The sequence below is a fragment of the Flavobacterium sp. NLM genome, from assembly GCF_002210235.1.
In the GTDB taxonomy this organism is placed as follows: Bacteria; Bacteroidota; Bacteroidia; order Flavobacteriales; family Flavobacteriaceae; genus Flavobacterium; species Flavobacterium panici.
Map to the genome: position 1 here is coordinate 57,672 of NZ_LIAC01000018.1, position 57,671 is coordinate 115,342.

Sequence of the window (57,671 nt, forward strand, 5' to 3'; positions counted from 1 at the left end):
ATACTTTATCTGACCAGCCGGCTATTAAATATACATCGTTTTTTTCGATGTTTATTGGTGACTGACCGTAACCAGCCAAATCAAACAAATATAATTTTGCGTTTGGTGCGATAGTTTTGTATCGGTTCCAGGAGTTTGCAAATGAGTCTTTTGTGTACGTATTATTCCACATTTGAACATCTGTAAACAACATTACTTTATCTACAATTTCTTTTCGGTTTATTAAATCTTCTACAACCAAATGACCGTTTGTAGCGTAACCCACTTCACCTTCGCGTTTGTAATATTCATTAACGTTGGCCAATATGCTTCGTTTTGGCATATTGATTATTTTCCAACGGTCACCAAACATACCGCTTACTACATTTTGACAACGGCTTTGCATCAACATACCTAACATCAAACCGATATCGTAAAGCATTACTTTACTTTTTGGTGAGATTACTTTTTGCATAGAACCCGAAACGTCGCAGGCAATTACAACCGATGTATTAACATCAAAACCTTTTATGTTTTGAGCACTAATCATAACGGCATCTTCTAAAGCATCTAAAACCATTGAAGTGTATTTGAAATTCAAGTCTTTCACTTCACGATACGATGCTAAAAATCGGAATGGCAATTGTTTTGAGTTGGCGACTGCTTTTTCGTTAGAAAGGTAATCGCATACTTTCAACATATGAGAACCTGAAACATTTGCTTCTAAGATATTTCGTAAGTTACGTAACAAAACCATGTAACCTATTTTACCGCTATCGATTAATTCTTCCCATTTTTGTTTGAATGCTTTTTGTTTTTCAATGTGGTTGTAAAATTTTACTTGACCTAATTGCGACAATTCTGTTTCCCATGTATATGGTGTTTGCAAAGTATTGTTTACCAATTTATCAAAGATTGCTTGCTGTGCTTCGTCTTTTGCTTTTGGATGAACCAAAAACAAAGCATCTTTTAATTTTACAACACCATCACGATTATATTTTGCGAATTGGTATTCGTCAAATTTGTTAAACGAAACTGCTAAACCTTTTTGTATTTGTTTTGATAAACGGTTTAATTTCTTAACACCGTTTCGTTCGTTTGCCATTTGATAGTAAGCCAATAATTCTGTTATCTCGTCTGCACGTTGAATTACGTGAGTAATCATTTTACTGATTAATGAATCACCAGAATATATTTTGGCTAACTCTACAACCAAAACTAATGGCACAGAACGCATATGCATTTCGTTACGGGCATAAACAGCAAGTTTTGCTACAAATACCGGATTGCTTTTTTTGATTAAACTTTTTATTCTTTCTAAACGAGTTGTATCTTTTTCATAAAATGAAGCGTTTAAACTTGTTGTTACAACTGCTGCGTACAATTCGTATTCTGATGTTAAAGAAAAAGCTGGTGCATTTTCGTGATTAACTATATTGTTTTTTTCTTTTGCTAAAAAATTGAATTTCATAATTTCTGGTTTTTAAAATTAGACAATGGTTATTGTTTTATTTCTTGAACAAAGATTTCAGAACTAGTGCGCAATTATTTTGCGTAGTGAAAAAAGAATTTTAAATTTGAGTAAAAAAGATCATGAATTTAGAGAAAATCTATTCTGAATTACTTTTAAATATTGGCTTTTCAGCAAATGATATTCAAAAAAACTGGCAGGATTTAGAAAAGGCATATTCAACAAAATCAAGACATTATCATAACTTAACTCATATTTCGGCTATGATTGAGAGTTTTGAAACGTATCGTGATAAACTTCAAAATCCAAATGAGATATTATTTTCTATTTTTTATCATGATTTTGTTTATTCGGCTTCTAAAAAAGATAACGAACTTAAAAGCGCCGAATATGCTTTGGCAATTTTACCTGAAAATGTCAACTTAAATAAGCAATTAGTATTTGATGCTATTTGTGCTACGCAGCAACATCAGCATAATAATATTAAGGATATTAACTGGCTGATTGATTTTGATTTGAAAATTCTTGCCAGAGATTGGGAAGATTATAAAATCTATTTTGAACAAATTAGAAAGGAATACCGAATTTATCCTGATTTTTTATATAAACCCGGGCGTGCCAAAGCCCTGAAACATTTTCTCGAAAATGAGTTTATTTTTCAAACCGAGGAATTCCGAAATTTATATGAGGAGAAAGCGAGAATTAATATTGAAAAAGAGATTTCTTTATTAACGTAAAATTATCCGCAAAGAAATTCCGTAGAGACGCACCGTAGAGGCGCACAGCAGTGCGTCTACGCAAAGTAATTCGACACCAATATGCCATAATAATTAAACCCGACAGGTTTTAAAAACCTGTCGGGTTTTTTGTATGTGCTTTACGTTGTGGATAATCGTTGCGGAGACGCACTGCTGTGCGTCTCTACGGTACGTCTCTACAGTATGTTTGTGTGGAATATTTGGACGGAAAATTGGAATCATTTTTTATTATTAAAAACAATTTTTATTGTTTACCGCAGATGCGTGAGGGATTGAGGCGGTATCCTTTTGTGAAGAGAAACGGAACAAAAGATATAGCCGAAAGCCCGACCCGGAGGGACACGCCCAAGTTAATATTCTTATTTTATTTCCCCGAATAGTTAGGACAGCCGAAACATTTTCTGCTTAAATCAAACTGATAGGTTAACGAAAGTTCGTAGATTCCGCCGGTTTTTCCAATTTTTGTTGTGTTTAAATCGTATGAAAGTCCGAATCTTAAATGTTCATATTGCAAGCCTGTGAAAAGGTTTACAGACGTTAACAAATCGCCATTGATTCCATTTTTTGCGGGATTTGTTACGGCAGTTGCGCCAAAGAATATTTTTTCGAATAATATCGACGCTCCTAAATCAAGTCGGTTGTATCGGCCTTGCTGCATGTAATTTGAAGTTACAAAAAACTTGGTTTCGTATGGAAGCAGCAATACATCGATATAATCTATTACAAGGAATTCGTAACCAGCGCTTAGGGAGAAAAATGTGTTTAACGGCACATTTCCATCTGAACTAAAGGCAATATTCGGTTTGTTAAGGTGTTTCATCGAAAGGCCAACCCAAGCATTATCGTTATTGAAAACCATTCCGGCAGAAACATCGAAAAATGTCATTTTTCTGTTTAATAATGTCGGATCCATTGTGTTTGAATTGATTACACCTGTTCGAATATTGATTTGATCTTCGAGCAATAAATTTTGAAATCCAAATGATTTTAATCCCAAACCGGCTTCGACTGCAGGTCTAAAATACCAGTCGTCGTTTAGTCTTACTTTATAGGCATAATTTGCATTGATCTGCGAATAATTATAACTGGTCAGGTTTTCTCTTTGGTTTAAAAAACTGATTCCTAAACCGCTGTTTAATTTATCGCTCCATGTATTTACAAATGCATAATCGGTATCTATTTTAAGATCTAAATCTGGCCATTGTTCACGGTGAATAATACCTGCATAGGTCGTTTCCATAAATCCTGTAAATCCCGGATTTAGGGTTTCTGGAATTAGAAAATATTGTGTAAAAATAGGATCTTGCGCTTTTGCCTGAGAATAGAAGCAACATGTAATAATTATAATAAATAGTTTTAATCTCATTGGTTATTCTGTTGCTTATTTAATTAGTGTAAATGCTCCTTTTTCTACTACAGTATGGTGATAAAAGGTATTTAAGGTTATTTTATAATAGTAGTTTCCGTTTTCGGCATCTATGTCTTTTACTTTTCCATTCCAGCCTCTGATGTTTGTTCCGGTTTCTGAATAAATAACAGCGCCCCAAGTATCATAAACGTCTAAGGTAATGTCTGATAAACCAAGGAATACCGGCGCAAACGTATCGTTCATTCCGTCATTATTTGGTGTAAAGGCATTTGGCATAATTAAGCTGTATCCTTTTTCTACTTTTAATGTTGTGCTGTACGTGTATTGACAACCAAAAGGATAGGTTACGGTTTGTTTTATGGTATAAGTTCCTTCTTTAGTATAGATATGTTTTGGATTTTCTTCGTCTGAGAAATTTCCATCTCCAAAATCCCAGGAAATTAATGTGAAAGTTCCAGTCGCTAAATTGGTAAACGTGATAGGATCGTAAATTGAATATAAATCGTACATGTCTTTTCCGTAAGAACCTGTCGAGAAGTTCGCAATACCTAAAACTGGCGTATCGACATTGTATGAAACATCGGCAGAACAGCCAAAACTGTCTTTTACAGTAAAGATTACCAAACCGTTATTGTCGGTATTCATAATTTCACCATTGGCTCCAGAAACTACTCCATCTGACCAGCTCAATGTATAAGGCGGAATTCCTCCTTTTACATGACCTACAAATGTTTGCTTTACATGTTTGGTATCGCAGTTAAAATCTGTTAGCACTTCGATTGAAGGTGTAAGCTGTTCGAAACGGGTAATTTTAAATGATGCTGATTTATTACATCCGTTGGCATCGGTTACTTTTACGGTATAATTATTTGGTATTAAATTTTCTAAATCTTCAGTAGTTGCACCATTTGACCATTCGTATGTAAATGGCGGCGTTCCGCCCGTTACTACCAAATTGATTGAACCTGTATTGGCATTCAGACAGTCTAACGGATTTTTAACATCGGCATTTAATTCTAAAAGCAAAGGATTATCAATGATCCACGAACCTTTAATCACGCAATTTTTTCCATCTGTAATGGTTACCGAATAGGTTCCTGGCCCTAAATTATTTCTTTCGATTCCGGCTGTTGCGTCATCATCCCAAACTAATTTTACAGGCGCTTTTCCACCTACAAGATTTAAACGGATATGAGCGTCTTTTTCGCCATAACAAGATATTTTTTTAATATCTGGATCGATTTTAAAAATTGGCGCGTTGTCGATTACTATCTTAAAATCTTTAGGACAGCCAACTGCATCTGTAATAGAAATAATATAAGTTCCTGCTGATAAATTATTCTGTACAAGTCCGGTTCCTAAATTGCTCCATTTAACAATGTACGGATCTCCAGTTGCAAATGGAACTCCGCCAGTTATCTTATTAATCGTTATCGAAGCATCGCCATAATCATAACACGCAATTTCGGTTTTGGTATATTCTAATTTTATTTCATCGTTTTGAAGTAAAATAACATCTAAGTCATCTGTACAGCCCGAATTATCTGAAACGGTTAGATGGTAATTTCCGGCTGGAACATTTCTTAGATTTTGAGAATAACTCGTATATCCGTTTGGGCCTGTCCAAAAATAGCTGTAGCTGTAAACACCCGGAGAAGTTTCTGTTACTCTACCTCCTACGGTTTTTACATCAATTTCTCCTGTAGAATAGCCATAACATAAAATATCAACTTTGCTTACAAAACTAAGTTCTAACAATGGCGGTTCTTCGATCTTGTAATTTCCATGTAGAATTCCACAGTTATTTTTTTCTGTAATGGTTACATCATAAACTCCCGGCTCCAGATTGCTCAGGTTTCCGGAATTTGCAGTAAAAGGGTTTCCGTCTTTTGTCCATACATAGATATAAGGTAAATTTCCGCCAGAAACATTTACATTAATTCTTCCGTCGTTTAAACCAAAACAGGTAATGTCTTGCTTGTATTCTCCTAAAATTTGAAATTTCCCCGGTTCACCAACATAATACGATCGTGAAAACGGACAATTACCATTATCTCCTACTGTTAAATTATAATACCCTGGTTTTAAGCTCGAAATGTTTTGGTTCGAACTCGTGTATCCGTCAGGACCTGTCCACGTATACGTATAAGGTGCGCCTGTTGTAAATGGAATTCCTCCTGCAACTGTTATGTTTATTGCACCGTCGTTAGCTTCAAAACAAGTTCCCGGCTTTATAATTTCCGTTACATTTATCAATGGATCGACTGTTACTGTAATCGTAAAGTCTGGTCCCGGACAAAGTTTAGAAATTGGTGAAACGGTATAAACAACCGTTGCTCGATTATTGGTAAGATTGGTTAAAGTCTGACCGATACTTGTTCTTGGTGTTGTTTCTGCAAATGCACCGCTTATTGCTCCTGCAGGAGTAACTACCGGATTCGACCAAACAAAAGTTGTTCCGGCTGGTACATTATCTGTAGTTCCGTTGCTGACTGGCGTGATCTGAAATGAATTTCCACTGCAAATTACTGCCGTTTTAGGCGTTATTACAGGCGAAAGAACCATATCTACAGAAAAATTTCTTGATACACTTGTTGTTCCACAGCTGTTTGTAACACTAAAAGTAGCCGTATAATTTCCGGTTTTACTATAATTAATAGAACCCGGATTTAATGATGTAGATGTTGAAGGCGTTCCTCCCGGAAAACTCCATAAATAGGTAATCTCTGAACTTGGAGAACAAGTTTCTACTACTGTACCAACTGGTCTGATTGTGGCAGATTTACAGAAATCAGAAATAGGATCTAATTTGATTACCGGCTTCTTTTTTACCTGAATAGACCTTGATGTATATTGATAAACACCGCAAGAATTTAGTGTTCTTAATCGTAATTCGTATGTTCCCGGATTACTGAAATTAATAACTGGATTTCTAACATACTGACCATTTACAAAATAAGATTGTCCCTGCCCTTTTCCGCAAAATCCTTCATAATAACTCAAAACTTCCCAATAGTAACTTTCTGCACCGCAGCCTAAACTTGTGTCTGTTGTATTCGTTATCTGAACATTTTCTGAAGCACAAGCTGTTGCATAAGTAAAACTTGGTACTAATACAGGCTCTACACAAATAGTCTGCGTGGTTGATCTTCCAATTCCGCAGGGAGTTTGAGCAGATAATTTTATGGTATAAGTTCCCGGCTGAGTATAGACGTGAGAAGGACTTACTTCTCTGGAAACAGGTGTTCCGTCTCCAAAATCCCAAGTGTATACATTATAAGTGCTGCAATCGTTTGTATAACCTGCCTGAGTTGTATTATGAAATTGAGTATACGTATTAGCACACGCTATACTTTGTACGTTGAAACTTATTACGGGAACATCTAAAATAATAATTGGCCCGGCTGTTAAATAAGTGCTTCCGCAAGAAGTTGTTATAGTTAATGTAACAGTATTTCCTGACGGACAATTAAATCGTGTGAACGTATGGGGAATAGGGAAATTTTGTGACGCCTGCGGATTTAAACTGTTATAATATGGAGAACTTTCTAATTGTGCCTGTGTATAACTTTGGAAAGTTCCATCGCCATAATTTACCTGATAATTGGTATCTGACGGGTTAAGTCCCCACGATCCTATTGCAAAATCCATTGGCGGTACAGGTGTACATAAGTTTGTTGTATTACCCGGTGCAATAAGCGCCCCAATTGGGTTATTCGAATTTTTTACTACATAGGTAATTGAATTATTGCAGGTACTTGTTCCCATTGCAGTAATTACCATATTAAACGAACCTAATTTTTTGTATTCGTGTTTTTTAGGAAATACAACATTAGTTTCTGTACTTCCGTCTCCCCAATCTACATTGTAAGATGTGACACAAGAAGCAGAAGCCGAGCTGTTTCCAACATTTATAGTATATTTTGGATTCGAGTTATTATCACCGCATCTTTCAAAAGGTTTTGCAGATGTAGGAGCACTTAAATCTACGAATTTTAGATCTGGTTTTTGCTTAACCGAAACAGTTTTGGTAACCGAATTTACTTCACCATTTGCATCTGTAACCGTAAGTTTTACAGTAAAGTTTTGAGATCCGCAGCCAAGCGCTGTAAAAGCATGGTTCGGGTTATTTATTGCTGCTGAAGTACCGTCTCCAAAATCCCATTTATAACTAAAAGGTGCCGCGCCGGTAACTACTGCATTGAATGTCACAGGGGTACCTGAGCAGGCATTATTATTAGTAAAATTAAAATCAACAGTTGGAGGAACAGTAAGATTATAACAATCCTTAAGAGATAAATTACTTCTGCCATTTGTATTAAAAGCAAATAATGAAGTGGTTATAAAAAAGACACAATATATGTGCAGCGAGTAAAGTTTCCCCATGTGGTATTGTTAAAATTTGTGCGGTAAAAGTAGACGATTTTATTTAACAAAAAAATAGTAGAAATACTCATTTTGAATAAGTTTTAAAACTACTACGCAAAGCTGTTGCGTATTACAATAAAATCAGTATTTTTATCTGTAAATAAATATAAACTATGTTTTATTTATGCCACTGATTTAAGAGATTTCAGCAGATTTTTTTAATCCTTTTAATCTGTGGCATAAAATAAAAATTAACTCTTTTGCGACCAAAACCGATATAATTATGTCACAAAACAAAAACGCCTTAATTCGGTACAAAACCATTGACAAATGTTTGCAGAATAAATACCGGCAATGGACTTTAGAAGATTTAATCGAATGCTGTTCTGAAGCTTTATTTGAATATGAAGGCCGGGAAAATCCTATAAGCAAGCGAACGATTCAAATGGACATTCAATTGATGCGAAGTGAAAAACTAGGTTACAATGCGCCAATTGTTGTTTACGATAAAAAGTATTATAAATATGAAGACGAAGATTTCACAATAACTGATATTCCGCTGACGGAAACGGATATGAATGTTTTAACCGAAACAGTTTCGATGTTAAAACAATTCAAAGATTTCTCTCTATTTAATGATGTATCGGATATTTTACAGCGTTTGGAAGATAAAATCTACGCCGAAAAATCACATACAAAACCCGTAATTTATTTAGATAAAAATGAGAATCTAAAAGGTCTTCATTATTTAGATGAAATTTATCAGGCGATTATCAAGAAAATGGTTCTGATTATTACTTATAAATCTTTTAAATCTGCTGAGGAAACTAAATTTCATTTTCATCCTTTTATATTAAAGGAATTCAACAACCGCTGGTTTTTAATTGGGAAGAAAAAAGCATCACAGCCAATTACAAATTTAGCTTTGGACAGAATAATTTCTATTGATTATGATTTTAATCTTCCTTATTTAGAAGAAGATTTTGATGCAGATAATTATTATAAAGATGTAATTGGAGTTACAGTCAATTCAGGATTAAAAGCAAAGAGAATTGAATTGTGGGTCGATGCTTCAAATGCCCCGTACATCATCACAAAACCTTTGCATACTTCTCAGCGTGTTATAAAAGAAAATGAAGATGGAAGCATTATCGTGCATTTGTTTGTAATACCAAATTATGAAATGGAAAGGCTTTTTCTGGGTTTTGGAAGCTGTGTTGAAATTTTAAGACCCGAAGGACTCAGAAATCGTATAAAAAAGATTTTTCAGGATTCAATTTCAAGATACGAACCTGAAAATTCTATTGAATTAAATTCATAATTTTTTGAAGAATGAAGAATTAAACCCGATTTTAAAATTAAAAAAAGATTTTGACACCATCAAAAATGTTAAAATCCAAAAAAAGAATAGTATATTTCACTCTAAATAAACCACCAAACCACTCTAAATCAGTGGGATTTTTTAACTAACCAAAAATTTATTAAAAAATTATATGCATGCATAGTATTTTTTAATTATATTTGAAATCGATATAGTTACCTATGAAAGACAAAACAATAGATTATATTTTGAGAGCTACATGGCAGGCTGTTTCAAGAATGTATAATGAAGAGGCTGCAAAGTACGATGCTACCATGGCAACAGGATTTGCTCTTTTAAGTATGGATAAGGAAGAAGGAACTCCATCAACCGCTTTAGGCCCAAGAATGGGTATGGAAGCAACCAGCTTAACGAGAACACTTAAATCTATGGAAGAAAAAGGTTTAATTGTTCGCAAAAAGAACCCAAGTGACGGAAGAGGTGTTTTAATCTACCTAACCGATTTTGGAAAAGAAAAAAGAGATTTATCTAAAAATACAGTTCTGAAATTTAATGAAACGGTTAGAAAACATGTATCAGACGAAAAACTGAAACATTTTATAGAAGTTTCTGAAATCATAAACGAATTAATTCAGGATAAAAATATTTTCAATCACACGACCGCCAGCGATCTGGCGAAGCAAACAGAAAACCCAGAAAATGAATAATCTTTTTTAAAGGAAAATTCAAATTCTACCCAAAAAAACAAATTTTACAAATATGAAACGCACAATTAAAAAAGTTGCTGTAATTGGATCCGGAATTATGGGTTCAGGTATAGCTTGTCATTTTGCTAACATTGGTGTTGAAGTTTTACTTCTGGACATCGTACCTCGCGAACTGACTGAAGCTGAAGCTAAAAAAGGATTAACACTTGAAAGTAAAGCCGTTCGCAACCGTGTGGTAAACGAACATTTGGCGAATTCATTAAAATCAAAACCCTCTCCTATTTACAGTCAGAAATTCGCAAGCCGAATCACAACTGGAAATACAACTGATGATATGGCAAAAATTGCCAATGTTGACTGGATTATTGAGGTTGTTGTAGAGCGTTTAGACATTAAGAAATTAGTTTTTGAACAAATCGAGAAATTCCGCAAACCGGGAACTTTGGTTACTTCTAATACTTCTGGTATTCCAATTCATTTTATGAGTGAAGGAAGAAGCGAAGATTTTCAACAACACTTCTGCGGAACTCACTTTTTTAACCCTGCGCGTTACTTAAAATTATTTGAAATTATTCCTGGCCCAAAAACTTCTACTCAAGTATTGGATTTCTTAAACGAATACGGATCTAAATTCTTAGGAAAAACTTCGGTTGTTGCTAAAGATACTCCAGCGTTTATCGGAAACAGAATTGGTATTTACGGAATCCAGAGTTTATTCCACTTGGTAAAAGAAATGGGATTAACGATCGAAGAAGTTGATAAATTGACAGGACCAGTAATTGGTCGTCCAAAATCAGCTACTTTCCGTACGGTTGACGTTGTTGGTTTAGATACTTTGGTACACGTTGCCAACGGTATTTATGAAAACTGCCCGAACGACGAACAACACGAATTGTTCAAACTTCCTGATTTCATCAACAAAATGATGGAAAATAATTGGTTAGGAAGCAAAACCGGACAAGGTTTTTATAAAAAAGTAGATAAAGATATTCTTTCTTTAGACTTAGATACATTAGAATACCGCGCTGCAAAAAAAGCAAATTTTGCTACTCTTGAACTAACAAAAACTATCGATAAACCAATCAATCGTTTTAAAGTTTTAGTAAAAGGAACAGACAAAGCGGGAGAATTCTACCGTAAGAGTTTCGCCGGAATGTTTGCTTATGTGTCAAACAGAGTTCCTGAAATCTCAGACGAATTATACAAAATTGACGATGCCATGAAAGCTGGTTTTGGATGGGAAAATGGTCCATTCGAAATCTGGGATGCAATTGGTGTTGCCAAAGGAATTGAAATCATGAAAGGTGAAGGTCTTGAGCCTGCTGCATGGGTTACTGAAATGCTGGCTTCTGGAAGCGACAGTTTCTATACTGTAAAAGAAGGAGCAACTTATTTCTATAACATTCCAACAAAATCTCAAGTAAAAGTTCCTGGACAAGATTCATTCATTATTCTAAACAACATACGCGAAAGCAAAAAAGTTTGGAGCAACAGCGGTGCAATCATTCAGGATTTAGGAGACGGAATTTTGAACTTAGAATTCCAATCTAAAATGAATACAATTGGTGGCGATGTACTTCAGGCTATCAATAAAGCAATTGACTTATCTGAAAAAGAATACCAAGGTTTAGTTATTGGAAACCAAGCAGCGAATTTCTCTGTTGGGGCTAATATCGGAATGATTTTCATGATGGCGGTTGAGCAGGAATACGACGAATTGAACATGGCAATTAAATTATTCCAAGACACTATGATGCGTGTTCGTTATTCTTCTATTCCAGTTGTCGTAGCGCCTCACGGAATGACTTTTGGTGGTGGATGCGAAATGAGCTTACATGCTGACAAAGTAGTAGCTGCTGCAGAAACTTATATGGGATTAGTTGAATTTGGTGTTGGTGTGCTTCCTGGTGGTGGTGGATCTAAAGAAATGGCTTTAAGAGCTTCAGATTTATTCCGCAAAAATGACGTGGAATTAAACGTTCTTCAAGAGTATTTCTTAACAATCGCCATGGCTAAAGTTTCGACTTCTGGTTATGAAGCTTTTGATACTGGACTTCTTCAACATGGAAAAGATGTTATCGTAGTAAACAAAGATCGTCAGATTGCTGAAGCAAAAAAACATGCTTTGTTAATGGCAGAAGCTGGTTATACACAACCTATCAGAAGAACGGATGTTAAAGTATTAGGAAAACAAGCTCTTGGAATGTTCTTAGTTGGAACAGATCAAATGGAAGCTGGAAAATACATTTCTGAGCACGATAAAAAAATCGCTAACAAACTAGCTTACGTAATGGCTGGTGGTGATTTATCTGAAGCTACTTTAGTATCTGAACAATATTTATTAGATATCGAACGTGAAGCTTTCTTGAGTTTATGTACAGAACGTAAGACTTTAGAAAGAATCCAGTACATGTTGACTAAAGGAAAACCACTTAGAAATTAGAAAATAGAACAAAGAGAATAGAATATAGATTTGAGACTTTGTAAAGTCTATTTTCTATACTCTATCTTCTATACTCTTAAAAAACAAAAACAAATGAAAACAGCATATATAGTAAAAGCATATAGAACAGCAGTTGGAAAAGCTCCAAAAGGTGTTTTTAGATTTAAAAGACCTGATGAATTAGCTGCAGAAACCATTCAGTTTATGATGGACGAACTGCCTGATTTTGACAAAAAACGTATCGATGACGTTATGGTAGGAAATGCCATGCCGGAAGCAGAACAAGGTTTAAACGTTGGACGTTTGATCTCTTTAATGGGACTAAAAGTGGAAGATGTTCCTGGTGTAACAGTTAACCGTTATTGCGCTTCTGGATTAGAAACTATCGGAATGGCGACTGCTAAAATCCAATCAGGAATGGCAGATTGTATCATTGCCGGTGGCGCAGAAAGTATGAGTTTTATTCCAATGGGAGGTTACAAACCAACTCCGGATTATAAAGTTGCTGCTGCAGGTCACGAAGATTACTATTGGGGAATGGGTTTAACTGCTGAAGCGGTGGCTAACCAATACAAAATCTCAAGAGAAGATCAGGATGAGTTTGCTTACAACTCTCACATGAAAGCCTTGAAAGCACAGGCAGAAGGAAAATTTGACAAACAAATCGTTCCAATTACTGTTGAGCAGACTTTCATCAACGAAAATGGTAAAAAAGAAACAAAATCATACGTTGTAAATAAAGACGAAGGTCCAAGAGCAGGAACTTCTAAAGAAGCTTTAGCAGGCTTAAAACCAGTTTTTGCCGCTGACGGAAGTGTAACTGCTGGTAACTCTTCTCAAATGAGTGACGGTGCAGCTTTTGTTTTAATCATGAGCGAAGATATGGTAAAAGAATTAAACCTTGAGCCAATTGCACGTTTGGTAAACTTTGCTTCTTCTGGTGTTGAGCCAAGAATTATGGGTATTGGTCCTGTAAAAGCAATTCCGAAAGCGTTGAAACAAGCGGGATTAACATTAAACGATATTGAGTTAATCGAATTAAACGAGGCTTTTGCTTCACAAGCTTTAGCAGTTACTCGTGAATTAAATATAAACCCAGAAATCGTAAACGTAAACGGTGGAGCAATTTCTTTAGGACACCCTCTAGGATGTACGGGAGCTAAACTTTCTGTTCAGTTATTTGATGAAATGAAACGCAGAGGTAACAAATACGGAATCGTTTCGATGTGTGTGGGAACTGGGCAAGGTTCTGCGGGGGTTTACGAGGTATTATAAAGAAGAAAATAGAATATAGAGAATAGAATATAGATTTTTAGAATGCGACATAATTATAAGAACTTGAAGATCTGGCAGATTGGAATCTCGATTGCTAATGAAATTTCAGATTTATTAGTAGAGTTTCCAAAACATGAAAGATATGATCTAAGTTCTCAAATAAGCAGATGTTCTGTTTCGATGCCTAGTAATATTGCTGAAGGTTCTTCAAGAACTGATAAATCTTTCAGTCATTTTTTAGACATTTCTCTAGGTTCTTCATTTGAACTGATTACGCAATTATTGATTGCTACACATAGAAAGTATATAAACGAAAAACAATTTAACCAATTAGAAATTAAAATAGAAGAATTTCAAAGAATGACAATGGGTTTTCAAAACGGATTAAAGTAAGTCCAGTCAAAATCTATTTTCTATATTCTATTTTCTTTTCTCTAAAAAAATAAAAAATGGCAGATACAATCGAAAAAAACGTAACCCGTGGTGGTCAGTTTTTAGTTAAAGAAACAAAGAGCGAAGATATCTTTACACCAGAAGATTTCTCTGAAGAGCAGTTAATGATGCGTGACTCTGTAAAAGAGTTCGTTGACAAAGAATTATGGGCACATAAAGATCGTTTTGAGAAAAAAGATTACGCTTATACAGAATCATCTATGCGTAAAGCTGGTGAACTTGGACTTTTAGGAGTTGCAGTTCCGGAAGAATACGGCGGATTAGGAATGGGATTTGTTTCTACAATGTTAGTTTGTGACTACATTTCTGGAGCAACTGGTTCTTTCTCAACTGCTTTTGGTGCTCACACAGGAATTGGAACTATGCCAATTACACTTTACGGTACCGAAGAACAAAAGAAAAAATACGTTCCTAAATTGGCTTCTGGAGAATGGTTTGGAGCTTATTGCTTAACTGAACCAGGCGCAGGATCTGATGCTAACTCAGGAAAAACTAAAGCGGTTTTATCTGAAGACGGAACTCATTATTTAATTACAGGTCAAAAAATGTGGATTTCGAATGCAGGTTTCTGCAGCGTATTCATCGTTTTTGCCCGTATTGGTGATGATAAAAATATTACAGGTTTCATCGTAGAAAACGATCCTTCAAACGGAATTTCTATGAATGAAGAAGAGCATAAATTAGGAATCCGTGCTTCTTCTACTCGTCAGGTTTTCTTCAACGACACAAAAGTTCCGGTTGAAAACATGTTATCTGAAAGAGGAAACGGTTTCAAAATTGCAATGAATGCTTTAAATGTTGGTCGTATTAAATTGGCTGCTGCATGTCTTGATGCTCAAAGAAGAGTTACTACAGGAGCTGTAAAATATGCTAACGAAAGAATTCAGTTCAATACTTCTATTTCATCATTTGGAGCTATCCGTTCTAAATTAGCTGAAATGGCAACTAGCGCTTACGCTGGAGAAAGTGCTTCTTACCGTGCTGCAAAAGACATCGAAGACAGAATCGCTGCTCGTGAAGCAGAAGGAACAAGTCATCAGGAAGCTGAATTGAAAGGCGTTGAAGAATATGCTATCGAATGTTCTATCTTGAAAGTAGCGGTTTCTGAAGACGTTCAAAACTGTTCTGACGAAGGTATTCAGGTTTTTGGTGGAATGGGATTCTCTGAAGATACTCCAATGGAAAGTGCCTGGAGAGATGCTCGTATTGCTAGAATCTACGAAGGAACAAACGAAATCAACAGAATGCTTTCTGTAGGTATGTTGATTAAAAAAGCAATGAAAGGTCACGTTGATTTACTTGGACCAGCAATGAAAGTTCAGGAAGAATTAATGGGAATTCCATCTTTTGATACTCCGGATTTCTCTGAATTATTCGCAGAAGAAAAAACAATCGTTGCGAACCTGAAAAAAGTTTTCTTAATGGTTGCAGGAAGCGCTGTTCAAAAATATGGTCCGGATTTAGATTCTCACCAACAATTATTGATGGCTGCTGCCGATATCTTAATCGAAATCTACATGGCTGAAAGTACTATTCTTAGAACTGAGAAATTAGCTAAAAGAGAAGGTGAAGATAAAGTAAAAGAGCAAATCGCTATGGCAAAATTATACTTGTACAAAGCGGTTGATATCGTAAACTTAAGAGGAAAAGAAGGAATCGCTTCTTTCTCTGAAGGTGACGAACAACGTATGATGTTAATGGGATTAAAACGTTTTACAAAATACACCAACCTGCCAAATGTTGTGGCATTAAGAGAAACAATTGCCTCTAAATTAGTTGCAGAAAATTCATACTGCTTCTAATTCAAAAATAGTTTTTAGCTTTTAATTTGTTTAAACCCGCACAAGTCCGAAACTGTGCGGGTTTATTTTTTTTGTTTTTTTGAACCATATAAGTTATATAAGTTCATTTAAAAAAAATTGTTTTTTTGTAGAAACGCACAGCAGTGCGTCTAACTATGTTTTTTTGTTTTGCCACAGATTAAAGGATTTTCACAGATTTTTTAATCATTTTAATCCTGTAAATCTGTGGCATTTTTTGTAGAGACGCACAGCAGTGCGTCTACGTTATGTTAGACGCACTGCTGTGCGTCTCTACGGAATATTGGAACTGAATAAAATTCTGTCCACTCTAAAATGAACTTATATTACTTATATGGTTTCAACCAATTTCACAAATCTTTATTAAAATTGAGGTTATGTTACAGGATTGATAGCAAAATTTAAATTCTAATGTTTTATATTTAGCGTTTTAAATCTTCAAAAAACATAAAATGAAACAAATTAGCCTAATTGCCCTTTTATTTATCTGCCTTATATCCACAAACATTTTTGCGCAGAAGAATAAGAAATTAGATATCATCGCTTATTATACTGGTGATTCTAAACTAATTGACGAGTACGAAGTCAATAAACTAGATCAAATTATCTTTAGTTTTTGTCATTTAAAAGATGGAAAACTAAGTGTCGATTCTCCTAAAGATTCTATTACCATAAAACATTTAGTTTCTCTAAAAGCTAAAAATCCACAATTAAAAATCGTTTTATCTCTTGGCGGCTGGGGCGGCTGCGAACCATGTTCGGATGCATTTTCTACTGCTGATGGTCGTTTGAAATTCGCAAAATCAGTAAAAGAAGTGAGCGATTACTTTAAAGTTGACGGTTTAGATTTAGATTGGGAATATCCTGCAATTGAAGGCCTTCCTGGACATTTATATCAAGCTGTTGACAAACCAAATTTTACCGAATTGCTTAAAATTCTTCGTTCAACTTTAGGTAAAAAATACGAGTTGAGTTTTGCTGCCGGAGGTTTTCAAAAATATCTTGATGAATCGATTGATTGGAAAGCCGTATCTCCATTAGTAAACCGAATCAATATCATGAGCTATGATTTAGTCAATGGATATTCTAAAGTTACAGGACATCACACACCATTATACAGTACAAATCCAAAAGAAGAATCTACAGACAGAGCGGTTGAGTTTTTATTGAAAGCTGGAGTTCCTGCTGAAAAATTAATTATTGGAGGCGCATTTTATACCAGACAATGGAAAAATGTAGAAAATATCAATAACGGATTGTATCAGGCAGGAGAGCATTTTCAAGGTGCTGACTTTAAAAACTATGCTACAACTTACACAGAAGCAAATGGCTGGAAATATTTCTGGGATGATAAAGCAAAAGCTCCATACTGGTATAATGAAGGAACTAAAACTTTTGCAACATCAGATGATATTAAATCTATTAAGGCAAAGACAGAATATGTAAAGTCTAAAAAATTAGGCGGAATCATGTTTTGGGAATTGACTTTAGATAGTTTCCGTGACGGAATGGTTAATGCCATTTATGAAGTTAAAACGACTAAATAAATTTCATTAAAACAAATAAAAAACGGCAGTTATTTAAAAAATAACTGCCGTTTTTTATTTTATAAAGATATTTTTATTGGATTTTTGATTTGTCTAATTCTCCAATAAACGGAATCGATTCTAAAATTTCTGCTCTAATTATTGTCTGCAAATAAACTTCTAACTGAATAAATTTTGCGGCATTTATTGCTCCAACCGCTTTCTTTGCCTGTCCGTATGTTTTAGAGAATAATTTTTCATAAGCCAGATGATTTTTTAAAGTTCCTTTTGCTAATTCATCTGCCTTTGCATCTGTAAGCGTTGCATAGTTTTGTGCATAATCATTTATTAATTGAAATTTTTCCTGCCCGAGATTTTTTCGTTCTGTTTCATAATTATCATACACTTTCGTAAAAGCTGCTGATTGAGCATCTGATAAATTCATATACTGCTTTACTAAATCGGCTTTAGATTTTCCGTAAACACTTTGTAAAACATCTACATCTTCTTTAAACGAAGATTGTGCATAAGATGAAAACACGGCAACTGCCATAATAAAAATAAGACTTAATTTTTTCATAGTATTGATTTTTAAATTTGTTTCTAAATAATTATGCATTCTAAAATATATTGATTTAAAAAATGGGAGTTATATTATAAAAAAAAGTTTTTTAATTTTTCGTTTCTTGTGTTCTTGGTGCGCTTATTTCTCCATCATAAGAAATTGGACCTCTATTATTACTGGTGACAGAAAGTGAAGCTCCTCCATCAAAAAAAATAGTAAATATTAAATCATAAACATCGTCTTTGCCTTTTACGGTGGCTCTCACACTATAATTTTTAGACTTCTTCCCTATTTTAATATTTTCGGGTATTCCTTCAAATTTAATTCCTCCGTCACTTCCGTAACCAACATTATATCCACGGCCAAAAAAAGGAAGATCACAGGTTGTTTTTTCAGCATTAAACTTCAAAAAATAAGTATTATAATCTAAAATAATAAGCCGTCCGCCTTGTGGTGTGACCTTTTGGGCTTCAAAAACAAAATTTTTAGAATCAATTAAAGCTTCTGTTTCTTTTTGTTTTTGTAATTCTTTTTCGGCTTTGAGTTCTTTTTTGCTTTTTTGCTGTGCAAATACAGAAAAATTCAAAAAGCCAAACAGTACTAATAAAAGGAATAATTTAGTTTTCATCTCATATTATTTTAAGTAAAACAAGTCGTTTACTTTTTCGTAAATCTCATCATTGCAATATCTCCTGAAATCAAATTCAGCGTTTTTCCATCATCTGTAATATCATACGATGTAATTTTTTGAAGCGTACTCATATAAGTTTGTTCGCCTTGCTGTCCGTCAATGCACATCATTTTAGTAACTGCCATTGGCTGTGTAAAATCAATTTTATTGCCGTTTACAACCAATTTTCCGGTATAGGAGTTACAACTATTGTTTCCAGAAACCTGATTGTCTTTTGTATTGAAGGCTATAGTGGGTTTTTTATTCGGATATAAACCATCAAAAGTAATTCGAGGTCCGGTAATATAATTGAGTTCCCAGGTTCCGTCGAGTTTTGCGGCCGAATCTGTTTTTTGACACTTACAGGAAAATAAAATCGAAGTAATTAAAACGAGGATAAAAATCTTTTTCATCATAACATTAAGTATTAAATATGAACGAATTAGAAAAATTTAGTTTCAGAAAATTTTCGTTAAAACTATTACGAATTTAAGCAATATTTTTTGTTTTTGTGCTCAATCGATCTTAAATTACGACGTATAGTTTGACTTTTTTTTAACTTTTAGAGTCAAATTATTCCGTTATTTTATGTTAAATTTACTTAATCTTTAATTTAAAATGCCCGTATATATGAAAAAACTGATCGTATCATTCGCTATAATTACAGCTTTAATCATTGGCTGTAAGACCAATACAAAATCAAATGATGCTAAAACTTTGACTGTAGCATTAGAACCAAAAAGTGGTAGTAACGTAAGCGGAACTGCAACTTTTACGGAGAAAAACGGTAAAGTAACTTTTACTGCAAAAGTTTCTGGTTTACAGCCTGGAGTTCATGCAATACATATTCATGAAAAAGCAGATTGTACTGCTGCCGACGGAAGTTCTGCCGGCGGACACTGGAATCCAACTTTTAAAAAACATGGAAAATGGGGAGTTGGAGAATATCATAAAGGTGATATTGGAAACTTTACCGCTGATGAAAAAGGTAACGGAACTATAACCTTAACTACTGACGAATGGTGCGTAGGCTGTGGCGATGCAACTAAAGATGTGTTAGGAAAAGGTTTAATTGTGCATCAGGGAACAGATGATTTTACAACTCAGCCAACCGGAAATGCCGGGGGAAGAGTTGCCTGTGCCGGGATAATTAAATAATAAAAAATAATAAAACGCTAATAACCACTATATTTCACAAAAATCTAGTGGTTATTTTATTTTTAATTCACTCTAAAACAAGAAAAAGATATAGCTTTGCAACTATAAATATAATTCAATGATTAACCCATCAGCACACGGCTGGATCGATAAGTTTTTTAGTGAGCAGAAGTTTTCAGAGGCAATTCCTTTTGAAACTACAGATTCCTTTTACTATAAAGTTAGAGAAACTGGTTTTATCTACGGTCATATCATTGCAATTGATTCTCAAATTCCAATTCCGATAAAAGGCTGGTTTAAAACCGAAATTTCTAAAATTGCCTTATTAAATACCCTTTATCACGTTTTTTGTTTAGAAAAAAGAAATTCTGAACCAAATAATTTTATTACCGAAGTTTTAAAATTCTACAAACAAATGAATCCGGAAGGGTTTAATTTGTTTAAGATCTTACTTCCAAAAGACACTCCTTCTCATTCATTAGAAAGTATAATTGATGAAAGAGTGCAGACTAATGACAGTATCATCAGCAAAAACTTTTCGCATTTAGTAACTAATGCGCTTTTGTTTATTGATGTTTTGGCCTTTAGACAATATTTAGAACACGGACAAATTCCGGAAAAATATTTAAAAAGAATTGAAGAAACGGTTCTTGGAATCGTAGGTTTGGCTTTAAAAACAAAAACAATCAAATCGCAGCACGACGATTTGCTTATTAAACTTTTTGAGGCTTCTATACGTTATTCTAAATTTTCGAAAGTTACCGTAGATACTCTGGAAACTTTACAATTAGATTATTTTAAAAATACTTTAGAGCATTATTATTTAATTGACATGGCCGGAATGGCATTGTGGAGCGATGGCGTTGTCGAAAATGAAGAATCGTATTTCTTGTATTCTCTAGGTTCAATGATGGGCGTTGCCGATGATTTTGTAAAAACAAGCATCGACACAACCCATGATTTTATTACGACTCATAAAAAGAAAATTCCATACTTTAATTACTCCAATCCGGTTAAGCATTTCTACGATCAGATGACGCACAGCGTTGTAAAACTGATTATAAGAAACAAAAACAGGTTAATTAAAGAAATTGTTCAGAGTAAAGAATTAATGGTTCTATTAGCTTATTCTACAACAAGGGATTTAGATGCAAAAGAAAAGAAAAAAGTAAAAAAACAGCTTTTAGATATTTGTAAAACGATTCCGTCCTTAACAATATTCCTGCTTCCGGGCGGAAGTTTATTACTGCCGATTTTAATCAAGTTTATTCCAACGATGTTACCATCTGCATTCAATGAAAATCTAGACGAAAACGAATAAAAAAAAATCGCCCTTTTGAGGCGATTTTTTATTTTTATAGATTACTCAATTGGTAAACATCATCAAGTTCATCATTCGAAGAAATGGTTACATTCAAATCGGTTACAAAACCAGAATTTAAACCGTAAACCCATCCGTGAAGCATCAAATCCTGACCGTTTTTCCAGGCTGATTGTACAATTGAAGTTTTAGCTAAATTGTAAACTTGCTCTTTAGCATTGATTTCTACAAAAGCATTAAAACGTTCTGTTTCATCTTCAATAGAATTCAAATATTTATCATGTAAACGGTATTCATCTTTAATGTGACGAATCCAGTTATCGATAATTCCAACAGATAAATTACCCATAGCCGCTTTTACACCACCACATCCGTAATGTCCGCAAACAATAACGTGTTTTACTTTTAAAACGTTTACTGCATAATCCAGTACGCTTAACATATTCATATCTGAGTGAACAACCATGTTAGCTATGTTTCTGTGTACAAACACTTCACCAGGTTTTGCCCCAATAATTTCGTTTGCAGGAACACGGCTGTCAGAACATCCAATCCATAATAATGGCGGAGATTGCCCTTTTGCTAAATCAGCAAAATAATTAGGATCTTTTGCTAATGAATCTTCTACCCATTTTTTATTGTTCTCTAATATTTGTTCATAGAACTTTCTCATCTTTCTTAGGTTTTTTCTTGGTATTATCAATGCTTAAGCATATCAAAAAGACTTTTTTGTAAAGTTATTTAAATTTTGATATTTCTCAAACCTGAATAATATCTTTATTTATATAATTTGTTTAAAATTTTTCTTTTTGTTCTTTCTTAACCAATGCTCGTTTTGCAACATCATAATAATGTTCAATCGTAACGTGATTGTTATTATCCGGAGTATTTTCTAATTCGTATGCTTCTTTAAAACCTTTTAGCTTTACTTTGATATTTTCATCGATAGCGCGGGTTTCCTTAAATTCACGAATTAAATCTAATACATCATGAGCAATATATTCTGTATCATGCGCATTAATAATTACTTTAGAATTTTCCGGAATTTCACTTAATGTTTGTTTGATTGCGGCTTTATTTAAAAAAGAAACTTCCTGCGCTAAATCGATATGAATGACATCGCCATCTTCATATTCTTCTTTTTTGAAGATGTAAGCTCTTTTTAAATTTCCTCTTAAAACAAAAATGATGCTAATGATAATTCCTAAAGCAACTCCCTTAAGCAAATTTGTCGCAACGACAAAGACCAAAGTTGCGATAAAAGGGACAAACTGGTATTTCCCCTTTTCCCAGAAATGCATAAAGGTTGCTGGTTTTGCTAATTTATATCCAACCAAGATTAAAACCGTAGCTAAAGTTGCCAAAGGAATTTTATTTAAAATTGCCGGAATCGACAATACACTGATCAATAAAAGTACACCATGAATAATAGTCGACATTTTAGATTTTGCACCGGCATTATTGTTTGCAGATGATCTCACCACAACAGATGTCATTGGTAAACCTCCTAAAAGTGCACTCGCAACATTCCCAATACCCTGCGCTCTAAGTTCAACATTAGTATCAGTATAACGTTTTTGAACGTCCATTCTGTCTGAAGCCTCTATACATAAAAGTGTTTCGATAGAAGCTACAATGGCAATTGTAACAGCTACAACCCAAACCTGCGGATTTGTTACTGCAGAAAAGTTTGGTGTAATTATAATAGATTTAAAATCATCAAAAGACTTTGGAACTGGCAAAGAAACCAAATGTTCTTTTGCAATTGCCAATGAGCTTCCTGTTGATATAAAAAATTCATTTAATAAAACGCCCAGAATAACAGCTACAAGGGCGCCCGGAACTAATTTTAATCTCTTTAAAAAAGGAACTTTATCCCATGAGATTAATATTACAAGTGAAACCAATGAAATCACAACTGCTCCTAAATTGATATGATTTAAGACATCAAAAAGAAATGAAAATGAATTGCTTCCGTCGTTTTGAATAAAAGCCTGATCACCTTCAAAATCAGCATCGTAACCAAATGCATGCGGAATTTGTTTCAGAATAATAATGATTCCGATACCTGCAAGCATTCCTTCAATTACGTTTGTTGGAAAATAGTTTGATATACTTCCCGCTTTTAAAAATCCTAATGCCAATTGAATTAGACCTGCAATAAACACAGACAGTAAAAACACATCAAAGGCACCAAAATCAGTAATAGCAGTTAAAATAATTGCTGTTAAACCAGCCGCAGGGCCAGAAACACTAATATGTGACTGGCTTAAATAACCTACCACAATACCACCAATAACACCTGCAATAATTCCAGAAAATAACGGCGCTCCAGAAGCCATTGCAATACCTAAACACAATGGAAGAGCCACCAAGAAAACCACTAAACCTGAAGCAAAGTCAGACTTAAGGTTGGCAAAAAGATTGATTTTTTTTGTCATAATACAATACTAAAAAAATTGATACATTAGAACCATGCCGCATTTGCTGTAAATACAGTTGTTCTTCAAATAATCGGAAGTATTATGCCAGGTTGGGTGGTGGAGCAAATATGCTCGGAGAAATATTATCTAGTTTTACGATGTTTTCAGAAACAATCGTTTTCTTTTGAATGTAAACAGGAAGCGGTGCTTCGTGTTCTAAAATTACAGGATGCACTACAGATTTTAGTTCTTTATGCACCTCTTCTTCAGAAAAATTAAAAGACACGCAGGAACTTCCTTTCTTAATCGCCTGAACAATTGTCGGGGTCGATAAGAAGGCAATAAATATGAATAATAATATGCGTGCTAATATTTTCATTGTGGCAAAAATAGCGTTAAACAAATAAAATCAAAGCGACAAGGCAAAAATTTTATACAATTTTAACAAAAACATAAAAGCAGAATAATCAAACTAGACCATTCTGCTTTTTAATACATTCATAAACAACAAATTACAGCGATTCATCAAGCCATGCATTCATCATCCAAATTGTTTTTTCCTGCTCTGCAATAAAGTCACTCATCATTGAATTTGTACCTTCATCATTAATTTCGCCAGATTTATTCAGGATTTCTCTTTCAATTTTTAACAAATCCGATAATGAATTTACAATTAACTGAACTGCTTTTTCATCGTTAGAGATATTTTTTCCAACTGTCAATTTATTGTTGTTGATATAATCTTCAAAAGTATGTAATGGAGTTCCGCCAATTGTTAAAACCCTTTCTGCAATCATATCTATTTTTAATTGTGAATCTGTATATAATTCTTCAAATTTTACATGTAAATCGAAGAAACGTTTTCCACGAATATTCCAATGAATTCCTCTTAAATTTTGATAGTATACCTGAAAATTTGATAATAAAATATTTAATTCTTTCACTAACAATTCTGACTCTTTTACAGGCAATCCTAAAATATTTGTTTTCATAATCTTCATTTTTTATAACTAAGTTTACTACAAATTTAAATTATCTTCATTAAAAAAATTATAAAAAAAAATTATATTTACTTATTTTTGTATCAAAAATTACTATCAAAATGACGATAACTCAATTACAATATGTGTTAGCAGTTGCAGAGCATAAAAACTTTACTCTTGCGGCCGAAAAATGTTTCGTAACACAACCCACATTAAGTATGCAGATTCAAAAAATTGAAGAAGAACTTAATATTTTAATTTTTGACAGAAGTAAAAAACCTATTCAGCTTACAGATATTGGACAAAAGATTGTAAATCAGGCAAAAAATATTGTAAACGAAGCAGATCGTATTAAAGATATTGTCGAACAGCAAAAAGGTTTTATTGGCGGAGAATTTCGTTTAGGAATTATTCCAACGATTATGCCAACGCTTTTACCAATGTTTTTGAATAATTTCATTAAGAAATATCCAAAGGTGAAGCTTTTAATTGAAGAGCTTAATACAGATGAAATTATTGTAAAACTAAAAAATGGTCATCTTGATGCTGCAATTGCGGCAACTCCGCTTGAAGATGAAAAAATAAAAGAAATCGTTTTATACTTTGAGCCGTTTGTAGCTTACATTCCGGAGCATCATCACAGCTTTCAAAAAGAAGAAATCGAAGTGGCTGATTTAAACATTAATGAGATTTTACTTTTACAAGACGGACATTGCTTTAGAGACGGAATTTTAAATTTATGCAAAAATGGTACTGACGTCGAGCAAAATAATTTTCAGATTCAAAGCGGTAGTTTTGAAACTTTAATAAAATTAGCCGACGAAGGTTTGGGCACAACGTTACTTCCGTACTTGCACACCTTAGACTTAAAAGAATCCGACAAACTGAAACTACGAAACTTTAAGGAACCAAAACCTGCCCGAGAGGTAAGTTTGATTTACCCAAAGAGTGAATTAAAAATGCAAATCATTGACGCAATTCGATCTACAATTGCCGGCGTTGTAAAAGGAGCAATTGTTTTTCAGAACGTTCAAATCATTAGTCCGCTGCAAAAGAAATAAGCATAAAAAAGGAGCCAATTGGCTCCTTTTTTTTATACTTTAATCAGTAGTAGACTTTGTTTTAATTCTGGTTTTTCAATAATGAAATTTAATAACCATTCTTGCAATTGTTCCATTTCGTATGGTAACAGTGTTTTGATAGCTTTTTCTAACTCTCTGCAGAAAAGTACCGGGTCGAAACTTACTCTCTCAAGTATTGATTTCGTGTAATCAAACATCATTTTTGACATAATAAAATAAGATTTTTGGGGGTTATCTATATTTTTAAACTCGCACCAAATGTAAACATTAATCACATATAAAGTTTCTTTTTAACTTATTTTTTTAAAAACTTTAGCAACGAATACGTTTTCTTAGTACAGATAAATCAATATAGAACCATTCTAAACAACTAAATTACACCTTTTTAAAGGCTCTAAACATTTCTCGTTTTCCCGGCGGGCCTGCTAATTTTTCGACTGTAAACCCAACAGAAATCATGCTTCTTTTAACAACTCCGCGGGCTGCATAAGTAACAAGGACTCCATTAGGCTTTAAACTATTGTACATTTTCTGAAAAATTTCAGTACTCCAAAGCTCCGGCTGCACGCGATATCCGAAGGCATCAAAGTAAATCAAATCAAAAATTTCAAAATCGTTTATTTCATCAAAAAATTGTTTCCTTTTAGTTAACGAGAATTGGCTGCTAATTTCGTTTTTCTCATTCCATTCCGTTTTATGCATTTTTTCGAAAATGTTCTCAAATTCCAATGCCTCAAGTTCGGCAACATAGTTCATTCCTAAAATCTCTTCGGCATTTACAGGATACGCTTCTACCCCAACATAATCTATTTGCTGCTGTTTATGTTCTGATTCTAAAAACGTTATAAAAGCATTCAAACCAGTTCCAAAACCAATTTCAAGAATTGATACCGGATTACTGTCAAATAAGGACAAACCATTTTTTATAAATACATGTTTTGCTTCTTGTATGGCACCGTGTTTTGAATGGTAACTTTCGTTCCATTCTTCTAAATGAATTGTGGTTGAACCATCTAGCGTTTTAATTATTTCTCTTTTCACAATTTTCGAATTTTGCAATGGATAATTATTGATCTGTATCCCATTTTCTAAGTCAAAATTACTCAAAACAAATGCGTAAAGCCTTAAAAAATGATAGTTTTTTCATAAATTCCTTATAAAACTCCGCAAAAATTTTAGGTTTATTATAAGATAAATAAATCTCAGTTAAACACAGGAATTAATGCAGTTTTACCAAGTAAATTATATATTTTTCCGTAATTTTGCATTTAAGAAAACCTATTCTTCATCAGATCATTACGTTATATTTTCATCTGTTAAGAATACAAATTAGATAAAAACTTTACATAATTATGAGTACAACTCAAACAAGCAAAATTGAAATCAGAAAAGCTACTTCGTCTAAGATAAGTTCTGTAGACTTTGAAAACTTAAGCTTTGGTGCTGTATTTACAGACCATTTATTTGAATGTGATTACAAAAACGGACAATGGCAGACTCCGGTCATTAAGCCTTATGCACCGATTTTAATGGATCCTTCTTCAAAAGTCTTTCATTATGGACAAGCGATTTTTGAAGGAATGAAAGCTTATAAAGATGAAAATAATGATGTTTGGTTGTTTAGACCTGATGAAAACTACAAGCGTTTCAATAATTCTGCTGTACGTATGGCTATGCCTGAGGTTCCGGAAGATATATTTTTAGAAGGTTTAAATGAATTATTAAAAATCGACCAGGAATGGATTCAAAGAGGAAACGGTGCAAGTATGTACATTCGTCCTTTTATGATTGCTACTGGCCCTGGGGTTATTGCAAATCCATCTGACGAATATAAATTCATGATTTTACTTTCTCCTGCAAAATCTTATTATGGCGGTGAAGTAAAAGTAATTATTGCTGAACATTACAGTAGAGCTGCAAATGGTGGAATTGGTGCTGCAAAAGCTGCCGGAAACTATGCTGCACAGTTTTACCCAACTAACCTCGCAAATAAAGAAGGTTTCCAACAAGTTATCTGGACTGATGATGCAACGCATACAAAATTAGAAGAAGCCGGAACAATGAACGTTTTCTTCAGAATCAACGATACTTTATTAACAGCTCCAACAAGCGAAAGAATTTTAGATGGTATTACCAGAAAAAGTTTAATTGCAATGGCTGAAAAAGAAGGATTAAATGTTGAAGTTCGTCCGGTAATCGTTTCAGAATTAGTTGAAGCGGCTAAAAACGGATCTTTAAAAGAAATTTTCGGAGTAGGAACTGCTGCAGTTATCAGCGTAATTAAAGGGTTCTCATATAAAGGTGAATATTTTGAAATGACACCAATAGAGAATTCATACGCTTCATTCTTAAAAGAAAAACTAACAAGTCTTCAAAATAAACTTTCTGAAGATACTTATGGATGGACCGTTAAAGTTCAATAATCCAAAATCAGAATAAAAACAAAAACCCGACAGCATTTCGTTGTCGGGTTTTTTATTATACCTCTATTACTTATATCTAAACACATAGAAACATAGATTTAATGTGTTTAATTAAAGAATACAAAAAGAAACACGTTTCTCACACATAGCTATGTGCATTAATGCAAGTGAAACGCCTTTTTTATAAGCACCAAAAAACTATGTCTCTATGTGTTAAAACATTTGCACACAGAATTTTATTTTTATAACAACTTTGAAAAATCTGGTTTAAAGTAATTCGGACCTTTCATTACTTTTCCGTCTTCGCGATAAATTGGTTTTCCGTCTTCGCCAAGTTTACTCATATTACTGCGTTGGATTTCATCAAAAACAGCTTCAATTTTATCCTGCAAACCGTGTTCAATAATAGTTCCGCATAAAATATACATCATATCTCCAAGAGCATCAGCAATTTCGACTAAGTCATTATTTTGAACCGCTTCAAGATATTCTTCATTTTCTTCTTTCATTAAATTATAACGAAGTAGTTTTTTAGTTTCTCCTAAATCAGCAATTGGAGTCTGGCTGTGACCTATTTTAAAAGCAGTATGAAATTCAGTAACTGCGTCTAGTTGTTTTTTCATGTTTTTATTCTATTAAATGAGTCGGCAAATTAGCAACAAATCGTATACAATTCTCTAAATTTGTCAAAAATTATTTTTAAGTATGTTTAGTCAAGGACAATTAATATTCGGACTCTGTTTTTTTATTGCATTTGTAATCGTAATGATTTTCGCTTACCGCAAAGATCTTGCACTTCACAAAGTTTTTTATAAAGGAAATTATAAAGTATTACTTGCATTTCTTCTTTTTATTGCCCTTTTATTTGTTATCAAAATCTTTTTAAAAAGATAATACAATCTATTATTTTTAGTTATTAGTTTAGACTCCCAAGAAAATTTATAACTTTACGAAAAACCTGCACCAATGAAGATTCTAAAATATTTATTTCTTTTACTTTTATTAAGTTTAGTTGCTCTTACCGTTTTTGTTGCTACCCAAAAAGGGATTTTTTCTGTTGAAAGAAGCAAAGTAATCAATTCGCCAAAAGCTACTGTATATAATTATGTAAATGACTTTAGAAACTACGAAGATTTTGAATCTTGGGCAGTTGAAGATCCGTCTTTAAAATTTACTTTCCCAAATAAAACTTCCGGAAACGGAGGTTCATTTTCATGGTCCAGCGAAGAAGAAGCCGGAAATGCCATTACACTAAAAACAAAGGACGGAGAAAGTATTGAGCAAAAAATGAAATATGACGGCACAGAAGCTGATGTAACATGGACTTTTAAAGATACTCTTGCAGGAAAAACAAAAGTGACCTGGAAAGCAAAAGGAACAATGAGCTTTTTGTTTAAAATATATGCAGCATTAAATGGCGGTTCAGATAAAGTTATTGGAACTATTTACGAAAAAAGTCTTGTAAACATTGACAAAAACCTGGATTACGAAACCAAAACTTACGCCGTAAAAGTAGATGGAGTGGTTAAAAAAACCGAAACGCCATATATCAAGCAGACATTTACAAGCGAAATTTCTAAGATTAATAAAAATGCGAGAATTGTAATTCCGAAACTGATTCATTTTAGCGAAACCAATGATTTAAGCGCAAACGGAAAACCTTTTATTATTTATCACACTTATGATACTGCAAAAGGATTAGCAAAAATCTCCATTTGTTTACCAATTAATAAAGAGATTTCTATTAGTTCCGGAAGCGATATTTTATCAGGAAAATTAAATGGTTTTGACGCTGTTAAGACCACTTTAAAAGGAGATTATACGCATACAACTGAAGCTATTGCAAAAACAACAGCTTATATCAACAATCAAAAAATTATCCCAGAATTAGGATGGTCGCATCTTGAAATTCTGTCTGTAAGCAAATTAGACGTAAAAAGCCCTTCTAAATTAGTTACAGAAATTTATTTCCCAATTAAACCAAAAGTAGTTCCTGCTTCTGCACCAACAACTGTTACATCACCAGATTATCAGGCTGAAACAGAAACTGACGCTTCAGGAACAACTACACCTGCGACAACTGTACCAAAACCAGCAGTACAGAAACCAGCAACGCAAAAACCTGCAGTTCAAAAACCAGTTACACCAAAACCTGCAGCACCCGCAACAACAACTCCTGCAAAAACAGAAGAAGACTCTGAATTTTAATTTTTTTAAGGTTGGATTAAACCTTTTGCTTAAAATTCATTCTAAGTTAATATAAGGATTGATAAATCAAGAAGTTTGATCGACGAAAAGGAATTTATACAACAATTATTAGATCCTAAAACGCAAAACACAGCGTTTCAAAAACTTATATCTGATTATCAAAAACCGCTGTATGCTCATATTCGAAATATTGTTTTGAATCATGATGATGCAGACGATGTTTTGCAAAATACTTTCGTAAAGGTATTTCAGTACTTAAAAAACTTTAAGGGAGAAAGTAAACTCTTTTCCTGGATGTATCGAATCGCAACAAACGAAGCTTTGACTTTTTTAAACCAAAAAGCAAAATTAAAAGGTATAACTTCTGAAGATTTACAAAATAAAACGATCGACAATCTAAAAGCAGATGTTTATTTTGATGGAGATGAAATCCAGATCAAACTTCAAAAAGCAATAGTTACACTACCAGAAAAGCAGCAGCTGGTTTTTAAAATGAAATATTTTCAGGAATTAAAGTACGAAGAAATCGCAGAAATTCTTGGCACATCCGTTGGTGCATTAAAGGCATCTTACCATCATGCGGTGAAAAAAATAGAATTATATGTTACAACAAATTAAACCTTTTATAGCTAATCTTATCTTACAGACATTATGAAAGAATTTAAATTAGAAAACGAACCGAAAGTAAAATCAGGATTTAAAACTCCGGATCATTATTTTGATACCCTTTCGGCAAAAGTTTTAGAACAGATTAATGAAAGAGAAGTAAAAGTAATTCCTCTTTATAAACGCAAAAAAGTTATTTCGATAGCTGCTGCGGCCGCAATTTTTATTGCCTTTTTGATTCCAACAGCAAATCACTATTATAAAGCATCAAAAGAGCTTGACGAAGCAACATTAGAAACGTATCTGGCTTATCAGTCAAACTTAAATCAATACGATTTAATTAAAGAATTAGATACTAAAGATATTGATAAACTAAATAAGAATGTAGCCCTTGAAGAAGAGACATTAGAGGATATTTTGGCTACAAATCCTAATATTGAAAATTTAATTTCTGAATAAAAACAAAATTATACAAATATGAAAATCAAAAATATATTAGCATTACTTCTGTTTTTAGTTACTTTTTCATTTTATGCGCAAAATGATAAAACAGATGAAAAACGTGAAAAAATTAAAGCTTTTAAAGTTTCCTTTTTGACTACAGAACTTGAGCTTACACCAACAGAAGCAGAAAAATTTTGGCCAATTTACAATGCGTACGATGACAAACAATTTGAATTGCGTCATGATAAAATGAAAACGTACCTGAAAAAACTGGACGATGACAATATAAATTCAATTTCAGAAAAAGAAGCTACTACGTTATTATCACAAATTGAATGCACTGATAAAGAATTATATCTTTTACGTGAAAAGTTTATGACAAATATAAAAAAGGTATTGCCGGCAAAAAAAATATTAAAGCTTAAAAAATCTGAAGATGATTTTAACCGAAAATTATTAAAACAATATCGGGATAAAGCAGGAAAATAAATTCCTTTAAGAAACAACAGTGATAAGAACCCTATATAATAATGCTTACTTTATTATTTAGGGTTCTTGTTTTTTATTTAAAGTTTAAACGAACTACTTTGTTATAACCTGCGGCAATTGCAGTATTTCTGTTTACGAAACGAATCGTGAAAAGTTTAGAATCTGTAGATAATTGTGTCCAGTTTTCGCCCCCATTTTGAGAATATTGAATTCCTTCAGAACCAACACAGATAATTTCTTTACCATTTCCACCCGGAACATATTGTATGCACGAAGCATATCCAAAGCCCAGATCCTGACCAATTAATTCCCATGTTTTTCCGCCATCTTTGGTAAAAGCTTTATTGCCTGTTTTTTTATTTGGAAGATCATAATCTCCACCTGCAATAAATCCATGTTTTGCATCATAAAAATCGGCGGTGTAAATACCTGTCATAGCTTTTCCCTGAACAATAGGAGTTTCTACAACTTTCCATGTTTTTGCTTTATCTGGAGAATAAAATACACGAGCCTTTTTTCCACCAGAAACCAGCCAGGTATCATCTCCTTTTACAACTATATTAGTATTACTTGCTGCAAAAGCGGCTTCTCCGGTTGCATTTGTAGGCAATTTATCAGACAATAATTTTGTCCACGTTTCTCCTCCGTCACGAGTTACAATTACAGAAAAAGTATCTTCAGTAGGATCTCCAATAGCAATTCCTTCTTTATCATTCCAAAACTGCATACTGTCATAAAAAACCTTTGCGTTAACTTCTTTATACACTAACTTAACTTTATGGTCTTTTTTAGAAACTGAATAAAGCAAAGCCGGATTAGAAACACTTAACAAAAAGATGTTTTTTGAGTTTTGTGCAATACTTCTAAACTCTAATTTTAACGTATCACGATAAATATGTTCTTCAAATTTTTCTTTTTTAGTTAAATCGTAATAACCAAAACGTGAGTTATCTCCTCCATACCAAACTTTATCTTTATCAATTAAGATTGCTCGTATGCTAATTTTATCCTGAAATAATGTATCGATTTTTACTGATATAAAACCGCTATTATAAGCTTTTTTACTGCTGATATTAAGCGTTCTAAAAGACATTAATAAAATAAAAACACCAAAAAATAAAATTAGTTTTTTCATAAAAATTAAGATTTGTTCAATGCTAAAATACAATTATTTCTAACATCTCAAATATGTTTTGTTTATTTTCAGAAAATAATAATTTCCTGTATTTTTTGTTCAATCAAAATTCAATTACAATTCAACAAAAACATAACAAACTACAAACGTGCTATTTACAAACCAAAAACATCTAACATTAATTTGTGGCACAGTAATTGGATATCTCCTATCACAAATAATTTAATATGATTTAGTCATGAAAACGAAATTACTTTTAATAGCGGTTGTAGCATTAGTTTTTGGTTCATGTGCGGCACAAAACCAAACTACTGTTTACGCAAAAAACTCAGATATAAGTGATAATTTAGATTTAAGAGCAGTTGCTTCAATGTTTGGAGAATCTGCTAATCTTCAGGATTTTGAAAGAAGATTAAATGATCCTAAATATCAAATATCAAACCTTGACCTAAATGGCGATGACGAGGTTGATTATTTACGTGTAATTGAATCTGTAGAAGACAGAACTCACGTTGTAATTATTCAGGCCGTTTTAGATCGCGATGTTTATCAGGATGTGGCTACGATTGATGTTGAAAGAGATAATTATAATAAAGTAAGCGTTCAGGTTGTAGGTAATACTTATTTATATGGTGACAACTATATTTATGAGCCGGTTTATAGTGTAGCTCCGGTAATTTATACTTCATTTTGGGTTACTAATTACAGACCATACTACTCTACCTGGTATTGGGGTTACTACCCAACTTATTATGCTGCGTGGAGACCTTACCCTGTATACAGATACAGAAATAATGTAAATGTATGTATTAATGTTCACAACAATTACAATTATGTAACTACAAGAAGAAGTTACAGAGCTCCGGTTCTTTATGAATCAAGACGTACTTATGGTTATGAAAGAATGAGACCAAACAATAGTTTTGCTCAGAGACATGCTAATGTAAGCAACAGATATGATTTAGACCAAAGAAGAGTTGCAAGCAGAGAAGCTAACAGATCTCAAAACAATTATGGTTCTAACAGATCAAATACAGGAAGAGTAACTTCTACCGAAAATAGAAATACAAACAGAGATTACAACAATAGCAGCAGAAATAATTCTGACAGAAGTTACACAAATCGTGCAGCAGCCAACAGAGATAACGCCGGGACTGTAAATACTCCTGTAAGAACTGATAATACTCCGAGAACAGAGCCAAGAGGTGATTATAACAGAAACAACTCAACAGCTACTGCTCCAAGAGGAAACTCAGAAAATAGAAATTATAGCAACAGAACTTCTTCACAAACAAATGAAGCGCCTAGTAGAAGCTATTCTGAAAACAGAGCAAGCAGACCAGCTCAAACTCAATCTGCTCCTGTTCAAAGAACTGAAGCTCCAAGAAGCTACGAAAACAGATCAAGCTCTCAAAGCAATTCAAATGCTTCAAGACCGCAAAGTGCTCCACAACGTTCTGAATCACCAAGAATGAGTCAGGAATCAAGAGGCAGCCAACCGCAGAGAGAAAGCAGTTCAAGCTCTAGAGGCGGCGGAAGAAGAGGTTAAGAATATCTCAATTTATATCAAAAATTAAAAGCACAATTTGGGGATTGTGCTTTTTTTTATCTTTTTAATTATAATAGCGGCTAATTTGTTTTAAAAGAGTAAATTTGCAACCGTCTTTTATTAAAAATATACATGAGCGCATCGCATAAAAACTTACATAGTAAGTTGTCTATAGGGGGTTTATTGATAACATTGGGGATTATTTATGGAGACATTGGAACGTCTCCTTTGTATGTAATGAAAGCTATTCTTGGCGATCATACCATAAATGCTGATATTGTATTAGGAGGTATTTCCTGTGTTTTTTGGACTCTTACTTTACAAACTACAATAAAGTACGTACTAATTACTTTAAGTGCCGATAATCATGGTGAAGGTGGAATTTTCGCATTATATGCTTTAGTCAAAAAGACAAAAATTCAGTGGCTCATTGTGCCCGCCATTATTGGAGGAAGCGCCTTGCTTGCCGATGGTATTATAACACCGCCCATCTCGATTTCGTCTGCAGTTGAAGGTATTAGGGCATTCTACCCTACAATGGAAACAAAGACCATTATTTCTATTGTAATCACTATTCTTTTCATCTTATTTACCATACAACAGTTTGGAACTAAGTTAGTTGGTAAGTTTTTCGCACCAATGATGCTGATTTGGTTTGCTATGCTTGGAACCTTGGGTTTTATACAAATTATTCATTTCCCGGAAGTTATTAAAGCTATAAATCCTTATTATGCTTACCATTTACTTTCTGTTCATCCTGACGGCTTTTTTGTTCTTGGATTTGTATTTTTATGTACAACAGGAGCCGAAGCTTTGTACTCAGATATGGGACACTGCGGTAGAAAAAACATTAGAATCAGCTGGATATTTGTAAAAACTACTTTAGTATTAAATTACTTTGGTCAGGCTGCTTATTTAATTCATCATGAAGGAAGTACATTACAGCAATTAGGAGGAGAAAATGGGAATCCGTTTTATCTGATTATGCCGCATTGGTTTTTACCATTCGGAATTGTAGTGGCAACTTTAGCTGCCGTAATTGCATCTCAGGCACTTATCAGCGGATCATTTACTTTGATAAATGAAGCAATGCGTTTGAATTTCTGGCCGAAAGTAAAAATCAAATATCCTACAGAAGTTAAAGGACAATTATATATTCCGTCAATCAACTGGTTATTGTTTTTTGGTTGTGTTGGAATTGTATTACACTTCGAAAAATCAGGAAATATGGAACATGCATATGGTTTAGCGATCATTTTATGTATGATTATGACAACCATTTTGCTGAATTATTATTTAATTATGAAGCGTGTGAAATTGTATTTCATGGTTCCGCTTATCACAATTTATTTATTGATCGAATTTAGTTTCCTGATCGCGAACATTACAAAATTTGCCGAAGGAGGTTATGTAACTTTAATCATTGCAACACTTCTTATTTCGATAATGACAATTTGGTATTTAGCTAAGAAAATCAACAAAAGCTATACTAAAATCATCAAAATTGAGGATTATAAAAAAGTATTAGTAGAATTAAGCCAAGACTTATCGATTCCAAAATACGCAACACACCTAGTTTATATGACAAACGCGAACCGTGTTGATGAGCTGGAGGAAAAAGTAATTTATTCGATTTTACAAAAACGTCCAAAAAGAGCTGATATTTACTGGTTTGTACACGTAAATATTTTGACTGAACCTTATAAAACACAATATAAAGTTACCGAAATCGCGAAAGACGATATTTACAGAATCGATTTTAACTTAGGATTTAGAGAGCCTACAAAAATCAATTTAATGTTTAGAGAAGTAATTCGTGACATGGTAAAACGCGGAGAAGTTGATATCACCAGCCGTTACGAATCATTAAACAAAAACAATATTATTGGTGACTTTAAATTTGTATTGTCTGAGAAATTCTTATCAAATGACAATGATTTAAGATGGCACGAAAATATTATCATGAACTCTTATTTCTTTATTAAGAAACTGAGTTTATCTGAAGAAAGAGCTTTTGGATTAGACAGCAGCTCGGTAAAAGTAGAAAAATTCCCGATGGTGCTTCACGCTCCGGAAAATATCGGATTGACAAGAATAACTGCAAAAGAATAATCTGCTTGCAGAAATCTCTTCAGAAAAACACTCTTTTAAAACTTTATCAGAGTGTTTTTCTCTTTTAAAAAGGAAAGCTAAATAACAATCATAATTAAAAATTTAACTTTCAATCAATTAATAGTACCTTTGCAACTCAAATAATTAAAATGAGATTACACAGAAATTTAGTTTATACTACCATCGACTCTTTGAACGCAATTTTCAATGAAGGAGAATATGCAGATAAAGTGGTAGCAAGAGCATTAAAAAAAGACAAACGTTGGGGAAGTTCTGACAGGAAGTTTGTTGCTGAAACGATATATGAAATTGTTCGCTGGAAACGTTTATATGCAGAAATTGCAGAAGTAAAAGAACCTTTCGACAGAGACAATTTATGGAGAATGTTTGCGGTTTGGGCAGTTTTAAGAGGATATCCAATTCCGGATTGGAGACAATTAGAAGGAACTCCTGAAAGAAAAATAAAAGGACGTTTTGACGAACTTTCAAAAGTTAGAGCATTAAAAGAATCTATCCCGGACTGGATGGACGAATTAGGCGTAAAAGAACTTGGCGAAAAAGTATGGGAAAAAGAAATTGCTGCTCAAAACCAGCCTGCTAAAGTTATTTTAAGAACTAATACACTTAAAGGAACTAAAGAAAACCTGAGAAACACGTTGATGGATTTAAATATTGAAACTGAATATTTAAAAGATCAGCCTGAGGCTTTAGTTTTAAAAGAAAGAGCAAATGTTTTCTTGACAGATGCTTTTAAACAAGGACTTTTTGAAGTTCAGGATGCTAACTCACAATTAGTTGCCGGTTTCCTTGATGTTAAACCAGGAATGCGTGTTGTTGATACTTGCGCCGGAGCGGGTGGAAAAACATTGCATATTGCTTCTTTAATGGAAAACAAAGGGCAATTGATTGCAATGGATTTGTACGAAAGCAAACTAAAACAATTGAAATTAAGAGCCAAAAGAAATGGTGCTTTTAATATTGAATACCGCATTATTGACACTACAAAAGTGATCAAAAAACTGCATGAAAAAGCAGATCGTGTTTTAATTGACGCACCGTGCAGCGGTTTAGGAGTTTTAAAAAGAAACCCGGATTCTAAATGGAAATTACAGCCGGAATTTATCGATAACATTCGTAAAGTTCAAAGCGAGGTTTTAGAAAGCTATTCTAAAATTGTAAAACCAGGCGGAAAATTAGTTTATGCAACTTGTTCTGTTTTACCATCAGAAAATCAGGAGCAAGTAGAGAAATTCTTAAAAACAGAGATCGGAAAAGAATTTACGTTTATTCAGGATCGTAAAATACTGGCTTCAGAATCTGGTTTTGACGGATTTTATATGGCTTTATTAGAGCGTAAAACAAAATAAAAATTTAATATTTTAAATTCTAATATTTTAAATTCCAAATTCCAATTTTTTAGTTGGAGTTTGGAATTTTTATTTTGGGATTTTATTACCATAGCTTGTTTAGTCCCTACGGGACATTTTTATGGGTGGTCTTTATTTTTCTACCGACATGTAACTCCTAACGGAGTTTTTTTCTCATAGAATATTTTTTTTCTTTTGCTTATTTTTATATACCCTAATTCCTAATATAGTTTCTCTTAAGAATGTAATACCTTAAAATACTCCCCACTCTTTTAGAATATCTCGTAGAGATTAAATATCGGTAAAAACATAAAAAGACGCCGTCAACATTTGTCCCGTAGGGACTAAACATTCCACAAAAAAATCCCAAATCCCAATATAAAAATTGGAATTTGGAATTTTATATTTTGGGATTTCCTAATCTATCTTAAACTCGACTTACGCAATAACTTACCATTTTCATTTTCCTTAAATTTCGGAACAAAAACAATTTCTTTTGGCCTTTCAAATTTTCCTAAAACATCAAAAAAGTCAGCAGAGAAATCATATTTTTCCCCTTCAACAACTAAAATTAGTTTTTCACCTAACACAGTATCAGGAACACCAGTTACAAAAAAGCGATTACTAATTCTGCCAATTAATTTTGCTTCAATCTGCTCCGGAATCAGCTTCACTCCTCCACTATTAATTACATTATCGATTCTTCCCAAAAATATAAACTGATTTTCATTTACTAAATCAACTAAATCATTAGTAACAATTGGCTCTTCAGAAATTGAAGAAACATAAATTACCAGACAGCCGCGATCATCTTTTTCGATTTTTACATTTGGCAGAATTGTAAAAGCGCTTTCTCCTACCCTTTTAGCAGCAATATGCGTTATCGTTTCGGTCATTCCATATGTTTCGTAAATCTCTGTTTTAAAAGGCAAAAGTTTCTCTATAAGATCGCTGTCTGTTTTTGCTCCGCCAATGATTAACTTTTTTATGTTCGTTAATTTTTCAAGCGAATTCTGAACCTGTAAAGGAACCATCGCAGCAAAATCATATTTTTTATTATTATAAGCCAAAGGTTCTGTACTCGGAACTACGACATCTAATTCTAATCCTAAAATCAAACTGCGAACCAGCATCATTTTTCCGGCGATAAACTGAGTTGGCAGACAAAGCAAAGCTTTATTTCCCGGTTCTAAACCGAAGAAATCCCCCGTTGCTAATGCAGACTGGATCATGGCTTGTTTTTCTAATCTAACCAACTTAGGAAGTCCGGTAGTTCCAGAAGTGGTCATTTCGATATAATCCTTATGATCAAACCAATCCAGAAAAAATTCTCCAATGGCACGTTCGTAGACATCGCCTTCTTTGATAAAACTATATCCAATGCGGCATAAATCTGCAGCGTTTAAATGATAGCCATCTAGTTTAAAATAATTATGTACATTTTTATGTGTTAAGTTTGGCATGATCCTGTTAGTTTAAGTTTAAAAATTCTGACACCTCATTGTTTGATTCATCAATTTTACCCGTTAATTTCTCTTTCCAATTCGTCCATTTGTACTTTTTACTAAAAATAAAAAGCAAAATAGGGTAAACGATCACAACCGGCAAAATAACATCTGCTCCGGCAGAAGGATCTGACATATCTTTAAAAATAGAATGTGTTTGAAAAACCGACCAATCTGAAGTGACCAATAAAGCCCCAATAAGGTTATTTGCAGCATGAAAGCCAAGAGCCAGTTCCATTCCATCATCCATTAAAGTTATAACCCCAAGAAATAATCCTGTTCCTATATAATAAACCATGATAATATATCCCATCTTGGTCACTTCGGGATTAAGAATGTGCATGGAACCAAATATCAAGGAAGTCATCATTAATGGAAACCATTTGTTTTTGGCCAGATTAGCAAAGCCCTGCATCAAATATCCTCTAAAAACATATTCTTCTGTACTGGTTTGAATAGGAATTAAAATTGTTCCTACAACCACTAAAATCAAAAAAGGAACTAATTTAAAATTCCAGACAAATTTTTCCGGAGATTGAAAATAAAGTACCAAAAAGCTGATTACAGAAAATATTGCCCAAAGAAGGAAAGAAAATAAAATCCTGTTCCAGTCTACTTTTTTTCTCGCCGTTGTTATCGATAAAAGTGTTTGATGATGCATATATTTTATCACAAAATATATTCCGGCAAAAGCAAAAACAAATGAAAGCATTACTAAAAATAAGGTAAGATTGGGCTCAAACATTTTTAAAGCCGAATCATTATCCGTGGGAAAAGCAGCGTGCTCTTTAAAACTTTTATACAGAACTGCAATAGAAAAAGGAATTTGACCTACAAATGAAGCTGTGATAATAAAAACAGATCCTAAAAGATATTTCCAAAAATGATTTTCAGGTTTAACTCCTTGCTCTAAAAACATATATTTAAAATTTTTGAAATGAGAATTCGATTTAAATAGGAAATCCTATTTTTGTTGTACTAAATAGAACTCTTTTTGAGAGATTTTATTCTAGCAGACTTTAAATATAAGAAAATGATACAAATTTACCATAATCCACGCTGTGGAAAATCAAGAAGCTGTTTGGCTTTTATTGAAGATACCAAACAAGAATATGAGATAATTCCTTATTTAACAGATACTCCGAGTTTTGAGGACCTAAAAAAACTTCTTAAAGAATTAAATATTCAGCCCAATGAATTGGTTCGAACCAAAGAAAAAATCTGGATTGAAAACTACAAAGGAAAAGATTTGAGCGATGACCAAATTATTCAGGCAATGGCAGATAACCCAATTTTAATTGAAAGACCTATTGTTGTAAAAGACAGAAAAGCTATTATTGGAAGGGATTTAGATAAAGTTGCTTCTTTTTTAGATTGATTATAAAATGATCAATTAACATTTTTTTGTGATCTTGCTTTTTAAACCAAAAGGTACATTTGCTGTCTAAGAAGAAAAGAAACCAGAAAAAAATGAAACAAATCAATTTTGTTGTAATGCTCGTGATGCTTTTTACAGGCTTTTACAACTATGCGCAACAAGGACCACAAGCAAGAAATAAAGTAAAAGTTACCGGAAAAGTTTTCGAAAAAGTAAGCAAGCAGCCGCTTGAGTATGCTACAATTTCGATTATGGCACCAAATGACACAAAAGTTATTGCCGGCGGGATAACCAATCCTAAAGGTGAATTTGAAGTAGCTGTTGCTCCGGGAACTTACGATATAAAAGTAGAATTCATTTCGTTTAAATCGACTGAAATTAAACAAAAAAGTATCCAGGAAGACACCAATTTAGGTGTTGTAAATTTATCTGAAGATGCTGCACAATTAAACGAAGTTGTGGTTCGTGCCGAAAAATCATCTGTAGAAATTAAACTGGATAAAAAAGTTTATAATGTTGGTCAGGACATGATGGTAAAAGGAGGAACTGTAAGCGACGTTTTAGATAATGTCCCATCTGTTTCTGTTGATACCGAAGGAAATGTAAGTTTAAGAGGAAGTGACAATATCCGAATTTTAATTGACGGAAGACCTTCAAACGCTATAAATGTTGCAGAAGCTTTACGTCAGCTTCCTGCAGATGCCATTGATAAAGTAGAAGTAATTACAAATCCATCTGCACGTTATGATGCCGAAGGTGGATCAGGAATTATCAATATCATTCTTAAAAAAGGTAAAAACCAAGGTTTAAATGGAACTTTTATTGCTTCGACAGGACTTCCTGAAACGTATGGTTTAAGCGGAAATTTAAATTACAAAACAGAGAAATTAAACTATTTCACTACTCTTGGTTACAACCGCAGAACAAGTGAAGGTGCAGGTTTAACTAATACAGAATATTTAAATGCTGACGGAACTCCAAAAGGATTTCTTGATGAAGATCGTGATACTAAAAGAACTTCTTACGGATTTAACGGAAGAGCTGGTATAGAATGGACTGTTGCTCCAAACACATTCTGGACAAATGCCATTAATTATCAAAAGAGTTCTGGTGACACAAGAGACTATATCACTTATAGTAATTTTGGCGCAGCGCATGATTTTACTGGTAATTCATACCGTTTAAATGATGGTGTTACCGAAAGTGAAAACGTAGAATATACCTCAAACTTAATCAAAAATTTCAACGATAAAGGACATAAACTTACTGCCGATTTATCGATTTCAAGAAATACAGATGATAGTAACAGTACCATTACAGCATCACCAAATTTCAATAATACATTGAACGATCAGGTTCAGAAACAAGTACAATTACAAGCCGATTATGTATTGCCTTTAGGCAAAGGAAGCCAGTTTGAAGCCGGTTATAAAGGAAGTTTTGGCGACTTAAACAACGAATATGTAATAACTGGGATTGACGGTAAACCAGATCCTAAATTATCAAATACTTTAGAATACAAGGAAAACATAAACGCAATTTACACGCAATACGGTTTCAAAGTCAATAAGTTCTCTTATTTATTTGGATTGCGTTGGGAAGACACTAATATTCAGGTAAACCTATTAGATAGTACCCCCCCGGATTTCAACACTAAAAAATACAATAACCTATTTCCAAGTGCTTTCATTAGTTATGAAATTTCAGATCAAAGCAACTTCACAGCAAGTTATAGTAAGCGTTTATCAAGACCTAGAGGACGTTTCATGAATCCTGCGACAAACTATTCTAGTAATGTTAATATTTTTCAGGGAAATCCGGACTTAGATCCGTCTTTGACAGACAAATACGATATTGGATACATCAAACGCTGGGAAAAATTAACCTTTAATACTTCGGCATATTTCGAAAACACAAAAGACGTTTTCAGTTTTGTGAGAACTCCTACAGGTGACGTTGTAACTCCTGATGGTGATGTTGTAACTCCTACACCAGATAATCCAGTTGATGGAATTCCGGTTATTTTAAGCCGTCCAATTAACTTAGGAAGAGAGCAAAAATTTGGTTTTGAGTTTACTCTTAATTATACACCATTCAAAGTATGGAGAATCAACAGTAACTTCAACTTTTACAATGTAAAAACTACCGGTGAAAATACTTATATAGACACTAAAGGAAATACAGTTGTACAAGATCTGGATAATCAAGCTAATACATGGTTTGCCAGAATCAACTCAAAATTAACGTTGCCATACAAAATAGACTGGCAGTTAAGTGCTGTTTACAATGGCGAACAAAAAACGGCTCAGGGTAAAAACTTAGGTCAGTTTGGTATGAATACAGCATTTAGTAAAGATGTTTTAAAAGACAAAGCAACAATTGCATTCAATATTAGCGATATTTTCAACTCACGTATCATGAAGTCTGACACCTATCTTCAAAATGATGTCACTCGTGAAAGTCAAAAATCGTATAGCGAAATGCAGTTCCGTAAACGTCAGTTCAATTTATCATTTACATATCGTTTCAACAAACCAAAAAGTGATAGAGACAGAAACGCACAGCCTAAAAATGATGGCGGTGGTGATGGTGGCGGAGATTTCCCTGGATAACTTAAGTTAAATTCCAATATTAAAAAATCCAAATTCCAATTTCACTGATAAATTCCAAATACTAAAAATCCCAAATTCCAATTAATTGATTCTCATTGGAATTTGGGATTTTTTTATTGGAATTTATTTTTAGACATAAAAAAAAGGACTCGTTTTCACGAATCCTTTTACGAAATCAATTCAAATTAAATTGATTGTTCTTCTTGTCTTTTTTTAGCTCTCTTTTCTTTGAACATTTCCCAGCTAGCTCCCGTAACCCAATAAGATACGAAACCAACCAAGAAAAACATTAACCAAAACCCTATAGTTAGTATGGTTAAGAAAAGTAAAAAGCCTAAGTACTGTGAAAATTCAAACATGTTTTCCGGAATTTTTGAATGTTACCACAAATGTAGGCTATATATTTTTCCTCAGCAATAAAATCTAAATCAATTTTCGTGAAATAACATTTATCCGTATATTTATACTCATTTTAAATAAGCTTTCTTTTCGATAAATTATTCAACTATCTAAATCAGAAGAACATGAGTATTTTCAGGAGCTATTTCCCGCTATCCGCTGCAATCTTTTATGTTTTTAAAGAAAAAACATAAAAGGATTTCCGCTACTATCGGGGCTAGAATCCGTATTCAAAAGAAATCTTAAACACCAAAATAAAAAATCCGTTTCAATCCGCGTCTTTACGAAGTAAATCAGCGTCATCCGCGTCCCATTTACCCAAACAAAATACATTTTTACAAACAACATATTTACACAAAATGAAATACAGAATAGAAAAAGACACCATGGGCGAAGTTCAGGTCCCAGCCGATAAATATTGGGGTGCTCAAACAGAACGTTCAAGAAATAATTTCAAAATTGGAAACTCCGCTTCGATGCCGCAGGAAATCATCGAAGGATTTGCTTATCTAAAAAAAGCGGCTGCTTACGCCAACTTTGATCTGGGAGTTTTACCAATAGAAAAAAGAGACGCAATCGCTGCCGTTTGTGACGAAATTCTGGAAGGAAAATTAGATGATCAATTTCCACTTGTAATTTGGCAGACAGGTTCAGGAACACAAAGTAACATGAACGTAAATGAAGTAATTGCTAACCGCGCCCAAGTTTTAAAAGGTTTTGAAATTGGCGAAGGCGAACAATTTATAAAAGCAAATGATGATGTAAATAAATCTCAATCATCAAATGATACTTTCCCAACCGGAATGCATATTGCAGCTTACAAAATGGTGGTTGAAACCACAATTCCGGGAGTTGAAAAACTGCACGCAACTTTGGTAAAAAAAGCAAATGAATTTAAGGATGTTGTAAAAATTGGCCGTACGCATTTAATGGACGCAACGCCTTTAACTCTTGGACAAGAAATTTCAGGTTACGCAGCGCAATTAGCTTTTGGATTAAAAGCGCTTAAAAACACCTTAGCTCATTTATCTGAAATTGCTTTAGGAGGAACTGCAGTTGGAACAGGATTAAATACTCCAAAAGGTTACGACGTAAAAGTAGCCGAATATATCGCTCAATTTACCAAACATCCCTTTATTACTGCGGAAAACAAATTTGAAGCTTTGGCTGCTCACGACGCCATTGTGGAAACTCACGGAGCATTAAAACAATTGGCTGTTTCCTTAAACAAAATTGCAAACGATGTTAGAATGTTAGCTTCTGGCCCACGCTCAGGAATTGGAGAAATTCATATTCCTGAAAACGAACCTGGATCCTCTATTATGCCCGGAAAAGTAAACCCTACACAATGTGAAGCTTTAACAATGGTTTGCGCCCAAGTTATCGGAAACGATATGGCAATCGCAGTTGGCGGAATGCAGGGACATTATGAATTGAATGTTTTTAAACCAGTTATGGCCGCAAACTTTCTTCAATCGGCACGTTTGCTTGGAGACGCTTGTGTTTCATTCGACGAACATTGCGCACAGGGAATCGAACCAAATCACAAACGTATTAAAGAATTAGTGGATAATTCTCTAATGCTTGTAACCGCTTTAAACACAAAAATTGGTTATTACAAAGCAGCAGAAATTGCTCAAACCGCTCACAAAAACGGAACGACACTAAAAGAAGAAGCGGTTCGTTTAGGCTACGTTTCTCCTGAAGATTTTGACGCCTGGGTAAAACCGGAAGAAATGGTTTAGATTAATTGTTAATTATAAATTGTTAATGGTTAATTATTTTTGATACTATAAAAAAGAGCTTTCTAAATTTAGAAAGCTCTTTTAATTAATTAACAATTTATAATTAACAATTCACAATTATTTACCGTCTACATAATCTTGTAAATAACTGAATCTTTCTGTAAGTTTTCCGTTTTCGGTGATTTTTGCGCGTTTTAAAATTCCATCTTTATCTCCGTTGAAAAAAGCCGGAATTACATGCTCCATAAATTGCTCTCCAAAACCTTCGCTGGCATCTTTTGGGATTTCACACGGAAGATTATCAACTGCCATAACAACAACTGCCGCCGGATGAAAAACATCTACTTCTTTATCTTCTAAAGGAAAATAACCATAAATAGGTTCAGCAATTGTCGAAGAACGAAGCGTACTTGCAATTGGCCCGTTTACATCGCAGGAAATATCTGCTACCACTTTTAATTTACAGTCGCTTGCGTTTAACATTTCTCTGGTCAAAATCATTGGAGCATTACTTGCATAAAAATGACCTGCAAAATAGATATCTGAAACTTTCGTGAATTTTTCAAAATCAGAAGTATAAGCTTCCGGATTTTCGACAAAATCATTAAAATCTAAAACCTGACCATCAATACGTTTGTTATATTCTAAAACATCTAACTGAACATAAACTGCCTGCGCATATTTTTTAGTCAGATAATTGTCTACCGTGATTTCTTTTATTTTAATAGCATCTAAAATTTCTTTTGCCCCGCTCCCAACCTTTCCTGTTCCGGTAATGACAAATTTTAAAGCCGGCATTGTAATGCGTTTTAAATGCATAATCAAGGCTTCTTTTCCGGAAAGTGTTTCTGCTTTTGGAAGTTTAAATAATTCGAATTTAATTCCGAAAGCACGGATTCCGTTATATACACCAACCATTCCGGCATATTTGCCAAAACCAATTAATCGACGATCAAGCGAATCAACAATAGTTTCATGATCGTATAAATCAATATTTTTTTCTAAAATCGCCTGAAGTAATTTCCTGTTATGTGGCTGCTTTTTTATCGTATGAGAAAAAAAGAAATATGCTTTGTTTGGAATTAAATTGTCAACAGGAACTTCTTTTACACCAAAAAGAACATCACAATCCGAAACATCTTCTGTAACGTTTATTCCCATATTTTTATATTCTGCATCAGAAAAAACTCTAATATCTGAACTTTCTACTTCAACAGAAGCGTCATGATAGACTTGTTTTAGTTTTGTAAGCTCATTTGGAGAAAAAACAACTCTTCTGTCTGGTGGGTTTTTTCTTTCTTTTATGATTCCAAATTTCATTTAAATAAATTTAAAGCATTTAATAATATAACTTTTTACATCGTATTTGTTTCAAATATAACAAATATAGTTAAATTTTTGTTTCTAATTTACTATTTAGAATGTTTAAAAACCGTTAGTAGCTGAAAAACAAAGAAATAAAAAAAACAGTTCTTAAAATTATGTTAAAAAGACGTTTTTAAACCATCAAAAACTGAGAATACAACAAAATTGAATTCGATATATTTGTTTTTAAAGAACGATGCAAATGATTTTCCTTAAAAAAACAAAGATACCACAAATACTTTTCTCAGTATTAGTTTTAAGCTCTTGTGGTAATGACAATAAAACAAAAACAGCTACTACTCCTACAGTCGAAGATACATTACCTAAAATGAAGCCGTTAGGTCCTGAAAAGAAAATTTCTCAGGCTTATAAAAATTCAGTAATTGGCAGAATAAATCATTTTTATTATAAAAACTGGCCCAACAACAGCATGAACGGAAGCTTTTTAGTTGCCCGAAATGGTCAGATTATTTATGAAAAATACAATGGTTTTGCCAATAAAAATGAAGGAACTAAAATAACTGCCGAAACTCCTGTGCAAATTGCCTCTGTAAGTAAAGTATTAACGGCAACAGCCATTTTAAAATTGGTGAATGCGGGTAAAATAGATTTAGACCAAAAAGTAAATACAATTTTAAAAACGTTTCCATACGAAGACTGCACAATTAGAATGCTTTTAAGCCATCGCACCGGAATGCGTAATTATGCTTATTTTACTGATCACGATAAATCAGTTTGGGACAGACATAATCAGTTGACAAATAAGGATATTTTAAATCTTTTGGCAACTAAAGATATTGGTTTAGAATCTAAAACCGGAACTCGTTTCAGCTATTGCAATACTAATTATGCAATGCTGGCACTTATCATTGAAAAAATTACCGGCTTGAAATATAAAGAAGCAATGTCTCAAATGATTTTTAAACCTTTAGGAATGACGCATACGTATGTTTTTGACGATGACAAAGACAGAAAAACGATTGTTCCATCATATAAAGGAAATGGTGTAGAAATTGGTTTTGATTATCTGGACAATGTTTACGGAGATAAAAATGTTTTTTCGACAGTACGAGATCTTTTAAAATTTGACCGCGCAAGACAATCTCCTGATTTCTTGAAACCTGAATTATTAAAACAAGTTTACACGGGTTACAGCAACGAGCGTAAAGGAACTAAAAATTACGGTTTGGGAATTAGAATGATTAATTGGGAAACGGGTCAAAACTATTATTTCCATAATGGCTGGTGGCATGGCAATACCTCATCTTACATTACTCTAATGAAAGAGAATGTTACCATTATTGCGTTGTCTAACAAAATGACAAGAAACACTTATGCTGTTCGCAAATTAGCTCCAATTTTTGGAGATTATCCTTTTAATTTTAAAGACGAAGAATAAAATAGTCATAAATTCGAAAGTCAAAAGTCTTAAAGTCAAATACTTTAAAAACTTTACAACTTTCGACTTTTGACTTTCGAATTTTTCTGAAAATTTTAGTAGAAAGTAATTTCAAATACTCTAAATTTGCAGACTCATTTTTGGGGTCGACTGGTTTTGACAGCAAGTCGAATTGAACAGTAAGCACGTCGAGCATTGAGACCTTGCTCGTAAATATAAGATCTCAAACTTTTACACGGCGAAAATAATTACGCTTTAGCTGCATAATCCGAATCATAGTAAGATTGCGCCACGTCTCTACAAGGTAGAGAAGCTGGATTCTCCTGGAAAGCCTTGGTTTGTGGCGTTCCGTCAAGGGGAACCGTAAAAATAAACCTAGAAATCCATGAGCTTCGGGTGGGTTTCGAAACTTAAGAAGATAAGTGTTCGGTGGCTGTTTCTGGCCTAGCTTAACATCGAAAATCTAATCAGGAAATAAGCGTGTAGAAAGCTCTTTAGTTGCTTGTTTGGACCCGGGTTCGATTCCCGGCGACTCCACAAAAAAGCCTGTAAACTTATTGTTTACAGGCTTTTTTTTGTTAAACCTTAATAAAATAAGTCATTTTCTAATTTTTGCTTTTTAAAAATTGATATAATACCCGAAACATTGGAGTAAAATATAACTGGCATAATATCTGACAAAAACGATGTTTTATTGTATATTTTTTTATCTTTGAAATTCAGGATTTTTTATCCAAATGGCTTTAACTTTGAGCCTTTAGAAATTGATATTCATTATGGAACAGAAAATACATCAGGGAAGAAACGTAAAACGTTTCAGAGAAATGCTTAACATAAAGCAGGAAGGGTTAGCTTATGATTTAGGTGAAGACTGGAACCAAAAGAAAATTTCTTTACTGGAGCAAAAAGATGTAATTGAAGAAAATTTGCTGAAACAAATCTCTGCTGTATTAAAAATTCCTGTTGAAGCTTTTCAGAATTTTGATGAAGAACAGGCGATTAATATTATTTCTAATACTTTTGATAATTGTCAACAACCTGCATCTGTATTTTACAATTCTACTGTTAATCAAATTGATCAATTGATCAAACTACATGAAGAAAAGATTGCTTTATATGAGCGAATGTTGAAAGAGAAAGATGAAATGATGGTGAGGCTTGAGAAATTGATTAATAAATAATAATTATATTACTTAAAACCCGATCGCGCGGATTTGTAATCCGTGCCCGCAAAGTATATCTTGACAGATTTAAAAAAAAGAAAACCAGTTTTTATTAATATAGGAACGGGCACGGAAAGAATTTCCGCGCTATCGTTGTGCATAGCCCCAATCGCGCGGATTTGTAATCCGTGCCCGCAAAGTATATCTTGACAGATTTAAAAAAAGAAAATCAGTTTTTATTAATATAGGAACGGGCACGGAAAGAATTTCCGCGCTATCGTTGTGCATACCCGTTACCGTTAACCGTTAGCGCAGATTTGCAACCCGATCGCGCGGATTTGTAATCCGTGCCCGCAAAGTATATCTTGACAGATTTAAAAAAGAAAATCCAGTTTTCATTAATATAGGAATGGGCACGGAAAGAATTTCCGCGCTATCGTTGTGCATAGACGAGCGATCTGCTGTTGGATTTAGGTTTTAGTTATTTTCTACCAAAATCAGCTGGAATTTCACCCCAAGCTTTTGTTTCCCATTTTAATATTTTGTTGGTAAATTCATTTGAGATTAGCCATTTTTCTGCGCGTTCCATAAGTTCAAAAACTTCTTTATTATTTTCTGTTTCTTGAATATTACTTCTGGAAGTTTTATCTCTAATCCAAGATATTGCTATTTTGCTATCAGAATAAATTGGACGTATATCGTTGCTTTTTTTCATATGTGCCAATGCGTGTACTAAAGCTAAAAATTCACCCATATTATTTGATGCATCTTTAAAAGGACCTTGTTTGAAAATTACCCTTTTAGTTTCAGTTTCAACTCCTTGATATTCCATTAAACCTGGATTACCACTACAGGCTGCATCTACAGAGATACTTTTTAAAATAGGTGCACCGATCAATTTTAATTCTTCTTCAGATAACTCGGATTCAAAAAATGTCTTGCCTTTATAGTTATCATATTCTTCTGAATACGCTTGCTTTGCTAATTCTAAAGATTGAAAAGATTTATATTTGGCACCATTAAAACCATGGATACTTTCCTTACATTCATCCCACGTTTCGAATATTCCAATTTTTCTACCCTCCCAAACAACGTAAAACTTCTTTTTTGCCATATCTTTTTAATTTATTTACGATTTCGTAATTAAGATTATGCCCAACTTACTTATTCCCTCCATAAAATGATTTCAACTACCAATTTTAAAAGCTATATAGTTCCAGCCTGATCAATGTCCAATACCAAACATACAAAACCTTCATTGTTTTACTTTACGGTTTTCCGTAACTGTATAAAAGGCAAAATACTTCTTTAATAAATAAATTCATAAAGTATAAATACCTGTTTTTAATTTTTATTGAGCATAAAACCAGTTTTTATTAATATAGGTACGGGCACGGAAAGAATTTCCGCGCTATCGTTGTGCATATCCGAGTAATCGGTTTTTTATGGTTTATCTATACGTATTTTACCCCGATACCCGATAGCGCGGATTTGTAATCCGTGCCCGCAAAGTATATCTTGACAGATTTAAAAAAGAAAAACAGTTTTTATTAATATAGGAACGGGCACGGAAAGAATTTCCGCGCTATCGTTGTGCATACCCGTTACTCGTTACCGTTAGCGCAGATTTGCAATCTGTGCCCACAAGCTAAGTCAAGACAGCAGTTGAGTATTTTAAAATAAGTATAACAAAACAACATCTAAATCATTTTCTAAGTTGGAATAATTCCTTGCCGAACTAAAATAATAATCTTCAGCCGAATTAACAGTTTTATCTTTTACAGGATTATTATGGATGTAATCTATTTTTTGCTTAATAAACTTATTGCTATAAATATGTTCTGCATGGTAACCATTTTGCCAAACTTTATAATTCTGATCCTTTTTTAAATGTTCACATGATTTTTGAAAATATTCAAGCATCCATTCTCTTCTACTTTCAGGTTCATTTATTATAGTTTGTATTATTTTTTTTGATGTAAATTTTTTAAAATCTCTAATAATATCAGATAATACAAAACCATTCGTCCCTTTGCAAATCAAATGAATATGACTGCTCATAATACAGTAAGCATAAATTTCCAAACCTTTGTTTTCCTGACAATATTTTAAAGCATTTATTAAAATATTTTTCTGATTTAGTCTTGTAAATATATCTATCCATCCTACAGCAGTTATAGTTATAAAATATGCTTCCTCAGTTGTTGTTGCTTTGTATTTTGTTGACACGCCTTTTTTCTTACAAAAATAAAAAGTATAACGGAAAATTTTAATCTTTTTATTTATGTTTTGAAGAAATTACTTTGCGGGCACAGATTACAAATCTGCGCTATCGTTGCGGGTTTCAATTCCGGTAACTTCGGCTTGTAATTGAAGATAATATTTTTGACATGGTAATTGATAGTTACCTTATAAAGCATGACTATTGATAATTGCTTCAATTTATTGATTTGTTTTAAATCACAATAAATCCGATTCAAATTGGTTGAATCGGGTTTATTATTAAATGAAATAAATATATAGCCATCTCATTACAACAACATCCTTTCAGTAATTGTTTTATTTGATGAAGCATCAATTCCGGTAACTTCGGCATACTTTACATTTGGCAGCCAAAAAGAACCTCCTTCAATGCGCACAAATATTTTTTCAACCTGTATTTTTTTCTGATTTACATTTACAAAAACATGATATTTTTGATCTGAATCTAACTTTTTCAAGGTTAAGGGTAATTTTTTATACGATACAAATTGAAACTCAAACTCTTCATTATTTACCGTTTTACTTTCTATTCCGTAGGCAAATTTGCGTTGTACATAACTAAAATCCTTTTTTTCTCCTTTCTCGGCATATCGAATCCAATATGCTTTTATAGGATTGCTTTTGTTTATTTTTCCATTTTCCTGATAGTTTATGGCATAAATAGCAGTGTTTATATTTGGGTCTCGCTGAATATAAAATAGCATATTATCTATATTTTTAGGAGTAGGAAAATTTAATGGTGATGGATTTTTCGATTGCGCCAATAGATTTCCAGAAATTATATTTACTAAGATCGTTATAACGATTAGTGATTTTGTAAAATATTTAAATGATAATTTATTCATAACAAGATGCATATATACTAATTTAAACCCGTTGCGTGCAATTTTTTAACACATAGAAACATAGTTGTTAGATGCGTAAAAAAGAATATAAAAAAGAAACTAGTTTCTAACACATAGCTAGCTATGTTTATTTTAAACAAGTGAAACGCCTTTTTTAAGCGTCCTAAATCTAGTTTCTATGTGTTAAAATAATTGCACGCAACGGATTAATTTAATTTGATTCGATTGCGTTCTGTTTTTCGTTTGTCTTAAAAACCCAATACTTAATTAGTGGATAATTAAATCCATAAGAAACAAAACTATCCGTGATTAATCTCCCGATTCTGTAATCGATTTGAAATGATTTTTGCAAAATAAGCGTGCCGAATGATTTTAAGGAAATGCTTCCCAATACAACCAACGCAAATTTAAAAAGCTGACTATTGATGTGGCTGCTATAACCAGATTGATTTTTAAATACCCAAAATCTATTGATGCTGAAATTGATAATCGCGCCAACGGTTCCGGAGTTTAAAATAGAAAAGGTAAAATGCAGTTTAAATACTTCTGTTAATAGAATCATTAAACCATAATCGGTAATGCCGCCTACAAATGCCGCAACTTGTGCTTGTAGAAAAGTGAAAATAGATTTTTTCTTAAACATTTCAGCCTTGGGTTTTATCTTTTAAATCGCCCAGCTTTAAAAGTTTAAAGCTATCTATGGTATTGATTATAAATAACAAAATAGTTATTAAGCCAGCCAAATAGGTAATTGATCCGGGAAATAAAACTTCTGCAATTAAAATTAAAGCAATAATAAATCGAAGCTCGGTTGGGCCAACAAAGCCGGAATCTATACTGTATTCATTTGTAATTTTGTAGCGCAACTGGCTGATGATGATTGACCAGCCATACAATGCGACAAAAGCAAAGGCTAATACTTGTGTGCCATTTTCAGCATAAATGTAGTAACCAAAACCTATAAGTACAATACCAATCCAATCGGCAATAATATCGAGTGCAAAACCATACCAACGGCGCGGAATATTTCTGTAATAAGCCAGTCTTCCATCTAAAGAATCGCCTAACCAATTTATACCCAAACCGATAATACCCAAAAGCAAATACCAATTTGTTAAATAAATTCCTAAAACAAAAGCTAAAAAAACTAATCCCGAACCAAGTGTACCAATTAAAGTGAGCAAGTTTGGCGAAATGAATTTAGGCACTTTTGGAAGCAAAAATACAATCGTTAGCTGTTCTGCTCTTTTTAAGATATTAGTTCGCTTACGGTCTGAAAATGTTCTTTGTGCAATTATAGTATAATCTTCAACCTGTGTTTCTTTTCCCATTATTAGCCCAGTATTTATAAGCCAGAAAGTATAACCACTTCTAGCTTATAATTTTTAACTTTATTTTTCTTTGTGTATTTTTAAAAAAATCGGTAGCACTTTTTAGCTTACCTGATCTAACCAGATAACTAAATGCGATAACAAACAGCATAATTATTTAACAATACCTGCAAAACGTTGATAAAAAACCGTTGGACTGTTCTCGTTTTTAGGAGCGTATTTTCCTGCTATAATTGGAATATAAATAACCCTTCTTCTACTTTCTTCGCCACGGATAGATGATTCTGCAACTCTGTGCCACAAACGTCCATCGTGAATGGTTAAGTCTCCAGCTTCCGGAGTGATGGAAACTTCCTGTGGATCGGGTTTATTATCTAAAAAGTATTTTTTACGGAAAAGCATTTGATAAATACTCTGCTTATGAGTACCCGGAATAATTTTAAGTCCGCCGTTTTCAGGTTTTAAAGTGCTTAAGTGAATACCCACATTTAGCATTGGGTTTAATTTTCCACCATAAAAAATATCTCTCAAACCATCTGTATGCCAGCCCATTTTAGTAAACTTACTTTCGGGTCCGTTGATATAATGATTGAAAACCATTCCGTCTTTTTCTTCTGTGCCTAATCTTGCGCCATCGCCTGCCAATGGTAATAAACCATTAAATCTTGGATCAAGTAAAAGACCACTTAAGGTTTGATGATGTTGATTAATAAAAGCAAAACGCTGCACAATGGCAGAGCCATCTAAATCTTTTCCATATTTAATTGGAACACCGTTTATTTTTTGAAGATCGTTTTCAATCCATTTTTGCTCGACTTGTTTAGAGGCATCAATGATGGATGAAACCGTTTCCGGATTTATAAATTTTTTGAAATGGATAAAGCCATGTTCGTTAAAAAAGGCAATTTGCTCATTAGTTAATTGCTCAGTAAGGGTAAAGGTTTTATAAGAAGATCCCATGATAATATAGATTTAATAAATGAAATAATAATGTTTGTAATTTTATCTAAAAGATTGCAACAACAGCAACAACAATACATTAGCATGTTTTTGTACATTCGACCTTTAGGAAAATTAAACATATTTTTTCTTTTATCTGACATACTCTATAGAATTAGTAGAATTTAATACAAACATAATATATATTTTCTCTTTTCCAAAGAATATTTTTATATTTTTTTCGAAAAAAAATTAAATTTTATAAATCCCGGCTGCCGTTTTTTCGATAAAAGCCTTTGGTAGTATGCGATTGGCGTAGACTGAAATAATATTTGTAAAACCCGGAATAACTTCTGATTTTTTGCTGAACATGGCTTTTACTGCCATTTTTGCCACTTCATCTGGCTGCATATTAAACTTTTCAGCCATTTTGTTTAAAGCACTTAAACCAGCTCTTGCAGCAAAACCAGTATCAACCGGACCTGGACTAAAACAGGTTACTGAAATTGAAGTTTTGGCAAGTTCAAAACGCAAAGCACGAGTAAACGATAAAACAAAAGCTTTTGTAGCCGAATAAACAGCCAGCGTAGGAACGGCCTGATAGGCAGCAGTACTCGATATATTTAAAATGTAAGCTTGTTTTTCTTGTGAAAGTATGGGTACTAATAAATGAGAAAGTTCTACAACTACATTCATGTTAAGCTGCATCATACCAAGCTGATCCGTTAGAGAAGACTGACTAAAATTGCCCCACACACCATAACCCGCATTGTTAACCAGAATCTCAACTGGATAGTTATTCATTTTTATCCAATCTGTTACTTTTTGCGATGCACCATTTATCGAAAGATCAATTGATAAAATAAAAGCATTAATGCCGTATTTAACTTGAAGATCATTTGATAATGCTTTTAATTCCTCTTCACTTCTAGCAGCAAGCAATAATGGATAACCTTGTTTAGCCAATTCATAAGCAATAGATTTTCCAATGCCTTTGCTGGCGCCGGTTATTAAGGCATACGGTTTAGTTTTTTCGCTCATTTTATTAATTTAATTATCAAATATAAAGATTAATTGTAACCCAGTACCTCGAAAATAACTTTTTAAAGTGTCTAACTATTCAATTATAAGACAGCCTTTTTTATATAAAAATATTTCTTTAGCCCATTATAATAAGGCTTTAACGTGTAAAAACATAAATCTTTAATTAACTTTGTTGTTATCAAAAATCTTATATAAAGTCATTGATATTTTAAAACTTATAATTAACTGATTTGAATTTCATAAATGTTAACTGATATTATTAAAGAAGATCTCACTGTACTTTTTTGCGGAATTAATCCCGGTTTAAAATCAGCAGCAGATGGACATCATTTTTCGGGAAGAAGCAATCGATTTTGGAAGGTATTACATCAGGCTGGTTTTACTCCACATCAAATAGAAGCTATAAACGATATTGACATTTTAAATCTTGGATATGGTCTGACTACTGCAGTAGCAAGAGCAACTTCTCGTGCAGATCAACTTTTAAAAGAAGAATTTGATGATTCTATTGAAATTTTCAGAAAAAAGATAAAAAAGTTCCAACCTAAATATATTGCTTTTCTTGGTAAAGCAGCTTACAAAGCTTTTTCTGGTAAAAAGCAAATCACGTGGGGATTACAATCAGAAGATTTTTGCGGAGCTAAGGTTTGGATATTACCTAATCCTAGTGGTTTAAATCGTGGATTTACACTTAGCGATCTCGTTATTTCATATTCAGAATTATATAAAACAATTATTTAACTAAATAAAAAACTCCTAGATATTTGCGAAATAGGCACATCATTAGCATTTCCTTCAAAAGGATTTCGGTGCTCTCTCCTACTTGTCCGAATGAAGTGTACATCCAGGAAATAATAACACTAAACGGAATCACCAGCCAAACCATATTTCCTTGCGCAATTCCGGTAACCGTTTCGTTCATTTTATCAAATTTATTTTTAATTTAGAATCCGCTATAAGTCAACAAATTAATTTCAGAATTAAGACAAATCAGATGCAGATTTTACCTTCCGCCAGCTTAGCGCCATATATAAAAAATTATACTGTTGTTACGATCGAAAAAGATCTAAACAATGAAGTGTTTTATCCAAGCGGTTATGTAGATTTCATTATCAATATTTCAGAAGGGATGGCGGCTACTATTATTAATGGCAGACGAAAAGATACTCCGGCGATTGAACTTCTTGGACATTTAACCCTTCCTACCCGACTTTCGGTTGCAAAAGGAACTTCGGTACTTATTGCGCGAATTTATCCGCATGCGAGTGCGTTGTTTTTCTCTGATCCATTATCAGAATTTACAAATTATGCAACCGATATGTACGATGTCGCACAAGTTGAAAATAGGGAATTGTATGAAAAAATAATGGAGGCAGATGGTCTTGCCTCCAAAATCAATATTTTAGAAAATCACTTTCTGCAGCAGCTCAAAAAAAACGAAACCCGATTAAAGAAAGTATCGATGCTTCAAGATCTCAGTCAAAATCTTTTTGTTACTAATTCGCTAGACCTGCCTGCAATGGCAAAGCATTCGGGATTATCGGAAAGATATATTCAAAAACTTTATTTGTCCAATATTGGAATAAGTCCTTCGGCATTTACTTCTGTAATACGATTTAACAAAAGCCTGCATTTAGTTCTTAATACTTCTGAATCGTT

Annotated in this window: 51 protein-coding genes and 1 other RNA gene (2 of these 52 cut by a window edge); 27 read left to right on the forward strand and 25 right to left on the reverse strand. The window is 33.4% G+C overall.

Annotation, left to right across the window (positions count from 1 at the left end):
* Positions 1-1,450, reverse strand: partial view of a TROVE domain-containing protein gene (locus tag APR43_RS20755; RefSeq protein ID WP_053471776.1) — the 5' portion only. The gene continues 68 nt to the left of window position 1, outside the view; 1,450 of the gene's 1,518 nt are visible here — the first part of the coding sequence; the start codon lies at positions 1,448-1,450; its stop codon lies beyond the left edge, outside the window.
* Positions 1,451-1,572: 122 nt separating this feature from the next.
* On the opposite strand from APR43_RS20755, the gene APR43_RS20760 reads away from it, so the two are divergent.
* Positions 1,573-2,187, forward strand: coding sequence for a hypothetical protein (locus APR43_RS20760; RefSeq protein WP_053471777.1), 615 nt, complete (start codon positions 1,573-1,575; stop codon positions 2,185-2,187).
* A gap of 385 nt (positions 2,188-2,572) precedes the next feature.
* Here the strand turns inward: APR43_RS20760 and APR43_RS20765 are convergent, their stop codons facing one another.
* The gene (locus APR43_RS20765) at positions 2,573-3,574 is read right to left on the reverse strand and encodes a type IX secretion system membrane protein PorP/SprF (protein WP_053471778.1); all 1,002 of its coding nucleotides are present in this window, start codon (positions 3,572-3,574) and stop codon (positions 2,573-2,575) included.
* 15 nt (positions 3,575-3,589) lie between these two features.
* Positions 3,590-7,963 carry a PKD domain-containing protein gene (locus tag APR43_RS24765; protein ID WP_053471779.1) on the reverse strand — a complete coding sequence of 1,458 codons (4,374 nt, stop codon included), beginning with the start codon at positions 7,961-7,963 and terminating at the stop codon, positions 3,590-3,592.
* A gap of 265 nt (positions 7,964-8,228) precedes the next feature.
* Between APR43_RS24765 and APR43_RS20775 the strand changes: the two genes are divergently transcribed.
* The 7 genes from APR43_RS20775 to APR43_RS20805 all read left to right on the forward strand — a co-directional run bounded on the left by APR43_RS20775 (position 8,229) and on the right by APR43_RS20805 (position 17,511).
* Entirely contained in the window at positions 8,229-9,266 is a 1,038-nt protein-coding gene (locus APR43_RS20775; RefSeq protein ID WP_053471780.1) for a helix-turn-helix transcriptional regulator, read from the forward strand.
* A gap of 221 nt (positions 9,267-9,487) precedes the next feature.
* Positions 9,488-9,973: a MarR family winged helix-turn-helix transcriptional regulator gene (locus APR43_RS20780; RefSeq protein WP_053471781.1), complete on the forward strand. Its 486-nt coding sequence runs from the start codon at positions 9,488-9,490 to the stop codon at positions 9,971-9,973.
* 52 nt (positions 9,974-10,025) lie between these two features.
* Entirely contained in the window at positions 10,026-12,416 is a 2,391-nt protein-coding gene (locus tag APR43_RS20785; protein WP_053471782.1) for a 3-hydroxyacyl-CoA dehydrogenase/enoyl-CoA hydratase family protein, read from the forward strand.
* A gap of 93 nt (positions 12,417-12,509) precedes the next feature.
* Positions 12,510-13,691: a thiolase family protein gene (locus APR43_RS20790; RefSeq protein WP_053471783.1), complete on the forward strand. Its 1,182-nt coding sequence runs from the start codon at positions 12,510-12,512 to the stop codon at positions 13,689-13,691.
* Between the two features lie 42 nt (positions 13,692-13,733).
* Positions 13,734-14,084 (forward strand): four helix bundle protein, encoded by a 351-nt coding sequence (locus APR43_RS20795; protein ID WP_053471784.1) that lies wholly within the window; start codon positions 13,734-13,736, stop codon positions 14,082-14,084.
* Between the two features lie 56 nt (positions 14,085-14,140).
* Positions 14,141-15,946 (forward strand): acyl-CoA dehydrogenase family protein, encoded by a 1,806-nt coding sequence (locus APR43_RS20800; protein WP_053471785.1) that lies wholly within the window; start codon positions 14,141-14,143, stop codon positions 15,944-15,946.
* 470 nt (positions 15,947-16,416) lie between these two features.
* Positions 16,417-17,511, forward strand: coding sequence for a glycoside hydrolase family 18 protein (locus tag APR43_RS20805; protein ID WP_053471786.1), 1,095 nt, complete (start codon positions 16,417-16,419; stop codon positions 17,509-17,511).
* Between the two features lie 73 nt (positions 17,512-17,584).
* Here the strand turns inward: APR43_RS20805 and APR43_RS20810 are convergent, their stop codons facing one another.
* The 3 genes from APR43_RS20810 to APR43_RS20820 form a co-directional block, all read right to left on the reverse strand.
* On the reverse strand, positions 17,585-18,070 hold the full coding sequence (locus APR43_RS20810; RefSeq protein ID WP_053471824.1) for a hypothetical protein: 486 nt from the start codon (positions 18,068-18,070) through the stop codon (positions 17,585-17,587).
* A gap of 91 nt (positions 18,071-18,161) precedes the next feature.
* The gene (locus tag APR43_RS20815) at positions 18,162-18,683 is read right to left on the reverse strand and encodes a DUF4251 domain-containing protein (RefSeq protein ID WP_053471787.1); all 522 of its coding nucleotides are present in this window, start codon (positions 18,681-18,683) and stop codon (positions 18,162-18,164) included.
* A gap of 29 nt (positions 18,684-18,712) precedes the next feature.
* Positions 18,713-19,141 carry an META domain-containing protein gene (locus APR43_RS20820; RefSeq protein WP_053471788.1) on the reverse strand — a complete coding sequence of 143 codons (429 nt, stop codon included), beginning with the start codon at positions 19,139-19,141 and terminating at the stop codon, positions 18,713-18,715.
* 214 nt (positions 19,142-19,355) lie between these two features.
* On the opposite strand from APR43_RS20820, the gene APR43_RS20825 reads away from it, so the two are divergent.
* Both APR43_RS20825 and APR43_RS20830 read left to right on the forward strand, forming a co-directional pair.
* The gene (locus tag APR43_RS20825; RefSeq protein WP_053471789.1) at positions 19,356-19,883 is read left to right on the forward strand and encodes a superoxide dismutase family protein; all 528 of its coding nucleotides are present in this window, start codon (positions 19,356-19,358) and stop codon (positions 19,881-19,883) included.
* A 118-nt stretch (positions 19,884-20,001) separates the two neighbouring features.
* Complete coding sequence (locus tag APR43_RS20830; protein WP_053471790.1) at positions 20,002-21,204, forward strand: LETM1-related biofilm-associated protein; 1,203 nt, start codon at positions 20,002-20,004, stop codon at positions 21,202-21,204.
* 34 nt (positions 21,205-21,238) lie between these two features.
* Here the strand turns inward: APR43_RS20830 and can are convergent, their stop codons facing one another.
* The 4 genes from can to APR43_RS20850 form a co-directional block, all read right to left on the reverse strand.
* The gene (gene can, locus APR43_RS20835; protein WP_053471791.1) at positions 21,239-21,877 is read right to left on the reverse strand and encodes a carbonate dehydratase; all 639 of its coding nucleotides are present in this window, start codon (positions 21,875-21,877) and stop codon (positions 21,239-21,241) included.
* 121 nt (positions 21,878-21,998) lie between these two features.
* Entirely contained in the window at positions 21,999-23,645 is a 1,647-nt protein-coding gene (locus APR43_RS20840) for a SulP family inorganic anion transporter (protein ID WP_053471792.1), read from the reverse strand.
* A gap of 82 nt (positions 23,646-23,727) precedes the next feature.
* A complete protein-coding gene (locus tag APR43_RS20845) occupies positions 23,728-24,006 on the reverse strand; it encodes a hypothetical protein (protein ID WP_235992049.1) in 279 nt (92 codons plus the stop codon).
* Between the two features lie 133 nt (positions 24,007-24,139).
* Positions 24,140-24,619 carry a Dps family protein gene (locus tag APR43_RS20850; protein WP_053471794.1) on the reverse strand — a complete coding sequence of 160 codons (480 nt, stop codon included), beginning with the start codon at positions 24,617-24,619 and terminating at the stop codon, positions 24,140-24,142.
* Between the two features lie 110 nt (positions 24,620-24,729).
* Between APR43_RS20850 and APR43_RS20855 the strand changes: the two genes are divergently transcribed.
* Positions 24,730-25,671 carry a LysR substrate-binding domain-containing protein gene (locus APR43_RS20855; protein WP_053471795.1) on the forward strand — a complete coding sequence of 314 codons (942 nt, stop codon included), beginning with the start codon at positions 24,730-24,732 and terminating at the stop codon, positions 25,669-25,671.
* Positions 25,672-25,703: 32 nt separating this feature from the next.
* Here APR43_RS20855 and APR43_RS24705 read toward each other — a convergent pair whose 3' ends face one another.
* Both APR43_RS24705 and mnmD read right to left on the reverse strand, forming a co-directional pair.
* Entirely contained in the window at positions 25,704-25,901 is a 198-nt protein-coding gene (locus APR43_RS24705) for a hypothetical protein (RefSeq protein WP_053471796.1), read from the reverse strand.
* A 166-nt stretch (positions 25,902-26,067) separates the two neighbouring features.
* Complete coding sequence (mnmD, locus tag APR43_RS20865; protein ID WP_053471825.1) at positions 26,068-26,733, reverse strand: tRNA (5-methylaminomethyl-2-thiouridine)(34)-methyltransferase MnmD; 666 nt, start codon at positions 26,731-26,733, stop codon at positions 26,068-26,070.
* A 311-nt stretch (positions 26,734-27,044) separates the two neighbouring features.
* Here mnmD and APR43_RS20870 point away from each other — a divergent pair, with 311 nt between their 5' ends.
* Positions 27,045-28,115 carry a branched-chain amino acid aminotransferase gene (locus APR43_RS20870; RefSeq protein ID WP_053471797.1) on the forward strand — a complete coding sequence of 357 codons (1,071 nt, stop codon included), beginning with the start codon at positions 27,045-27,047 and terminating at the stop codon, positions 28,113-28,115.
* A 242-nt stretch (positions 28,116-28,357) separates the two neighbouring features.
* Here APR43_RS20870 and APR43_RS20875 read toward each other — a convergent pair whose 3' ends face one another.
* Positions 28,358-28,738: a nucleoside triphosphate pyrophosphohydrolase family protein gene (locus APR43_RS20875; protein WP_053471798.1), complete on the reverse strand. Its 381-nt coding sequence runs from the start codon at positions 28,736-28,738 to the stop codon at positions 28,358-28,360.
* A gap of 343 nt (positions 28,739-29,081) precedes the next feature.
* On the opposite strand from APR43_RS20875, the gene APR43_RS20885 reads away from it, so the two are divergent.
* The 4 genes from APR43_RS20885 (at position 29,082) to APR43_RS20900 (ending at position 31,862) form a co-directional block, all read left to right on the forward strand.
* A complete protein-coding gene (locus tag APR43_RS20885; RefSeq protein WP_053471800.1) occupies positions 29,082-30,323 on the forward strand; it encodes an SRPBCC family protein in 1,242 nt (413 codons plus the stop codon).
* 75 nt (positions 30,324-30,398) lie between these two features.
* Positions 30,399-30,941, forward strand: a complete 543-nt coding sequence (locus APR43_RS20890; protein WP_053471801.1) for an RNA polymerase sigma factor — start codon at positions 30,399-30,401, stop codon at positions 30,939-30,941.
* 33 nt (positions 30,942-30,974) lie between these two features.
* The gene (locus APR43_RS20895; RefSeq protein ID WP_053471802.1) at positions 30,975-31,388 is read left to right on the forward strand and encodes a hypothetical protein; all 414 of its coding nucleotides are present in this window, start codon (positions 30,975-30,977) and stop codon (positions 31,386-31,388) included.
* 18 nt (positions 31,389-31,406) lie between these two features.
* Complete coding sequence (locus tag APR43_RS20900) at positions 31,407-31,862, forward strand: hypothetical protein (RefSeq protein WP_053471803.1); 456 nt, start codon at positions 31,407-31,409, stop codon at positions 31,860-31,862.
* Between the two features lie 73 nt (positions 31,863-31,935).
* Here the strand turns inward: APR43_RS20900 and APR43_RS20905 are convergent, their stop codons facing one another.
* Positions 31,936-32,997 carry a WD40/YVTN/BNR-like repeat-containing protein gene (locus APR43_RS20905; protein ID WP_053471804.1) on the reverse strand — a complete coding sequence of 354 codons (1,062 nt, stop codon included), beginning with the start codon at positions 32,995-32,997 and terminating at the stop codon, positions 31,936-31,938.
* Positions 32,998-33,235: 238 nt separating this feature from the next.
* On the opposite strand from APR43_RS20905, the gene APR43_RS20910 reads away from it, so the two are divergent.
* The 3 genes from APR43_RS20910 to APR43_RS20920 all read left to right on the forward strand — a co-directional run bounded on the left by APR43_RS20910 (position 33,236) and on the right by APR43_RS20920 (position 38,025).
* Positions 33,236-34,546, forward strand: coding sequence for a hypothetical protein (locus APR43_RS20910; RefSeq protein ID WP_053471805.1), 1,311 nt, complete (start codon positions 33,236-33,238; stop codon positions 34,544-34,546).
* A 132-nt stretch (positions 34,547-34,678) separates the two neighbouring features.
* Positions 34,679-36,658 (forward strand): KUP/HAK/KT family potassium transporter, encoded by a 1,980-nt coding sequence (locus tag APR43_RS20915; protein WP_053471806.1) that lies wholly within the window; start codon positions 34,679-34,681, stop codon positions 36,656-36,658.
* 149 nt (positions 36,659-36,807) lie between these two features.
* Positions 36,808-38,025, forward strand: a complete 1,218-nt coding sequence (locus tag APR43_RS20920; protein ID WP_053471807.1) for an RsmB/NOP family class I SAM-dependent RNA methyltransferase — start codon at positions 36,808-36,810, stop codon at positions 38,023-38,025.
* Positions 38,026-38,447: 422 nt separating this feature from the next.
* On the opposite strand, the gene APR43_RS20925 is transcribed toward APR43_RS20920, so the two are convergent.
* Positions 38,448-39,488, reverse strand: coding sequence for an AMP-binding protein (locus tag APR43_RS20925; protein ID WP_053471808.1), 1,041 nt, complete (start codon positions 39,486-39,488; stop codon positions 38,448-38,450).
* A gap of 7 nt (positions 39,489-39,495) precedes the next feature.
* Positions 39,496-40,449 carry a CPBP family intramembrane glutamic endopeptidase gene (locus tag APR43_RS20930; protein ID WP_053471809.1) on the reverse strand — a complete coding sequence of 318 codons (954 nt, stop codon included), beginning with the start codon at positions 40,447-40,449 and terminating at the stop codon, positions 39,496-39,498.
* Between the two features lie 114 nt (positions 40,450-40,563).
* On the opposite strand from APR43_RS20930, the gene arsC reads away from it, so the two are divergent.
* From arsC to fumC, 3 genes are all read left to right on the forward strand, one after another.
* Positions 40,564-40,908, forward strand: coding sequence for an arsenate reductase (glutaredoxin) (gene arsC, locus APR43_RS20935; RefSeq protein ID WP_053471810.1), 345 nt, complete (start codon positions 40,564-40,566; stop codon positions 40,906-40,908).
* A gap of 92 nt (positions 40,909-41,000) precedes the next feature.
* On the forward strand, positions 41,001-43,520 hold the full coding sequence (locus APR43_RS20940) for an outer membrane beta-barrel family protein (protein ID WP_053471811.1): 2,520 nt from the start codon (positions 41,001-41,003) through the stop codon (positions 43,518-43,520).
* A gap of 758 nt (positions 43,521-44,278) precedes the next feature.
* Positions 44,279-45,664 carry a class II fumarate hydratase gene (gene fumC / locus APR43_RS20950; RefSeq protein WP_053471812.1) on the forward strand — a complete coding sequence of 462 codons (1,386 nt, stop codon included), beginning with the start codon at positions 44,279-44,281 and terminating at the stop codon, positions 45,662-45,664.
* Between the two features lie 117 nt (positions 45,665-45,781).
* Here fumC and APR43_RS20955 read toward each other — a convergent pair whose 3' ends face one another.
* Positions 45,782-46,984 carry an NAD(P)-dependent oxidoreductase gene (locus APR43_RS20955; RefSeq protein ID WP_053471813.1) on the reverse strand — a complete coding sequence of 401 codons (1,203 nt, stop codon included), beginning with the start codon at positions 46,982-46,984 and terminating at the stop codon, positions 45,782-45,784.
* Between the two features lie 241 nt (positions 46,985-47,225).
* Between APR43_RS20955 and APR43_RS20960 the strand changes: the two genes are divergently transcribed.
* From APR43_RS20960 to APR43_RS20970, 3 genes are all read left to right on the forward strand, one after another.
* Entirely contained in the window at positions 47,226-48,428 is a 1,203-nt protein-coding gene (locus tag APR43_RS20960; protein WP_053471814.1) for a serine hydrolase domain-containing protein, read from the forward strand.
* A gap of 142 nt (positions 48,429-48,570) precedes the next feature.
* Positions 48,571-48,968, forward strand: a transfer-messenger RNA (tmRNA) gene (gene ssrA / locus APR43_RS20965).
* A 236-nt stretch (positions 48,969-49,204) separates the two neighbouring features.
* On the forward strand, positions 49,205-49,609 hold the full coding sequence (locus APR43_RS20970; protein WP_053471816.1) for a helix-turn-helix domain-containing protein: 405 nt from the start codon (positions 49,205-49,207) through the stop codon (positions 49,607-49,609).
* Positions 49,610-50,072: 463 nt separating this feature from the next.
* On the opposite strand, the gene APR43_RS20975 is transcribed toward APR43_RS20970, so the two are convergent.
* The 7 genes from APR43_RS20975 to APR43_RS21005 all read right to left on the reverse strand — a co-directional run bounded on the left by APR43_RS20975 (position 50,073) and on the right by APR43_RS21005 (position 56,009).
* Positions 50,073-50,705: a viroplasmin family protein gene (locus APR43_RS20975; protein WP_053474252.1), complete on the reverse strand. Its 633-nt coding sequence runs from the start codon at positions 50,703-50,705 to the stop codon at positions 50,073-50,075.
* A gap of 560 nt (positions 50,706-51,265) precedes the next feature.
* A complete protein-coding gene (locus APR43_RS20980; protein WP_053474251.1) occupies positions 51,266-51,820 on the reverse strand; it encodes an REP-associated tyrosine transposase in 555 nt (184 codons plus the stop codon).
* Positions 51,821-52,122: 302 nt separating this feature from the next.
* Complete coding sequence (locus tag APR43_RS20985) at positions 52,123-52,698, reverse strand: DUF4833 domain-containing protein (RefSeq protein ID WP_053474255.1); 576 nt, start codon at positions 52,696-52,698, stop codon at positions 52,123-52,125.
* A 211-nt stretch (positions 52,699-52,909) separates the two neighbouring features.
* Positions 52,910-53,341 carry a GtrA family protein gene (locus APR43_RS20990; protein ID WP_053474250.1) on the reverse strand — a complete coding sequence of 144 codons (432 nt, stop codon included), beginning with the start codon at positions 53,339-53,341 and terminating at the stop codon, positions 52,910-52,912.
* Between the two features lies 1 nt (position 53,342).
* The gene (locus tag APR43_RS20995) at positions 53,343-54,029 is read right to left on the reverse strand and encodes a CDP-alcohol phosphatidyltransferase family protein (protein WP_053474249.1); all 687 of its coding nucleotides are present in this window, start codon (positions 54,027-54,029) and stop codon (positions 53,343-53,345) included.
* Between the two features lie 153 nt (positions 54,030-54,182).
* Complete coding sequence (locus tag APR43_RS21000; RefSeq protein ID WP_053474248.1) at positions 54,183-54,989, reverse strand: phytanoyl-CoA dioxygenase family protein; 807 nt, start codon at positions 54,987-54,989, stop codon at positions 54,183-54,185.
* Positions 54,990-55,220: 231 nt separating this feature from the next.
* The gene (locus tag APR43_RS21005) at positions 55,221-56,009 is read right to left on the reverse strand and encodes an SDR family NAD(P)-dependent oxidoreductase (protein WP_053474247.1); all 789 of its coding nucleotides are present in this window, start codon (positions 56,007-56,009) and stop codon (positions 55,221-55,223) included.
* A gap of 246 nt (positions 56,010-56,255) precedes the next feature.
* Here APR43_RS21005 and mug point away from each other — a divergent pair, with 246 nt between their 5' ends.
* The gene (gene mug, locus APR43_RS21010) at positions 56,256-56,753 is read left to right on the forward strand and encodes a G/U mismatch-specific DNA glycosylase (RefSeq protein ID WP_053474246.1); all 498 of its coding nucleotides are present in this window, start codon (positions 56,256-56,258) and stop codon (positions 56,751-56,753) included.
* Here mug and APR43_RS21015 read toward each other — a convergent pair.
* Complete coding sequence (locus tag APR43_RS21015) at positions 56,746-56,934, reverse strand: hypothetical protein (RefSeq protein WP_053474245.1); 189 nt, start codon at positions 56,932-56,934, stop codon at positions 56,746-56,748. The two genes, mug and APR43_RS21015, sit on opposite strands and share 8 nt — an antisense overlap.
* Before the next feature lie 72 nt (positions 56,935-57,006).
* On the opposite strand from APR43_RS21015, the gene APR43_RS21020 reads away from it, so the two are divergent.
* A protein-coding gene (locus APR43_RS21020) for a helix-turn-helix domain-containing protein (RefSeq protein WP_053474244.1) crosses the window boundary here: on the forward strand, positions 57,007-57,671 show its 5' portion. 151 nt of this gene lie beyond the right edge of the window; only the first 665 of its 816 coding nucleotides appear in the window; its start codon is at positions 57,007-57,009; the stop codon falls past the right edge of the window.

Coding starts and splice junctions, on each gene's coding strand:
- APR43_RS20760 (WP_053471777.1), top strand. CDS start 1,573: ATGAATTTAGAGAAAATCTATTCTGAATTACTTTTAAATATTGGCTTT.
- APR43_RS20765 (WP_053471778.1), bottom strand. CDS start 3,574: ATGAGATTAAAACTATTTATTATAATTATTACATGTTGCTTCTATTCT.
- APR43_RS24765 (WP_053471779.1), bottom strand. CDS start 7,963: ATGGGGAAACTTTACTCGCTGCACATATATTGTGTCTTTTTTATAACC.
- APR43_RS20775 (WP_053471780.1), top strand. CDS start 8,229: ATGTCACAAAACAAAAACGCCTTAATTCGGTACAAAACCATTGACAAA.
- APR43_RS20780 (WP_053471781.1), top strand. CDS start 9,488: ATGAAAGACAAAACAATAGATTATATTTTGAGAGCTACATGGCAGGCT.
- APR43_RS20785 (WP_053471782.1), top strand. CDS start 10,026: ATGAAACGCACAATTAAAAAAGTTGCTGTAATTGGATCCGGAATTATG.
- APR43_RS20790 (WP_053471783.1), top strand. CDS start 12,510: ATGAAAACAGCATATATAGTAAAAGCATATAGAACAGCAGTTGGAAAA.
- APR43_RS20795 (WP_053471784.1), top strand. CDS start 13,734: ATGCGACATAATTATAAGAACTTGAAGATCTGGCAGATTGGAATCTCG.
- APR43_RS20800 (WP_053471785.1), top strand. CDS start 14,141: ATGGCAGATACAATCGAAAAAAACGTAACCCGTGGTGGTCAGTTTTTA.
- APR43_RS20805 (WP_053471786.1), top strand. CDS start 16,417: ATGAAACAAATTAGCCTAATTGCCCTTTTATTTATCTGCCTTATATCC.
- APR43_RS20810 (WP_053471824.1), bottom strand. CDS start 18,070: ATGAAAAAATTAAGTCTTATTTTTATTATGGCAGTTGCCGTGTTTTCA.
- APR43_RS20815 (WP_053471787.1), bottom strand. CDS start 18,683: ATGAAAACTAAATTATTCCTTTTATTAGTACTGTTTGGCTTTTTGAAT.
- APR43_RS20820 (WP_053471788.1), bottom strand. CDS start 19,141: ATGATGAAAAAGATTTTTATCCTCGTTTTAATTACTTCGATTTTATTT.
- APR43_RS20825 (WP_053471789.1), top strand. CDS start 19,356: ATGAAAAAACTGATCGTATCATTCGCTATAATTACAGCTTTAATCATT.
- APR43_RS20830 (WP_053471790.1), top strand. CDS start 20,002: ATGATTAACCCATCAGCACACGGCTGGATCGATAAGTTTTTTAGTGAG.
- can (WP_053471791.1), bottom strand. CDS start 21,877: ATGAGAAAGTTCTATGAACAAATATTAGAGAACAATAAAAAATGGGTA.
- APR43_RS20840 (WP_053471792.1), bottom strand. CDS start 23,645: ATGACAAAAAAAATCAATCTTTTTGCCAACCTTAAGTCTGACTTTGCT.
- APR43_RS20845 (WP_235992049.1), bottom strand. CDS start 24,006: ATGAAAATATTAGCACGCATATTATTATTCATATTTATTGCCTTCTTA.
- APR43_RS20850 (WP_053471794.1), bottom strand. CDS start 24,619: ATGAAAACAAATATTTTAGGATTGCCTGTAAAAGAGTCAGAATTGTTA.
- APR43_RS20855 (WP_053471795.1), top strand. CDS start 24,730: ATGACGATAACTCAATTACAATATGTGTTAGCAGTTGCAGAGCATAAA.
- APR43_RS24705 (WP_053471796.1), bottom strand. CDS start 25,901: ATGTCAAAAATGATGTTTGATTACACGAAATCAATACTTGAGAGAGTA.
- APR43_RS20870 (WP_053471797.1), top strand. CDS start 27,045: ATGAGTACAACTCAAACAAGCAAAATTGAAATCAGAAAAGCTACTTCG.
- APR43_RS20875 (WP_053471798.1), bottom strand. CDS start 28,738: ATGAAAAAACAACTAGACGCAGTTACTGAATTTCATACTGCTTTTAAA.
- APR43_RS20885 (WP_053471800.1), top strand. CDS start 29,082: ATGAAGATTCTAAAATATTTATTTCTTTTACTTTTATTAAGTTTAGTT.
- APR43_RS20895 (WP_053471802.1), top strand. CDS start 30,975: ATGAAAGAATTTAAATTAGAAAACGAACCGAAAGTAAAATCAGGATTT.
- APR43_RS20900 (WP_053471803.1), top strand. CDS start 31,407: ATGAAAATCAAAAATATATTAGCATTACTTCTGTTTTTAGTTACTTTT.
- APR43_RS20905 (WP_053471804.1), bottom strand. CDS start 32,997: ATGAAAAAACTAATTTTATTTTTTGGTGTTTTTATTTTATTAATGTCT.
- APR43_RS20910 (WP_053471805.1), top strand. CDS start 33,236: ATGAAAACGAAATTACTTTTAATAGCGGTTGTAGCATTAGTTTTTGGT.
- APR43_RS20915 (WP_053471806.1), top strand. CDS start 34,679: ATGAGCGCATCGCATAAAAACTTACATAGTAAGTTGTCTATAGGGGGT.
- APR43_RS20920 (WP_053471807.1), top strand. CDS start 36,808: ATGAGATTACACAGAAATTTAGTTTATACTACCATCGACTCTTTGAAC.
- APR43_RS20925 (WP_053471808.1), bottom strand. CDS start 39,488: ATGCCAAACTTAACACATAAAAATGTACATAATTATTTTAAACTAGAT.
- APR43_RS20930 (WP_053471809.1), bottom strand. CDS start 40,449: ATGTTTTTAGAGCAAGGAGTTAAACCTGAAAATCATTTTTGGAAATAT.
- arsC (WP_053471810.1), top strand. CDS start 40,564: ATGATACAAATTTACCATAATCCACGCTGTGGAAAATCAAGAAGCTGT.
- APR43_RS20940 (WP_053471811.1), top strand. CDS start 41,001: ATGAAACAAATCAATTTTGTTGTAATGCTCGTGATGCTTTTTACAGGC.
- fumC (WP_053471812.1), top strand. CDS start 44,279: ATGAAATACAGAATAGAAAAAGACACCATGGGCGAAGTTCAGGTCCCA.
- APR43_RS20955 (WP_053471813.1), bottom strand. CDS start 46,984: ATGAAATTTGGAATCATAAAAGAAAGAAAAAACCCACCAGACAGAAGA.
- APR43_RS20960 (WP_053471814.1), top strand. CDS start 47,226: ATGCAAATGATTTTCCTTAAAAAAACAAAGATACCACAAATACTTTTC.
- APR43_RS20970 (WP_053471816.1), top strand. CDS start 49,205: ATGGAACAGAAAATACATCAGGGAAGAAACGTAAAACGTTTCAGAGAA.
- APR43_RS20975 (WP_053474252.1), bottom strand. CDS start 50,705: ATGGCAAAAAAGAAGTTTTACGTTGTTTGGGAGGGTAGAAAAATTGGA.
- APR43_RS20985 (WP_053474255.1), bottom strand. CDS start 52,698: ATGAATAAATTATCATTTAAATATTTTACAAAATCACTAATCGTTATA.
- APR43_RS20990 (WP_053474250.1), bottom strand. CDS start 53,341: ATGTTTAAGAAAAAATCTATTTTCACTTTTCTACAAGCACAAGTTGCG.
- APR43_RS20995 (WP_053474249.1), bottom strand. CDS start 54,029: ATGGGAAAAGAAACACAGGTTGAAGATTATACTATAATTGCACAAAGA.
- APR43_RS21000 (WP_053474248.1), bottom strand. CDS start 54,989: ATGGGATCTTCTTATAAAACCTTTACCCTTACTGAGCAATTAACTAAT.
- APR43_RS21005 (WP_053474247.1), bottom strand. CDS start 56,009: ATGAGCGAAAAAACTAAACCGTATGCCTTAATAACCGGCGCCAGCAAA.
- mug (WP_053474246.1), top strand. CDS start 56,256: ATGTTAACTGATATTATTAAAGAAGATCTCACTGTACTTTTTTGCGGA.
- APR43_RS21015 (WP_053474245.1), bottom strand. CDS start 56,934: ATGAACGAAACGGTTACCGGAATTGCGCAAGGAAATATGGTTTGGCTG.